We start from the raw sequence: 56,368 nt of genomic DNA on the forward strand, positions 1-56,368 counted from the left end.
ACATCATGCGATGCCTCAAGCGCTTCGTCGCCCGCGAGATCTACCGCGCCCTCACCAGGACACCGACAACCCAACGCATCAACCAGACCGACCTCGCTCCTGCAGCTTGACGTCCATAGGAGCATCCCGGGGCCCGTCAGGGGCCCGGGGAACGGCGGGCTCGAGGCTGCCGGCGGTGCACTGCCGGTGCGTGCGGTGGCTTCGGGTTCTGTCACTGCGGCCCGAAGCAGCACGGACCTCCGGTGGGCTCCGGCCACCAGCAGCACGGACTCGCCGTTCCCCGAGCCCCTGACGGGGCCACCGCCGTTCTTCCCGAGCCCCTGACGGCGCGTCCCGCCGTTCTCCCCGGGCCGCTAGATGCGTGGCCCCAGGACCGAGAAGCGCCCGCCCTCCGCGTCGGCGAGGCGGGCCACCCGGCCGTAGGGGGAGTCGGCGGGGCCGTCGAGGACGCGGCCGCCGAGGGCGGCGGCGTGCCGGGCGGCGGCGTCGGCGTCGGGGACGGAGAAGAAGACCTCCCAGTGCGGGGCGAGGTCCCGCGCGGCGCGCAGCGCGGCGACGCTGTGGTCCTCGGAGCGCAGCACGACCCGCTCGTGCTCGTAGCGGACCTCGAACCGGGCCGGGTCGCGCTCGTCCCAGCGGAACACCTCGCCGTAGAAGAGCGCCGCGGCGAACGGGTCGGCGGTGCGCAGTTCGATCCAGGCGGGGGCGCCGGGCTCGGCGCTCCAGGGGGCGTCGCCGGGCCGCGGGTCGGCGGGTTCGCCCTCCCAGATGCCGAAGGTCGCGCCGAAGGGGTCGGCGGCCAGCGCGACCCGGCCCGCGTCGAAGGAGAGCGGGCCGACGGCGAGGGTGCCGCCGCGTTCGCGGACGCCGTCGGCGGCGCGGTCGGCGCTCTCGATGCCGAAGTAGGTGGTCCAGGCGACGGGGCGTTCCCAGTCGGTGCCGAGCCTGCTCAGCCCGGCGACCTCGACGCCGTCGACGACCGCGCGCAGGTACGGGCCCCAGCGGTCCGGTCCGGGGATGAACTCCCAGCCCAGCAGCGGCCCGTAGAAGCCCTGCGCGGCCGCGAGGTCGCGCGCTGTCAGGCCGACCCAGCACGGCACCGCGGGCACGCAGCGCACCGTGGCCGTTCGTTCCACCATCCCGCGGGCTCCCTTCGACGTTCCGCCGACCGGAAGGGCCGGACCCGCCCAGCCTAGGTGGAGGGCGCCGCCGGAGGGTGGTGCGCCTCGCGGGCGAATCCGGTCCGGGGCGGGTCGCGGACCGGCGCGGGTCCCCCGGTCGGACGTGTGGCGGTGCCAAGGTCGGGCAGGACGGCGCACAAGGGGACGCCGCTGTGGGAAGGACGTGTGGGCATGGACACCGGGATCGTGATCGTCGGGGCGGGCCTGGCCGGGGCGAAGGCTGCCGAAGCGCTGCGCGCGGAGGGCTACCGGGGGCCGGTCACCCTGGTCGGGGACGAGGCCGAGCGGCCGTACGAGCGGCCCCCGCTGTCCAAGGGGTACCTGCTGGGCAAGGAGGAGAAGGAGAAGGTCTACGTCCACCCGGCCGACTGGTACGCGCAGCACGAGGTGACGCTGCGGCTGGGCACCGCGGCCACCGCCGTCGACCCGGCCGGGCACACCGTCACGCTGGAGGGCGGCGAGCGGCTGCCGTTCTCGAAGCTGCTGCTGGCGACCGGTTCGGCGCCGCGCACGCTGCCGGTGCCGGGCGGCGACGGCGACTTCGTGCGGACGCTGCGGCGGCTCGGCGACAGCGAGCAGTTGCGGGCCGCGTTCCGCCCCGGCGCCCGGGTGGTGATCGTCGGCGCGGGCTGGATCGGCCTGGAGGCGGCAGCCGCGGCCCGCACGGCGGGGGCGGAGGTGACGGTGCTGGAGGCGGCCGAGCTGCCGCTGCTGCGGGTGCTGGGCCCGGAGGTCGCCCGGGTGTTCGCGGACCTGCACCGGGCGCACGGCGTCGACCTGCGCCTCGGGGTGGAGGTCGAGGAGCTGCGGGCGGACGGCGTGCGGCTGGGCGACGGCAGCACCGTCCCAGCGGACGTGCTGCTGGTCGGCGTCGGCATCGCGCCGAACACGGCGCTGGCCGAGCACGCGGGCCTGACGGTCGACAACGGCGTGCGCACCGACCAGCACCTGGCCACCTCGCACCCCGACGTGTTCGCGGCGGGCGACGTGGCGAACGCCTTCCACCCGCTGTTCGGCAAGCCGATCCGGGTCGAGCACTGGGCGAACGCGCTCAACCAGCCCGCGGTGGCCGCCGCCTCGATGCTCGGCAAGGCCGCCGTGTACGACCGCGTCCCGTACTTTTTCACCGACCAGTACGACCTGGGCATGGAGTACACCGGTTACGCGGAGCCCGGCGGCTACGACCGGGTGGTGTTCCGGGGCGACGTCGCCGGGCGGGAGTTCCTCGCGTTCTGGCTGTCCGGCGGGAAGGTGCTGGCCGGGATGAACGTCAACGTCTGGGACGTCACCGACCCGATCCGCGAGCTGGTCCGCTCCGGGCGCGCGGTGGACCCGGAGCGGTTGGCCGACCCGGCGGTGCCGCTGGACGAGCTCTGACGGCCGCCGCGGGGGCGGTCAGGTCACGTCGCGCCACATCAGCGGGGCCAGCGGGTCCCCGGTGGGGCGGGTCATCTCGTCGTGGGCCTTGGTGAGCAGCTGCATGGCGAGGTCGTTGAGGGCGCGGGCCCCGGCGACCTCCTCGCCGACCCGCAGCTGCGGGCTGTCGCCGTGGCGCCGGGTCGCGCTGCCGTGCCCGCGCAGTTCCGTGCCGTCGGCGAGGCGGACCAGCGCGGCGGCCCTGGTGCGGTCGCCGTCCTCCTGGAACTCCATCTCGACGTGCCATCCGACCAGTGTCCTCGTCATGGCCGCCACCTCCCGGGTGCGTGCAGGGTGTCGGGACCGGTCCGGTCCTTCCAGGGTGCGACGCCCGGGCCGGGGCGGCGAGGCGGGGCCGGTCAGCAGCGGTCGAGGCCGGTCCGTTCCACGTCGATCGGCGCCTCCCCGACGTGTTCCCCGGGGGTCTCCTCGCCGGTCTCCGGCTCGTCGCACTCCTCGCGGCCGGTGCCGGTGTGCACCACGCGCACCGGGTGGTGGGGGTCGTCCTCGTGGACGACCTGCTGCGGACGGCCGCAGCGCGGGCAGAGCAGGGGCATCCGGTTCATCAGCGCTGTCCACGCGCCCCGCGGCGGGCAGCGCCCCGGGCCCGCGTGGCCTCCTCACTGCTTCCAGTGTGCCGCGGCCGCCGCGGGGACGGGCACGGTGACCAGCACCGTCGTCCCGGAGCGGACCTCGAACCGGGCGATCGCCGCCGGGGGCAGCCCGCTGCCGCCCCCGGTGCGCAGCCCGGTGGTGGCGCCGTAGCCGGTCGGCGGGACGGCCCAGGTCGCGACGGTCTGCCGGGTGCCGTCGGTGCCGACGGCCACCAGTTCGCAGGTCTGCGGTCCCGGGACGTGGCCCAGGTCGAGGGTGATCCGGCTGCCCCGGGCGACGGGGTCGACGCCGACCGTGGCGGACACCCCGGTGGCCGGGTCGGTGGCGCTGAACTGCTGCGCGACGGACGCGACCTGACTGCCCTGCAGGACCGCCCAGGTGACCGCGGGCCCGCCCAGCGCGAGGATCGCCGCGACGGCCGCCAGCACCAGCCGCCGCACCCGGGCCCGCCGCCGCTCGGCGGCCACCCGGCCGAGCAGCCGCTGCTCGCCCGCGGGCTCCGCGGGTTCCGGGAGCTGCGGGGGCGCGTCCGCGGCGAGTTCGGCGAGCAGCGCGGTGGTCGGGGCGAGTTCGGCGGCCTCGGCGGTGCAGCGCGGGCAGTGCGCGAGGTGCGCGGCGAAGCGGGCGGCCCGGTCGGGTTCGAGCACGCCGAGCAGGTGGGCGCCGAGGTCCGCGTGCGGGTCCTCGTACGGCTCCTCGTACGGCTCCTCGTGCCGGTTCTCGGGGGTGGTCATGGGGTCGCGCCCCGTTCCTCCAGGGCGAGCCGCAGGGCCCGCAGGGCGTAGTGCAGCCGGGATCGGACGGTGCCGGGCGGGACGCCGAGGACGACGGCGGCCTCGGTCGCGGTGCGGCCGCGCAGGTAGGTCTCGGTGATCGCGGCGCGGTGCGCGGCGGACAGCGAGCCGAGCGCGTCGGTGAGCGTCATCAGCCGGAGCGCGCGGTCGAGTTCGTCCTCGGCGGCGGCCGCGTCCGGGTGCCGGTCGAGCGCGCTCTCGGGCACTTCGCGGGGGCGGGCGCGGGCGCTGCGGCGGCCGTCGATGACGATCCGGCGGGCGACGGTGGCCAGCCAGGGCCGCAGGCTGCCGTTCCCCGGGTCGAGCCGGTCGAGGTGCCGCCAGGCCCGCACCAGGGTCTCCTGGACGACGTCCTCGGCCCGCTGCCGGTCGCCGCCGACCAGGTGCAGCACCATGCCGTACAGCGGCCCGGCGTGCTCCCGGTACAGCGCGCGCATCAGCCGGTCCTCGGCGGCGGGGGTCGCGGTGCGGCGGGGGCCGGTGGGGCGCGCGGGGTCGGCCACGGCGCCATCCTCGCGCGCGGGGCGCGGGGCGGCGATCGGGCACGGCGGACGCGGCGGGCGGGGGGCGCGGGGCGGGCGCGGGCCCTCAAGTCCGGTGCGGCCGGTGTCGATAACCGTGGCGGGGGTGCGGCCCGGGCGCCCGCGCCGCACCCCCTGCTCCGCTCCGCCGTCCACGCCCCGGCCCGTCCGTGCGTCCGTCGCTCAGTAGCCGCCGGACGGCATGCCGGGCGTGCCGCCGTTGACCGGCATCGCCTTGCCGCCGCTCGGGGTGGCCGCGAACCAGGTGCCGTCCACGCCCTGGCCCTTGGTGTCGCCGGGCTTGGTGTCGGGCGCGTACCGGTACAACGGCCAGCCGTCGAGCGTGAGTTGGTGGCTGCCGTCGGGGCGGGTGACGGTGGAGACCAGCTTGCCGTCGATGCCCTTCAGGTCGGCGCTGCCGCTGCCGTTCGCGAGTTCGGGCGGCCACAGGGTGGCGCAGGCGTCGGTGCAGTGCGAGGCCGAGGGGTGGTCGGTGTCCCGGTCGAAGCGGTACAGGGTGTGCCCCTGGCCGTCGGTGACCAGGGTGCCGAGGGTCGGGTCGTGCGCGGTCATCAGGGTGCCCTGGCTCTGTGCGGGGTTGCCGGTGCGGCCCGCCGAGGTGCTGCTGCTGCCGCTGCCGCCGCTGCTCCCGCAGCCGGCGACCAGGGCCGCGGAGGCGAGGGCCCCGGCGGCGAGCAGGGTGAGGCGGCGGCCGCGGGGGGCCGTCCGGCCGGTGGTGGTCATCGGAGTGCTCCCGTCCGGGAGGGTGCCGTCCGGCCCCGGTTGGACCGGTTCGTCCGGGGGTACGTACGGCGGGGCCCGGGTGTTCACCGCCCGCGCCGCCGGAATAGTTCCGCAGGTGGCGGGGTTGTGCCGGGCGAAGGGCCCGACCGGCGGGGCCGGAGCTGCGAGAGGCAGGTGGCGATGATGAGCACGGTGGAATTGACCAAGGACAACTTCGACGAGGTGGTCCAGGGCGAGGACGGCAAGGCGTTCGTCCTGATCGACTTCTGGGCGGCCTGGTGCGGTCCCTGCCGCCAGTTCGCGCCGGTCTTCGAGCGGGCGTCCGACAAGCACCCGGACATCACCTTCGCGAAGGTCGACACCGAGGCCCAGCAGGAGCTCGCCGCGGCGTTCGACATCCGGTCGATTCCGACCCTGGCGATCATCCGCGAGGGCGTCCTGGTCTTCGCCCAGCCCGGTGCGCTCCCCGAAGCGACGCTGGAGGACTTGATCGGCCAGGCCCGGAAGCTCGACATGGCCGAGGTCCACGCGGGCGTGGCCGCCCAGAAGGCCGCCCAGAACTGACCCGGTCCCGCCCCGCGGCGGGACGTGGCGCGGGGCGCCCGGAGGAACGACTCCTCCGGGCGCCCCGCTCTTACCGCATCACGGAATCTCCACCTTGACTCCGTTGATGACGAGGGAGTCCGTCCATCCGATCTGCATCGCCGTTCCCTGGACAACTCCACCCACCAGGTTGTGGTTGTACCCCGGCGAGAACCTGGACCCGATTCCCGAAACTTGAACGACCAAGCCGTCGACGTTCCCGGAGTAGTGGTTCGCGCCCTCCGCCTCGGCTCCGTTGGCGATGTTGTGACGGCCGAACTGGATCAGCGCGCCCTGGACGTCTCCGGTGACGCGTGCGCCGTCGGTCATCACGACGGAACCGGTCACGTTCCCTTTGAGGACCCCTCCACGGACCAGGATGGTTCCGCTGAGGTTTCCCGTGAACTCCTGCCCGGGCCCGATGACGGTGTCGTACGTCCATTTCCGCCCGGCGGGCGCACCGCCCCCCGGCTGCGACGGGGTGGTTCCGGTGGAGGGCCCGCCTCCGGGCGGATCGGTTTTCGGAACCGTGGACACTCCGCCGCCGGGACCGCTGCCGGTCCCGGTTCCCGGAGGGGTGGGATCGGTCGTGGTCGGGGGCTTGGCCGGTTCGGGGGTTTTGGGGGTGGTGACGGGTTCGTCGCTCTTGAACAACCGCTTGAACCAACTGAGGGCACCGCCGCCCTCCTCGATCGCCGCCTTGGCGCCCCTGACGGCCCGCCAGCCCCACTGGGCGGCCTTGACCGCAGTGACCCCGTCGAAGAACAGGCCGACGACGTCACCGCCGATGCGACCGGCCTTGTAGGTCTTGGAGTTGGTGTCGGCGCCGGAGAGGTGGGCGAGCGGTTTGTCGTCTATCGTCCCGGTGTGCCCGAGATGGATGTAGGGGCCTCCGTAGCTGCTGAAGAACGTGCTGCTGCTGTTGATGCCGTCGGCGAAGGAGTTCCAGCCCGCGGAGAGGCCGTTGACGACGAACTGGGCGATCGGTCCGATGATCGAGTCGAGGGCGCCGACCACGACGGTGCCGACCTGGTTGGCCTTGCTGTGGATCCAGCTCCAGATGCTCAGGCCGCTGGGGTCGCTGAAGGTGACGGGGTTGTCGCCGGAGTAGGTGTAGCCGCCCATCTGGTTGGGGTCGCCGGTCTGGAAGAGCGGGTCGGGTGACAGGAAGCGGCCGAGGGCGGGGTCGTACTGGCGGGCGCCGAGCAGGTCGAGTCCGCTGGTGGTGTCCTGTGGTTTGCCGAGGTAGCCGTGGTTGTCGGCCCAGGTGGAGGGGGTGGTGCCGCGCGGGTTGCCGTACGGGTCGTAGGCGCGGCGGGTGACGGCGAGCGTGGTGGCGTCCACCTGGAGCTGCGCGGTGCCCTGGGTCCCGCCCGGCTGGTAGGTGATCGTGCCGTTGCCGGAGCGGACGGTGGTGGTGCCGTCGGGGGCGCGGTAGTAGCGCCGGCCGGTGACCGGGTGCGTCGAGGAGACGTTGTCGACGGTCAGTTGTTCGGCGCCGCCGAACAGGTAGAGCGTGCTGGTGGCCGGTCCGCGTTGGAGCAGCAGGTTGCCGTCCGCGTCGTAGAGGTAGGTGGCGGTCTTCCCGTCGGTGGTGACGGCCTTGGTGCGGCCCTCCTCGTCGTAGTCGATGGTCTGCGAGGTGCTCCTGCTGCCCGTGGTCGTCCGGGACTTCGTGTTGCCCGCGGTGTCGTACTGCGGGGTCTGGGTGTAGGTGCCGGTGGTGGGGTTGGCGGTGGTGGTGCTGCTGACCGCGTTCGGCGTGGCGGTGGCGGTGGTGCCGTTGCCGGGGAACACCGAGGTCTGGGTGGTGTTCCTGGCCGCGTTGCCGGTCACGTCGTGGGTGACCTGCTGGGTGCGGTCGCCGAGCCGGTCGTACTGCCAGTCCTGCCAGTACGGTGCCGGGCCTCCGACGGTCGAGGCGGTCGGGTTGGCCGTGGCGCAGTTGCCGGTCTGGCCGGCGGTCACCGCGGTGAGGCCCTTGGTGTCGGTCCAGGCGGTGGTCAGCCGGTCCTGTGCGTCGTACCGGTAGCACTGGGTGTCGGTGGTGCGGTCGGTGCCGCCGGAGGACTGCACGTCGCTGACCGCGGTCGGGTTGCCCGCCTGGTCGTAGGTGTAGGTGGTGTTGGAGATCGGGTTGGCGGTGTTGCTCTGCAGGGTGACCTTGTTGGTGGCGAGCCGGCCGGTCGCGGCGTCCCAGGTCTGGGCGGTCCGCAGTTGCTTGGTCAGGTCGTCGCCGACGGTGGTCTGCAGGGTCTGGCCGAGCGGGCTGTAGACCGTGCCGGCCAGGTAGGTGGTGGTCTGCGAGCCCGCGCCGGTGAGGCCGCCCTGCTTGTTGTAGCCGTAGCCGACGGTCTCGGCGGGCAGGCCGCCCTCGTTGCCGAAGGCGGTGGAGGCCAGCAGTCCGACGTTGGTGGTGTAGGAGCTGGTGACGCTGTAGGTGCCGGCCAGTCTCCCTTCCACCGCGGGGATCACGGTGGTGACGCCGGTGGGCTGGTAGGCGTTGTTGTAGGAGTCGATCCGGTTGACGTAGGCGCTGCCGTTCTTGCCGCCGTCGTACCGGGTGGAGGCGTCGGGCAGGCCCTTGAACGTGCCGTCGTAGGTCCACTCGGCGAGCAGTTTGCTGCTGTCGGTGGTCGAGGTGCCGGAGTACTCACCGGTGCGTCGGCTCAGCGTGTCGTAGGTGTAGCTGACGACCTGCCCGCGCGGGTCGGTGCTGGTCGCGACGCGGCCCATGCTGTCGTAGGTGGTGATCGACGTTCCGGTGTCGGGATCGGTCCGGGAGGACTGTCGGCCGCGGAAGTCGTAGGAGTAGCTCCAGGTGTTGCCCGCGGTGTCCTTGACGGTGTCCAGGCCGCCGCGGGCGTTGTAGGTGTAGGTGGTCGTGACGTCGTTGGGTGCCGCCCTGTTCGCTGTGTTCGTGCTCCACAGCGCGGTGTTCGCCGCGTCGAAGGCCACGACGTTCGCGTCGCCCTGGACCTTGAGGTAGCCCCCGGTGTGACCGCCGGTGCCCGCGGACCACAGCTTGGCGGTCCTGGCGGCGTTCCACACCGTGAAGTCGCCGTCGGCCTCCACGGACGCGAAGGCGCCGGGGTTGCCGCCGGTGTTGGAGGACCACAGGGTGGTTCCGCCGTTCAGGGCGGTCAGCACCAGGTTCCCGTCGGCCCGCATCTCCAGGCGGGTGCTCCTCGACAGGACGGAGGAGCCCGAGGGGACGACCGTACCGGAGGTCAGCTTCTGGTCGGGCGTGGTGTCGCGCACCACCCTGGAGGTGGTCCGTCCCAGGGCGTCGGTGTAGGTGGTGGTGGCCTTGCCGCCGTTCGGCGGCGTCACGTCGACCTGGTCGGCCCCGTGGTAGGCGGTGGTGGTGGTCCAGAGCGTGCTCGCGCCCGAGACCAGGGTGCTGGTGGTCGGCCGGCCCGTGCCGTCGTACACGGTGCGGGTGACCGAGGGGCCGGTCCGGTTGTCCTCGACGAAGAGGGTGGTGCCCGGGGCGGTCGTGGTGTCCGCGTACGGTGCGATCGAGGAGACGGCCCAGCCGTGCGAGTCGTAGAACGTCGAGGTGGTCAGCCGCCCGACGGAGTTGTTGGCCGTGGTGGACTGCACCTGCCGGAGCTGCAGCATGCCGTCGTAGATCGACACCGAGACGCTGTAGGTCTGGTCCTCGCGCAGGGTCTCGGTGGTCACCGTGGACGGGTCCGGGTTGGCCCCGGCGCCGTGCACGGCGTAGGTGAACCTGCTGTCCGGCGTCTGGGTTGCCTTGTCGCGGCCGGGGTTCCACACCGCGGTGCGGCGGCCGAGCGCGTCGTAGCTGCTGTCGGTGACCTTCCCGTTGGCGTCGACCGAGTGGACGGTCAGGCCGCGGCCCACCGCCGCCGTGCTGGAGGACGTCCAACCCAGCGGATTGGTGGTGGAGACCGTGGTGGGCGGCGTACCGGTGGCCGGGCTGTAGGTCAGGGTGGTGACCGCCCCGGCCGCGTCCACGTTCTTCACGGGCCTCCCGTAGCCGTCGTAGCCGACGGCGCCGAGGGTCTGGAAGACCGGGTGGTTCGACGCGTCGTAGGAGGTGGCGGCCTGCGAGGCGGTCGGGTACCCGAAGGTGGTGCCGTTCTGCCCGATGACCCCGTAGCTGCCCGGGGCCGTGACGTCGGCCGGGCCGTCGTAGAAGACCCGCTTCTGCGACAGCACGGTGCTGGAGGTGGCCGCGGTGCCGCACGGTCCGGCGATGCTGATCGTCTCGCTGGGGTAGGCGAGCATCATCGGGTTGCCGGCCGGGGCGGGGGCGTAGGAGGTGGTGGTGCAGGACTCCTGGGAGGGGACGCTGACGTCGCCCTGGTCGTCGACCTGGGTGACCCGGCCCAGGCTGTCGTAGCTGATCTTCGCCTTGGTGGTTCGCCAGGTCGTGCCGTCGGACAGCAGCGACATCGTTCGGGAGGACGTCGAGTCCATCCGGCGGACCGTCAGGTCGGGCAGGACGGACAGCTGGGCCGGGGCCGGGTCGGCCGAGGTCCAGGCGGTCCGGGCCCGGCTGGTGGTGAGGGTTCCGGCGGGCTCGTCGACCAGGGTCCTGCTGGTGACCGTGCCGCCGGCCCGGTCGTAGACCGCGCTCTCCTGTGCGAGACCGACCAACCAGGGGCTGTCGGTGATCTGCTCGCCCAGTGAGTCGGACAGCTTCACGCTGCGCGTGCTGCCGTCCGCCTTGCGGTCGCCGTCCATGCCCTGCAGGTAGGAGACGCTGCTCTGGGTGATCGGGTCCGGCGCGGCACCCGTCGTCGTGGTCACCGTGCGGTAGCCGCGGAACTCGTCCCAGGTGCGGTACTTGTCGTCGGTGAGGTCGGAGTCGTCGCGGTGCCAGGCGGCGCCGCCGCCGTAGGTGTAGTTGGTCACGTGGGCCGGTGACCCGGCCTTGGTCAGGTCGCTGGCGCTGATCTGGGAGACCAGCGTCTTGTGGAACCAGTCGGAGATCGGCTCCTTGGCGCCGGGGGTGTTCCACCACACCGGGTAGCACGCCATGGTGTTGGAGTCCGCGGACGCCGGCATGGTGTGGTTGAGCCGCGAGCACTCCGGCGCCCGGTAGGTCACCGCGACCGACTCGCCGGTCTCCGTCTGGACGCTGGAGATGCGCGGGTGGAAGAGCGGGGGCGCGGCGGGCGTCAGCCCGTCGACCCGGTTGTCGATCTCGATGCCCGTGAAGGTGATCGGGTCGAGGGCGAGCGGGCCGCTGCCGCCGGCGGTGGTGTCCTTGCCGGTGTGCTTGACGGACTGCAGCCACATCACGGCCTGCAGCGCGCCCGCGGACTGCGCGTTCTGGGTCTTGCCGGTGACCGGGTCGTAGGTGCCGCCGGCATCGGAGAACACCTGGGTCAGCGCGTAGGAGTCGACGTCCTTCCAGCCGGAGGCGTCCCGGACCGCGGTGTCGATCGACGTGAGCCGGTAGGTGGACCAGAAGGTCGGCGAGCCGACCAGGCAGACGTCGCTGCCCGTCCCGGAGGTCTTGGCCGTGGAGGGGCAGTTCAGGTCGTACGGGGTGTCCGGCCAGTTCGCAGCCGTCGCGCCGGACAGGTTGGACGCCTGGCAGGTGGTGTCGGAGACCACGCAGCGCTGCGCGGAGTTGAAGACCACCTTCGCCGACGGTTCGCGCCCGGCGATCTCGTCGGCCAGCTTGTAGCCGTAGGAGATCTGGGTCGGGCGGCCGCCGCGGGTGTACTGGGTCAGCGTCCCGCCGCCGCCGGAGGCGGCGACCTGGCCGAAGCCCATGTTGTAGTAGTTCGTCTCGGTCGCCCAGTCGTAGCGCTGGACGTTGCCGTTCGGGTCGACCACGAAGTCGAGGTTGAACCGGTAGCCGACCTGCTGGGCGCACTGCGACGTGTCGCCCTTGGCCGAGTCGTAGCACGGGTCGCCGGACTTGGGGTGGTAGACCGGCACGCCCCAGGCGCTGTTGGTGGCGCTGTCGGAGGTGGTGCCCGGTGCGTGGTTCAGGCCGAGGTAGTAGGCGGTGCCGTCGGTCGTGGTGACCTTGAAGTACTCGCCCTGCCAGAGCCCGTTGCTCGCACCGGTCAGCCGCTCGATCCTGGTGCCGTCCTCGGACTGGAGGTGGTACTGCCCGGCGGCGTCCCGGACGAGTTCACCGGTGTGCGGGCCCAGCGAGATGGTGGCGTTCCAACCCGCCCAGCACGAGTCCGCGGAGTCCTTGATGCCGTCGCTGCCGCACGGGCGGTAGGAGCGCTCGATGTAGCCGGGGTTGTAGTCCCAGCCGTCACCGATCATCGAGGACTGCGAGTTGCGGGCCGACGTCTCGCCGTCGACCGCCTGCGAGTCGTAGGACAACGACACGCCGGGCGCCGCGCCGGACAGCGCGGAGGGGGTGTCGATCGGGTACGCGTAGCTGAAGGCGCCCGAGGCCGTTCCCGACCACGAGCCCGAGGCCGACAGCGAGGTCGCCGTGTAGGAGCCCTGCGAGCCGCCGGTGTCGGCCACCGCCGCCACCGCCGTCCCGGAGTCCGCCACCGTCAGCGACATCGGTGCCGCGAACGCGCTCTTCGCGGTGACGGAGGAACCGGAGTCGGCGGCCAGGTCGACGGTGCCCGAAATGCGCTGGGAGACCGGGTCGTTGATGTACTCGACCGGAGTCTGCCTGCGGCACTCGGCCACCTGGGGGGTGGTCAGCGCGCAGCCCGGCATGGCGACGAGCTTCAGGCGCGAGGCCCAGCCGCCGCCGTACGCCTGCGCGATGGCGCTGTAGTCCAGCGAGACCGACACCCCGCCGCCGCCCTGCTTGCCGTCGGCCCGCGAGAGGCCGACCAGCAGGCCGTCGACGTTGGCCGCACGCGCCTGGTCGTGGTCCGCGACCCGCACGTCGACCGACGTCACCGGGTCGGCGGCCGGGGCCTGCGGCGGGTTGCCGCGCGCCGCGGCCGGGCGGTCCGCGGCGGCGACCTCGACCGGCGACGAACCCGCCTTCAGCGGTGCGGCGGCCGGTGGGCCTCCCTTCCCGCCCGCGAGGCCGAGGTCGACCCTGGTTTTCGATCCGGTCGGCCATTCCGGCCGCTTCACCGTGTACTGCGCCAACTCCCGCGATCCCGGCGGCGGGGATGCGGAGTTCAATTTTCCGGAAGCGTCGGCGGCGTGCCCGGACACCTTGGGAAGGTCGGGCAGCGGATCGGCCGGCCACACCTTCCCCCGATAGTGGAACGGACCGACTATTTCTTCTGCCACCGCTATGGGCGCGAGCAAGGAAAAAGCCGTGGCAGTCGCGACCGCGACCACCACGGCCCTCGTGGATCCCCTTCTCCGCACCCGCAAGCCCGCAAGCAGGCGAAATCCCGTCTGCACCCGACAAACCCCCCAGTTCAGCCCTCTTGCCTCGAAATCGAGGGGAATTATCCGCTCGACCGCAAGGAAGAGTATTGCCACGGAATTTGGGGGGCAATACTCTTCTCCGCCGGGGGCGAATCAGTTCCGGCACCGCAAACCGCACAATCGGGCCGGACGATACGGACATTCAGTTCGCGTGGCACACACACCAGGCGCCCTCTCGCCGTCCGGCGGCAGATGAGCAGCCAGGGATCGCCGGAATTTTTTATCCATATTTTACCGAGCGAAGGAATGTGTCATGTCCGCTGCCGATCGACGGCAGAGTCCCCCCCTCACCCCCGGGCGACGCCTGGGCCTGGTCCTCGCGATCGCGGGCACCGTGGTCAGCCTGTCGGGTCCTGCGTTCGCCGACGGCCCACCGGGACGGCCCGGCCCCGGCAACACGACGTCGCCGACCGGAATCGCACCGCCCCCTCCCGACGGCGGCGGCCCCGTCGCGGTCGCCCGGAACAGGGCGAAGAAGGACGGAAAGCCTGTCACGGTCGACGAGCTGACCACCGGAACCAGCCTGACCGTCGCCAACCCGGACGGCACGCTCACCCGGACCGACCACCTGCAGCCGGTCCGGGTCAAGAAGGACGGCGGCTGGGCCCGGGTGGACGCCTCGCTCACCCGGAACGCGGACGGTTCGTGGTCGCCGAGGGCCACCCCCTCCGGGGTCCGGCTGTCCGGCGGTGGCAGCGGCCCGCTGGCCACCTTCACCGACGCCGAGGGTCGCAGCATGTCGCTCACGCTGCCGTTCGCCCTGCCGACGCCCGCGGTCACCGGCGACGGAGCCCTGTACCCGGCTGTCCTGCCGGGCGTCGACCTCAAGGTCACGGTCACCGACCAGGGCGCGTTCCGCGAGGTGCTCGTCGTCCACGACGCCGCGGCGGCCGCGAACCCCGCGCTGAAGTCGCTCCGGCTGGCCACCGCCACGCACGGATTGACCACCCGCACCGACCAGGACGGCAACCTCACCGCCGAGGACGCGGACGGGACCGCCGTCTTCACCGCCCCGACCCCCGTCATGTGGGACTCGGCGACCGCGCCCGCAACGGCTCCGGACACGCACCGGGACCCGACCACCGACCGGAGACCGGCAGCCACCGACCACGCGGTGGTCGATCCCACCGACCGTGCCGCCTCCTCCGCCGCCGGCCCGGGCCGCGGCGCCCGGCTGACCGCGTTGAAGGTCTCCTCGGACGCGTCGGGCATCACCCTGACACCGGACCAGGCGCAGCTCGACAGCCCTGACACGGTATGGCCCCTGTACATCGATCCGTACGTCAACCCCGCCACCGGCGGCACCAACCACTTCACCGAGGTCAAGAAGGGCTGCCCGAGCCAGCAGCTCTACGACAACGGCCAGGACAACGGCGAAGGCACCGGCTACCAGCAGTACTGGAGCGACTGCTACGGCCTGTACCGCGCCTTCTACGAGTTCAACATCGGCAACCTGGACTCGCGGACGGTGGTCTCCAAGTCCACGCTCTACTTCACCGAGACGCACGGCGGCGACGCGAACTGCAGCCACACCCTGCCGGTCACGCTGAAACTCACCGGTGCGATCAACCGCGACACCCTCTGGCCCGGGCCGGGCGTCGTGTCGACCATCGGCACCCAGACGCCCAAGAGCGCCAACGCGTACGCCGGCTGCGGCAACCAGCCGGTCAACTTCGACGTCACCGGGGTCGTCTCGCAGTACCGGACGAACGGGAACCTGACCTTCGGCCTGTACGGCAACGAGTCCGAGACCGTCTCCAACTACGGCTTCATGCGGTTCGCACTGAACCCGTACCTGGAGACGGTCTTCGACGTGGCCCCGAACACCCCGGACCAGCTCGGCACCACGCCGACCACCTCCAACGGCTGCGGCGGCGGCTGGATCGGCAACACCGGTTCCACCGGCGGCAAGTCGAACATCACCCTGAACGCCCGCCTGAGCACCGACATGCAGGGCGTCAACCTGTGGGCCCAGTACCACGTGTGGGACAACATGGTGAACAACGGCGGCGCCCCGGCGGACGCCGGTTGGCCCGCCAGCAGCTGGGTCGCCAACGGTTCCACCGTGTACACCAACGTCGGCGGCCAGGTCAGCGACGGCCACACCTACGGCTGGAACGTCTCGGCGCAGGACGGCACCCTCGGCAGCTCCGGCTCGCCGTACTGCTACTTCAGCGTGGACCTGACCCCACCCGGCGTCCCGACCGTCGCACCGTCAGCGGTCTTCCCTGAACTGGGTGGCACCGCTGCGCCGACCGGGCACGCCGGTGACGCCGCCACCGTCAAGGTGACGGCCAACGACCCGACACCGGGCGGCTGCACCCTGGCCGCCTGCATCAGCAGCGGCATCGCCCGCTTCGAGTACTCCATGGACTCGAACATCCCGGGCAACGGCGCGCTCTCCAAGCCCGCCGTGCAGAGCGGCGGCGGCACCGCGACCGCCGACATCCCGATCGGCGTCAACGCCACCCAGTGGGGCACCCACACCCTGTTCGTCCGCGCCGTCGACGCGGCCGGCAACACCCAGGGCACCGTCGCCCAGTACGCCTTCTTCGCGCCCTGGAACCCGACGGCGAAGGTCGGCGCGGGCGACCTGGACACCGACGGCGTCCCGGACCTCGCGGCCGTCGGCATCAACGGCAGCCTCTACCTGCTGCACGGCAACAGCGACCCGGCCGCGACGCCCGAGGAAGCCTCCACCAGGGCCACCAGCCCGGACGGCACCAGCTGGAACAACTACCTGGTCACCCACCGGGGTTCGGCCACCGCCACGGTCGACGACCTGTTCGCGTTCCAGAAGAGCACCCACCAGCTGTACCTGTACCGGAACGACGCCCTCTCGGGCGGCACCCCCGGCCACTTCTCCGACCCGGCGAACGCGTACCCGGTCAACAACTCCTCCGGCTGCCCGGCGAGCGGGTCCGACGGCACCTGGAACAACGTCAGTCAGATCCTCGCGGTCGGCAAGCTCTCCGGTTACGCCTCGGCGCCGGACCTGGTCACGGTCGACAACAAGGAGCTCTGGTACTACCCGGGCACCAAGCAGGCCGGCTGCTTCCTGGCCGCCGGCGTGAAGATCGGCACCGGCGACTGGTCGAACACCACCCTGCTGGCGCCCGGAACGGTCAACGGCGTTCCCACCCTGTGGGTCCGCGACGACGTGACCGGGGCGGTCAGCAGCTTCCCGCTCGCCTTCGACGCGGCCCACCAGCCCACCACCCGGATCACCGCGCCGACCCGCTCCCCGCTGGTCACCGGTGTCCTGGACGGCTCGGGCAAGAACCTGTGCCTGGACATCGACAACTCCGGCACCGACAACGGCACCCCGGCCCAGGTGTACACCTGCAACGGCAGCGACGCCCAGAACGCCGCCCTCGGCACCGACGGCAGCGTCCACCTGCTCGGCAAGTGCCTTGACGCGGCCGGCACCGGGAACGGCACCGCGGTCCAGCTGTGGGACTGCAACAACTCACCTGCGCAGAAGTGGGTGCCCGGCCCGTTCGCCGGTACGCTGCTCAACCCCAACTCCGGCCGCTGCCTGGCCGACCCGGCCGCCTCGAACTCCCTGAAGACCCAGCTGATCCTGTGGGACTGCCTCACCGACCACCCGGAGCAGGTCTGGGCCGCCACCACCCCCGGCAAGGCGCTGCCCGCCGCCCAGCCCGTGCTGCCGATCGGGACCGGCAGCCGGCTCGCACCCGCCGTCGCCTCGCCCGGCGACGTCGACGGCGACGGCTACCCCGACCTGTACGCGACCTCCGGCAGCGGCACGATCACCCGGCTCCCCGGTGCGGTCACGCCCGCCGCGCAGGCCGCCGACAGGTGGAAGCTGGCCGACACCACCGACAGCGTCCGCAGCAACGACCTGACCCTGCACGGCGGCGCCTCCCTCGGCACCGACGGCTCCCGCGGCGTCCTCAACGGCAACGCCACCGACGGCTACGCCGACAGCGCCGCCCCCAGCCTCGACACCGGCAAGAGCTTCACCGTCTCCGCCTGGGTCAAGCTCAACAGCCTGGCCGCCGACTCCACCTTCGTCTCCCAGTCCGGCACGCACACCAGCGGGTTCACCCTCTCCTACTCCGCCTCCGCCCGCGCCTTCGCCTTCGGCAAGACCCGCAGCGACGACGACACCGGCAGCTCCACCACCGCCTACGGCCCCTCCACCGGCGCCACCGCGCCCGCGGTCGGCACCTGGTACCACCTCACCGGCGTCTACGACACCGCCGCCAACCAGGTCACCCTCTACGTCAACGGCACCCCGGCCTCCACCGCCACCTACGGCGGCGGGACCTGGAACGCCACCGGCCCCCTGGAGATCGGTCGGCGCCTCTTCAAGAGCGGCTACGGCGAGTACCTCGCCGGATCCGTCAGCGACGTCCAGACCCACGGCGCGGCCCTGACGCCCGCGTCGGTCGGCGCGCTCGCCACCGGCACCGCCCAGTTCGGCACCCCGGTCCCCCTCGGAAGCGTCCACACCCCCACCGACCGGTGGCGGCTGTCCGACACCACCGACGACATCCGGGCGAGCAACAACCTGACCGCCGCGGCTTCGACCTCGTTCGTCCCCGACACCGGCCGCAACACCAAGGTGCTCTCCCTGCCGGGCACCTCCGACGCCCTGGTGTCCACCCCGGGCAAGGTCGTCGACACCACCAGGAGCTACTCGGTGTCGGCCTGGGCCTACCTGACGAACACCACCAGCTGGTCGACGGTCGTCGCCCAGTCGGCGGCCGGTACCAGCAGCTTCTACCTGCAGTACAGCAAGACGTACAACGCCTGGGCGTTCGTCGCGCCGGGGGACGACTCCACGAGCCCGGCCACGTGGTACGCGGCGTACGCCAAGACCCCGCCGCTGCCCAACACCTGGACCCACCTGGTGGCCACCTACGACGCGAGCAGCCAGACCATGTCCCTCTACGTGGACGGCAGGCTTGCCGCCACCGCCACCGACCCGACCCCGCTGGCCTCCACCGGGCCCCTGACCATCGGCTCCGCCAAGACCGGTGACTACTTCCCCGGCCGGATCAGCGACGTCCAGACCTGGAACTCCGCCTTGCCCCCGGCCGCCGTCACCGCCCTCAACACCAACCAGCCGGTCCTGACCCGGCTCAGCTGACCCGACCGGTCACGGTCGAGGCCCCCGACCGCGGGAGTGGTCGGGGGCCTCTCCGCATCGGCGTCACCAGGGACGCCGTCACTGTCAGTCCAGGGCTGCGGTCATCTCCCACTGGAGGAGTTCGGCGCCCTCGGGGCCCGCGGTGACGCGCTGGCCCTCGGCGGTGGTGATGCGCAGGGCGTCGCCCTGGTGGAGGAGGCCGGCGCCTTCGACGGCGGCCTCGCCGCGGGCGACGTAGAGGTGGACGAAGGGGGCGGTGGCGAGTTCGAGCGTCTCGTCGGGGCGCAGGCGGGCGACGTGCAGGGCGGCGTGCTTCTGCCGGATGCCGATGGCGCGCTGGTCGGCGTGCTTGCCCATGCCGGAGGCGAGGGTGGTCCAACCGCCCCGGGAGAGCTGGTCGTTGATGTCGAGCTGCTCGTAGCCGGGGGCGATGCCCGCGGTGTCGGGGACGGTCCACATCTGGATGAAGCGGACCGGGTCCCGGTGGGCGGGCTCGCCGGTGAGCGTCCAGGAGTCGTTCTTCTCGCTGTGCAGGATGCCGCTGCCCGCGCTCATCCGCTGGGCCAGGCCCGGGTAGATGACGCCGTTGTGGCCCTCGGAGTCCTGGTGGACGAGGCCGCCGTCGAGCACCCAGGTGATGATCTCCATGTCCCGGTGGGGGTGGGTGTCGAAGCCGGTGCCGGGGGCGACGGTGTCGTCGTTGGAGACCAGCAGCAGGCCGAAGTGGGTGTTGGCCGGGTCCCAGTGGCGGGAGAAGGAGAAGGAGTGCTTGGAGTCCAGCCAGCCGGCCCGGGTGTGGAAGCGCTGGTCGGCGCGGCGCAGGTCGATCGTGGATGCCATCGGGTCCTCCTCCGGACGGGGCGGGCACGGCGGCCGGGCCACCGCGTTGTTGAATCATAAACCATCTGGTGGATGCGGGCATTCCCCGCCCGCACGGCGCGCTGGCGTGCGGCTGTCAGTGGCCCGGAGCACACTGCTGCGGGACCGAGCACGACCGAGTCTCCGGATGGGTCCGACGATGAACGACGCACGTGACGCCCGTGGTTTCCTGCTGGCCGTCGGCACGAAGAAGGGCCTGTTCCTGGGCCGCAGTTCGGACCGCGAGAAGTGGGAGTTCAGCGGCCCGCACTTCCCGATGAACGGGGTCTACGCGGTCGGCATCGACCGCCGCGGCGGCCGCACCCGGCTGCTGGTCGGGGCCGACAGCAGCCACTGGGGCCCCTCGGTGTGGTGGTCGGACGACCTGGGCGGGAGCTGGCAGGAGCCCGCGCAGCCCGCCGTCCGCTTCCCGGAGCGGACGGGCGCCTCGCTGGAGCGGGTGTGGCAGCTGCAGCCCGCCGGGGACGAGGCCCCCGGGGTGGTGTACGCGGGCACCGAGCCCGCCGCGCTGTTCCGCTCCACCGACGGCGGCGAGAGCTTCGCCCTGGTCGACGCCCTGTGGGACCACCCGCAGCGCGAGCAGTGGGGCGCGGGCTACGGCGGCCAGGGCATGCACACGGTCCTCACCGACCCGCGCGACCCGGACGCGCTGCTGGTCGCGGTCTCCTCCGGCGGCGCGTACCGGACCGCCGACGGCGGGCTGAGCTGGCGCCCGTCCAACACCGGCGTCCGCACCGACTTCCTGCCCGACCGCTACCCCGAGTTCGGCCAGTGCGTGCACAAGATCGCCCGGGACGCGGGCGACCCCGACCGCCTGTACCTGCAGAACCACGGCGGGGTCTACCGCAGCGACGACGCCGGGCGGACGTGGAAGTCGATCGCCGGCGACCTGCCCGCCGACTTCGGCTTCGGCGTCGCCGCGCACCCGCACACCTCCGGCACCGCGTACCTGTTCCCGCTGGAGGCCGACTACGCCCGGCTGCCCGTCGACCGCCGCTGCCGGGTCTTCCGCACCACCGACGCGGGCGAGACCTGGCAGCCGCTGGACACCGGCCTGCCCACCGGGGAGCACTACGGCGTGGTGCTGCGCGACGCCCTGTGCACGGACGACGCCGACCCGGCGGGCGTCTACTTCGGCAACCGCAACGGCGAGGTCTACGGCTCCCCCGACGGCGGCGAGCACTGGTCCCTGCTCACCTCCCACCTGCCGGACGTGCTGTGCGTGCGGGCGGCGGCGCTCGGATAGGCCCCGGGAGCCCCGGGAGCCGGGGGCCTCAGGAGTCGGCGGCGCGCAGGCGGTCGCTGACGGTGCCGAGGCTCTCGGCGAGGGCGGCGAGCTGGGCCGGGGTGAGGACGTCGATCAGCGCCTCGCGGACGGCGGCGACGTGGCCCGGGGCGGCGGCGCGCAGCACCTCCCAACCGTGGTCGGTGATCTCGGCGAAGACGCCGCGGACGTCGCTGGGGCAGGAGCGGCGGGCCACCAGGCCCGCCTTCTCCAGTTGGGTGACCTGGTAGGTGAGGCCGCTCTTGGAGGTGATCAGGCGGTCGGCCAGGTCGGTCATCCGCAGCGAGCCGCCGGGGGCGGCGGAGAGCTGCACCAGGATCTCGTACTGGGTGTGGGAGAGCCCCGCGTCCTCCTTGAGCTGGCGTTCGAGGCGGCGGGCGACCAGGTTGGTGGCGGCGACGAACCCGCGCCAGGCGGCCATCTCGGTCTCGTTGAGCCAGCGGGGATCGTCCATGCCCCGCAGTCTACTCCGGTTGTTCAAATTCGAACTCGGGTGTACCTTCGACACTGCAAGGTTCAAATTTGAACTACAGGTCGGCAGCAGGAGGACGGACCCATGAGCACCCCCACCACCGAGCGCATGCCCGCTCTCTACCTCTCGCACGGCGCTCCCCCGCTCGCCGACGACCCCCTGTGGCCCGGCCAGCTCGCCGCCTGGTCCGCGGAGCTGCCCCGCCCCAAGGCGATCCTGATGGTCTCCGCGCACTGGGAGGAGGCCCCGCTGGCGATCGGCGCGGTCGACACCGTGCCGCTGGTGTACGACTTCTGGGGCTTCCCCGAGCACTACTACCAGGTCCGCTACGCCGCTCCCGGCGCCCCCGAACTCGCCGCCTCCGTCCGCAAGTTGCTGAACGCCCCGGGCACCCCCGTGCAGGACGTGCCGGACCGCGGGCTGGACCACGGCGCGTACGTCCCGCTGGTCGAGATGTACCCCGACGCGGACGTTCCCGTGCTGCAGGTCTCGCTGCCCACCCTGGACCCGCAGAGGCTGATGGAGATCGGCCGCAGGCTCGCCCCGCTGCGCGACGAGGGCGTGCTGATCGTCGGCTCCGGCTTCTTCACCCACAACCTGCGCGCCCTCTCCCCCGACGGCCGGGTCACCTCCGTGATGGCCGAGTTCGACGACTGGGGCCGCCGCGCGCTGGAGGCCCGCGACCTCGACGCCCTGCTCGACTTCGAGCACAAGGCCCCCGCCGGACGCCTCGCCCACCCCCGCACCGAGCACTTCGCCCCGCTCTTCGTCACCCTCGGCGCGGGCGAGGCCGACCTCGGCGCGCAGCGCAGCGTCATCGACGGCTTCTGGATGGGCCTGGCCAAGCGCTCCGTCCAGCTCGGCTGACGCCCCCGCCCCCACCCCCGCCCGCGGGGACCGTCCTTACACGCTCCTTCTCCGCCGTTCGGCAGAATGCGCCGGGGCGATCCGCGCGACGGAGGAGGAACGGGAAGAGATGGCGCAGACCGCGAGGACGGGCCGTCCGTTCCGGGCCAGGTACTGCCTGGCGGCGATGGCCGCGGGCTGGGCCTGCAGCTGGTTCGCGTTCCGGGCCGACGGGGACGTGCAGCGCCTGATCGGGCAGTGCCTGGACAGCCCCGGCCTCCCCGGGTACGCCCTGCTGCTGGCCTGGGCGGGCCCCCTGCTGAGCGCCGCCGCCGCCCTCCGGGCCGTCCGGCTCGCCGCCCTGACCCAGCGCGAGACCAGCCGCCCGATCAGCGCGGGCGGCTGCCTGCTGTTCGTGGCCCTGCCCGCCGCCCTCCTGCTCGGCGCCTTCCAGTACGCCGTCCTGCAGGACGCCCGCGGACACGACGGGCCGCAGCGCAGCCCCTGCGAAGGAGCCCCTCCCGCAGCGGGCTGGGCGGACCGCAACCTCCCCGACCGGCAGCGCGTCTGACCGGGGACGGGGTTCAGTAGGCGCAGGTGAAGCGTTCGCCGTGGTGGGCGGGGTGTTCCAGCTCGTCGACCAGGGCCACCGCGAGGTCCGCCAGCGAGAGGGCGGACAGGCCGTCCGGGGTGGTCACCAGGGCGTCGGTGGCGGAGCGGTAGGCGCCGGTGCGCTCGCCCGGGAGCAGGTTCTGCGGCGGGCTGAGCACCGTCCAGTCGAGGTCGCGGACCGTGCGCAGGTAGTCCAGGGCCCGGCCGTGCGCACGCATCAGCTCGAACTGGCGGGGCGTCACCGACGGGTCGTCCCACAGCGGGGCGCCCGAGGCGGTGAGGAGGCTGCCGGCGCTGCCGACCACCAGCAGGCGCGGCGCGGCGTCCGCGAGCCGCCGCAGCCCCGCGACCAGCGCGTGCGCGGCGGGCTCCACCAGGCGCCCCCGCCCCGGGCCGTCCCCGCCGCCCACCGCGCTCACCACCGCCTCCCGCCCCGCCGCGACCCGCGCCACGTCCGCCGGGTCCAGCACGTCACCGCGCTCCACGCTGATCGCCAGCCCCTGGTACTCCTCCGGCCGCCGCACCACCGCCGTCACCCGGTGCCCCCGCGCCAACGCCTCGGTCACCACGCATCGGCCGATCGCGCCGTTCGCCCCGATCACCGCGACCTGCATGCCACCAGCCCCGCTCTCCTCACCCGCGACCCTGACGTTTCATCAGACCATGTGAACGCACGGGGACACGGGAAGCCGCTACGCGGGGCTGGGGGCGAGGGGTGCGGGGTGGGCGGAGGGGGGTAGGGGTGGGGGCGGTCGTGGTGTCGTTGAGGGAGAGGAGTGGGTCGGGTGGACGGGTTGGTGGCGGACCTGTTGGCGGAGGGGGCGGAGTTGGAGGCCCTGGTGGTGGGGGCCGGGGCGGCGGGGTGGGGGACGGGGACGCCCGCGGAGGGGTGGACGGTGGCGCACCAGGTGTCGCACCTGGCGTGGACGGACCGGTGGACGCTGCTCGCGGTGCGGGACCCGGAGGGTTTCGGGCGGGCGCTCGGGCAGGAGTTCGCGGACGGGTTCGACGCGGTGGAGCGGGGGGCCGCGGAGGGGGTCGGGGAGGATCCGGCGGCGCTGCTGGAGCGGTGGCGGGCGGGGCGGCTGGAGGTCGCGGCGGCGCTGTCGGCGGTGCCGCCCGAGGTGCGGGTGCCGTGGTTCGGGCCGCCGATGAAGGCCCGGTCGATGCTGACGGCCCGGCTGATGGAGACGTGGGCGCACGGGCAGGACGTCGCGGACGCGCTCGGCGCGGAACGCGTCCCCACCGACCGGCTGCGGCACGTCGCGCACCTGGGCGTGCGCACCGTCGGCTTCGCGTTCGCCGCGCACGGGCGGCCCGCGCCGGACGCCCCCATCAGGTTCGAACTCCGCTCCCCCGGCGGCGGGTCGTGGTGCTGGGGGCCCGAGGACGCGGCGGACCGGGTGAGCGGCCCGGCACTGGACTTCTGCCTGCTGGTCACCCAGCGCCGCCACCGGGACGACCTGGCCCTGACCGCGGAGGGCGACACCGCCCGGGCCTGGCTGCCGATCGCCCAGGCCTTCGCGGGCCCGCCGGGGCCGGGGCGGGCGCCGCGACGGGGCTGAGCGGAAGCGGCCCCGTCGCCGACCGGGCGGAGGGCACCCGTCAGGCGCCTCTCGGGCGGGTGCTACCCGGCGGGGGCGAGTTCCGTGCGGGCCTGGTCCACCCAGCGGCGGACGCCGCGGGCGTCGGGGGTCGCGGTGAGGTCCTCGGCCTCGCGGAGGAGGGCGGTGACGTCCTCGGGGCGGCCCTGCTGGGCGGCGAGGTGGGCCAGGCCGACCAGGTTGGCGGCCACACCGGGGAGGAAGCCCAGCTCGCGGCGCAGGCGGGTGGACTCCTCCAGGTGGGTGCGGGCCTCGTCCAGGCGTCCGGCCCGGTGGGCGGCGAAGCCGAGGTGGCGGCGGGCGTAGGAGGCGGTGAGGCGGTCCCCGGCGGCGACGGAGAGGGCGAGGGAGCGTTCGAGGGCGGGCAGGGCGGCGGTGGTGTCGTCGCGGACGACCTGGTGGAAGGCGCCGATCCAGAACCTGGCCTCGCCCTCGCCGCGGGTGTCGCCGAGTTCGCGGTACAGCCCGGCCGCGCGTTCGAAGAGTTCGAGCTCCCGCTCGTCCTCGACGCGCTGCTCCAGGTAGCGGGCGTGGGCGATCCGGCCGCGGGCCAGGGCGAGGTCGGCCTCGACGGCGTCCAGGTCGCGGTCGGCCACTGACAGGGCGTCAGAGTCGCCGCCGAACACGGCCTGTTCGTAGTGGAGTTGGGCCTTCGAGATCCTGCCGTCCGTGGTCATGGACCGCATGGTAGCAACGGCGTTCGAACGGGGTCGTACGGTGCGGCTCCCCGGGCGGCGAGAGGGTTCTGTCCTAGATTGCCCGGTTATGGGAGAGAGTCGTGGGATCAGTGGCGGGATCAGCCGCCGGTCGGTGCTCAGGACGGTCGCCGCCGCCGGTCTCGTGTCGGTGGCGGGGACGGGGGCGGGGACGGGGACGGGGCGGGCGGTGGCGGCCGCGGCGCCGGCCGGGTTCCCGCAACCCGTGACCGCGTACCGGCGGCCGGTGCCGGGGCGGGTGCCGTCGGTGCTGGAACAGGTGCTGGACGTCCGGTACGCGGAGGTCGCGGTGCCGGGTCACGGACGGGTGACCGTCCGCGCCTACAACGGGGCCTTCCCCGGGCCGACGCTGCGGGTGCGGGCCGGGGACACCCTGCTGCTGACGCACGTCAACGGGCTGCCGCCGAACCCCGTCCACGACCACCGCGGGGCCCGGATGGCGCACCGGCCCAACAGCTTCAACCTGCACACCCACGGGCTGCACGTCTCCCCGTCCGGGCACGCCGACAACGTGCTGCGGGAGTTCGCGCCGCGCGCCGCGGACGGCGACCCGGAGCCGCGCTACACCTCGGCCGTGCACGTCCCGGCCGACCACCCGGCCGGGACGTACTGGTACCACCCGCACCTGCACGGCTCCACCGCCGAGCAGTTGGCCGGGGGCATGGCCGGGGTGATCGTGGTGGAGGGGGACGTCGACGAGGTGCCGGAGGTCCGGGCCGCCGCGGACGTGGTGGTGTGCGTCAACGAGCTCAAGCTGCGCGACGGGCGGGTGCCGCCGTTCACCTCGGGCGCCTGGATGACCGGGGTGCCGTCGGTGTTCACCGTCAACGGCGCGGTCAACCCGGTGCTGGCGCTGCGGCCCGGCGAGGTGCAGCGCTGGCGGCTGGTGGGGGCCACCGCGTTCACCGCGCTCAGGCTGCGACTCGTCGGCCCCGCGGGCGGGTTGACGCTGCACCGGATCGCCCAGGACGGGGTGACGCTGCCCGCCCCGGTGCCCGCGCAGCTGGTCGAGCTGGTGATGGGCAACCGGGTGGACGTGCTGGTCCGCGGCGGCGCGCCCGGCCGGTACGAGCTGCGCGCGGAGCGGGTGCCGGAGCCGCTGCTGACCGTCGAGGTGGCGGGCGAGCCGGTCGTCCCGCCGATGGGCCTGCCGTGCGCCCTGCCGCCGGGGCGGCCGTTCCTCGACGAGCGGGAGGTCACCGGCCCGGACCGGGAGGTGCTCTTCCACGTCGACCCGAACGTCTTCCCGCAGCCCTTCCCGGACGCCTTCCGCGTCCTCGGCAGCCACCCCACCCCGCCCGCCGACCCGGGCGGCGACCTCGGCCGCGACCCGGCGTACGGCCTGTACGACCCCGACTACGTCAACCACGTGCTCCCGCTGGGGCGGACGGAGCGCTGGACGGTGCGCACCGGCGAGACCGCCCCCGGCTTCAACCACCCCTTCCACCTGCACACCAACCCGTTCCTGGTCACCCACCGGGGCGGCGTCCGGCTGGACCCGCCGGTCTGGCACGACACCGTCGGCCTGGCGGGCGGCACGCCCGGCGAGTCGGTGACCTTCCTGGTCCGCTACGAGGACTTCACCGGCCGCGCCATCGCGCACTGCCACCAGCTGCACCACGAGGACCTCGGCATGATGCAGACCGTGCAGTACGTCGACCCGTGAGGCGGGCCGCTACAGCTGCTCGAAGTGGAAGGAGCGGATGAAGCAGTCCCGGGGCTGGGAGACCGCGAACAGCACGCAGTCGGTGACCGACTGGGCGGTGAGCGGGTCGGCCGCGGTGCGCGGGGCGGTGTCCCAGGACGGGTCGAGCGGGTCGGCGTCGGTGAAGTCGGGCGGGTAGAGCGAGATCACCCGGATGCCCTCGGGGCGCAGCCGCGCGGAGAGGACGTCGGCGAAGCCCGCCTGGGCGGCCTTGGCGGCGTAGAAGGCGGGGTGCGAGTCGGAGCGGTGGTTGCGGGGTTCGGCGACGCCGGAGACCAGGTTGACCACGTCGGCGGCGGCGGAGGCGCGCAGCAGGGGCAGCAGGTGGCGGGTGAGCAGGACGGTGCCGGTGGCGGTGGAGGCGATGGTGTCGGCGACCGCCTCGTCGTCGGCGTCCAGCAGGTCGGTGCCGGGCAGGTAGCGGGCGCCGTTGTTGACCAGGACGTCGACCCGGTCGGTGCGGGCGGCGACCGCGGCGGCGAAGTCCCGGACCGAGGCGGGGTCGGCCAGGTCGCAGGGCAGGCCCTCGGCGTCCGCGCCGCTGTCGGCGGTGACCTCGGCGGCGACGGCGCGGGCCGTCCGCTCCGAGCGGGCGGAGAGCAGGACCCTGGCGCCGAGGCGTCCGGCCCGCAGGGCGAGGGCGCGGCCGGTGCCGCGGCCCGCGCCGGTGACGACCAGGACGCGGTCGGTCAGCTCCATCGGTGGTCCCCCGTTCGGTGGTGGATGATCCACGGGCGAAGATACCGGGGCGGACGGAAGGGGCCGGGGTGGACGGTTGGGGTGCGGAGGTCGAGGTGCCGTGCGCGTGCGGGGCGACGGCCGCCCAGGGGGTGGGGCAGTCCGTCCGGGACGGGCGGCTGTGCTGGGACGCCGACCTCTGGTGCCCGGCCTGCGAGCTGAGCCTCTGTCTGGACTACGGGCACGAGGACGCGCCCGCCTGGGTCCGCGGCCCGCTGCTGGAGCAGCACGGGCCGGTCCTGGTCCGGCTGACCGGACCGGCCGGGGCGGGGCGCGTCGCGGTGCTGCGGGTGGTGCGGGCGGCCTGGCCGGTGACGCTGGCGCAGGCCGCCGACTTGGCGCGGCAGTTGGCCGGGGAGGGACTGGCGGGGACGCCCGCCGAGGCGGCCTGGCTGTGCGCACGGCTGACCGGTCAGGGCGTGGCCGCCGAGACGCTGCCGGGTCCCGCGGGCCGGGCGGCCGACTGGCCGTGGACGCTGAACGCCTGAACGGCCCGCGGACGGCTGCCCCGACGGGTCAGTCCTGGTGGTCGGCGGCCCGTCGGCGGCGGCCGCTGGTGCGGGTGAACTCGCCGGAGGTGACGCGGGCGGCGAGGGTGTCGTCCGGGCCGGAGAGCAGGGAGCCGTAGCCGGTGGCGGCCCAGAGGCTGCGCTCGGCGGGGACCTCGAAGTACGGGACGGTGCGGCCCTGGTCGCGGACGGCGAGCACCTGCGGGGAGCGGCGGGCCTTGAGGGCCTGGGCGCAGTCCGCGCAGACGGCGACGTCGACGCGTTCGCGGCGGCCGAGGGGCCGCCAGGTGGTGCGGCGGGCGGCGGTACCGTGGCGGGGGTCGAAGAAGCAGAGCGGCAGGCGGGGTCCGTCGGCGAGGGCGGCGCGTCCCTCGGCGGCGAGAGCGAGGACGCCGGCCAGGTCGGGGAGGCCGTCGGCGGCGTCGAGGACCCGTCCGGCGGCGTCGTAGGCGTCCAGGGCGCGGCCCAGGCCGGGGGTGGTGGCGCCGTCGGCGCCGTCCAGGGCGGTGCCGAGGGCGAGGACCTCGTCGGCGGCCCGGCGGCGCAGCCCGGCCTCGTCGGCGGCCCGGTCGGCGGCGAACACCGCGTCGGGGAAGGTGAAGGCGGTGTGCCGGGGGCGGCGGCGGCTGCGGACCAGCAGGGCGGAGCCGACGACCAGGGCGAGCACCAGCACCGCGGCGATCGCGAACGGGCCGCTGGTGAGCGAGGAGCCGGACGGGGTGTCGTCGGCGCGGTCCTCGGTCCGCGGGCGGGCCGAGCGTTCGCGGTCGAGGCGGTCGGACTCGGCCCGGTAGACCTCGGTGCCCTTGCCGGTGCCGATCAGCTCGACCGCCCGGCCGACCTTGGCGGCCAGTCCGGCGTCCTTGAGCTCCTTGAGCAGGCCGACGGCGGAGGCCGCGTCGCGGGCCTGGTGGGTGTCGCCGACGGGCCACTCGTAGCCGCTGAGCCAGCTGCCGTAGCTGCTGGTGATCATGATCAGCGGGCTCTGGCCGAGGCGTTCCTGGACGACGGAGGCCATCGCCCGGTCGTCGCCGTCGAAGGCGTCGCCCTTCTCCAGCGGCACCAGCACCACCTTGATCGGCAGGCCGGTGGCGGCGATCTGCTCGGCGAGCTGCTGCTGCTGGGCGGGGGTGACGGCGGCGGCGTAGGCCGGGTCGACGTACACCGGGGAGGTCTTCAGCGCCGCGGCGATGCTCGCGCCGGTGGCCGTGGTGGCGGGGGTGGGGTCGGCGGCCCGGGCGGCGGGGGCGCCGGTGCCGAGCAGGACGGTGCAGGCCAGCAGCAGGGCCGTCAGCAGCGCCGTCGACCGCGCGGTCAGCGGCCGCACGAGCGGGCGGGGCGTCGTCGTGGTGGGGCGGTCACTGGACACTGGCGGACTCCCTGGCCCTGAGGATGAGTGCGTCGAGGCCGTCGAGGGCGGCCGGCAGGACCTGTCCGGCCTCGTGCCAGACGGTGCTGCTGCGGCCGTCCGGGTCGGGGACCCGCAGCAGCCGCTGGTCGGCCTCGAAGCGGCGGGCGGTCCGGTCGGCGGTGGAGCGGTCGGCGCCGCTGCGGCGGAAGGCGTCCCGGCAGTCGGGGCAGACCCGGGCGGACTTGGGGCCGAGGTCGACGGAGGCGAACCAGAACGGGGCCTTGCCGCCGTTGGCGGCGCCGTGCAGCGGGTTGGCGCGGCACAGCAGCGGGTCGGGGCGCCCGGTGAGGGCGTCGGTCCCGGCGCGGGCGAGGGCGACGGCGGCGGCCAGGTCGGACGGGTCGGCGGTGCGGCCGCCGTCCCCGCCGAGCAGGAGTTCGGCGGCGTCCAGGCAGTCCCAGGCGCGGGCCCGGCCGGGGGCGTCCTGGTCGGCGGCCGCGAGCCGGGCGGCCAGGGCGCGGGCGTCCTCGGCGGCCCAGGAGCGCAGTTGGCGGGCGGTGGGCCGGGCGGCGAGGCGGCGGGGTCCGGTGACGGACGGCGCCGGGGACGGGTCGGCGGCCCGGGTGCGCCGGGCGCGCAGCACGGCCTGGGTGGCGGCGATCGCGGCCCAGCCGAGCAGCACCAGGACGGCGAGCAGCAGCGCGCCGAGGAAGAGGCCGGGCCCGAAGTCGTTGCTGAACAGCGGCGGCAACTTGTTGCTGCGCAGCTCGGGCAGTTCGGAGCCCTCGGCGCTGTTGCCGGTGCGGCCGGTGGGCTGGGCGGCGGCGACCTCGTCCAGGACGGTGTTCAGCCGCTCGGGGAGCTTCAGGTCGTCGGAGTCGGTGCTGCGGTCGGGGTAGCGGAGGTCGGCGCGCGAGAACCGGCGCTCGACGTCGGTCGCGACGGGGCCGTACTCGGCGAGCTGCAGGTATCCGTTGACCGGGTCGACCTGCACGTACACGCCGTCCCGGCCGGTGTGGCGGCGGACCTGGGCGAGCAGGGTCCCGCCGTCGCCCTCGCTCTCGTCGTCGCTGTTGGAGGAGGTGAACAGCAGGTGCACCGGGGTCTTGGCGGCGAGGTCGGACACCCGCTGCCGGACGGCCGCCAACTGCTCGGTGGTGAGCGGGTTGGGGGCGGAGGCGTCCTGGTAGACGCCGTCGGCGGCGAGCGCGGCGGCGGCCTCGGTGGCGCGGGCGTCCAGGTCGGCCCGGGTGACGGTGAGGTCGGGGTCGTCGATGGTTTGCGGGAAGACCGCGGGCGCGGCGAGCACCACGCCGAGCGCGGCGGCGAGCGCGGCCAGCAGGGTCGCCGCCAGCACGCCGCGGCGCAGCGGTGCGGGGGCGGGCCCGGCGGGCTGCGGGCGCTTGACGACGGAGGTCCTCGCGCCCTTCCCGGTCTTGGCCGGGGAGACGGCCGACCGCTTGCCGAGCGGGACGGGCCGCTTGCCGAGCGGGACCGGGCGGCGCAGCGGCGCGGGGGCGGGCCAGGTGCCGCGGCGGCGGGAGAGCCGCAGGCCGAGGGCGAGCAGCAGGCCGGGGAGGAGCACCAGGGCGAGGCCGAGCAGCAGGTTCTGGTTCTCCCGGTCGGTGCTGGAGATGTACTGCCGGGGCGTCTCGTCGTCGTGGTTGCGGTAGATCTCCTCGACCTCGGCGTTGACCTGCGCCTCGTCCTGGACGACCTTGTCGGCGAAGGCGCTGAACCGGGCGAGCGGCCCGGCGTCGTACGACACCTCGTGGTTGGCGATCCGGGCGGCGGCCTCGGCGGGCAGGTCGACGCCGAACGCGGAGACGGTGACGCCGCCGTACTTCTCGACCAGCACGTACAGGCCGTCGACGCCGAGCCGGTCGTGCACCTGGGCGAGCGTGGTGCGGTCCGCGTCGGGCAGCACCAGGACGTAGGTGGGCACGCCGATGCGCTTCGCGACGGCCGCGAACCGGGGCGCCATCGAGCGGGGCACCTGGCGCGGCAGGTCGGCCGAGACGTAGACCGGGTCCTTGCGCAGCTCGGCGGCCAGCCGCTCGGACTGCGGTGCCTCGGCGGGCAGTTGGCCGGACGCGGGCGTGCCGGTGCCGACGCCGGTGCTCGCGCTCGGGGCGGGGCCCGGGTCGGCCGCGGCGGTCGGGGCGGTGGTGCCGAGCAGCACCAGTGCGGCCAGCGCGGTGGCGGCGAGCGCGACGCCCGGGGCCGTCCGCGCGGTGGGCCGCCGCCGGTCCGGTATCCGCTCCTGCGTGCGCATCGGTGCCTCCCGGGTGGTTCGGCCGGTCACTTTACCCGCGCTTGGTGGGGACGAGAACCGGCGCCCGTCGGTTCCGGGTGGTTGGATCGGGGCGGCGGCGCCGCCACGGGCGCCGCGGACGGAGGGACGAGGACGATGAGCGGCGCGGCACGGACGGGCGGCGGGGACGGGCGGCACCCGGCGGACGGCCACGACCTGATCCGGGTGCACGGGGCCCGGGTGAACAACCTGAAGGACGTCAGCGTGGAACTGCCCAAGCGCAGGCTGACGGTGTTCACCGGGGTGTCGGGCTCGGGCAAGAGCTCGCTGGTGTTCGGAACGGTCGCGGCGGAGTCGCAGCGGCTGATCAACGAGACGTACAGCGCCTTCGTGCAGGGCTTCATGCCGTCCCTGAGCCGCCCCGAGGTGGACGTGCTGGAGGGCCTGACCACGGCGATCGTCGTCGACCAGCAGCGGATGGGCGCCGACCCGCGCTCGACGGTGGGCACCGCGACGGACGCCAACGCGATGCTGCGGATCCTGTTCAGCCGCCTCGGCGACCCGCACGTCGGCCCGCCGCCCGCGTTCTCCTTCAACGTGCCGACGGTGCACGGCGCGGGCGCGATCACGGTGGAGCGCGGCGAGGGGGCGACCACCGAGGAGCGGACGTTCGGGCGGGCGGGCGGGATGTGTCCGCGCTGCGAGGGGCGCGGCAGCGTCTCGGACATCGACCTGGGCGAGCTGTTCGACGGCTCGAAGTCGCTCAACGAGGGCGCGCTGACCGTCCCGGGCTACAAGCCGGGCGGCTGGAACTACCGGCTGTACACCGAGTCCGGCCTGGTCGACCCGGACAAGGCGATCGACGCGTACACCGAGCAGGAGCGGCACGACCTCCTGTACCGCGAACCGGTCCGGATGAAGATCGCCGGGATCAACATGACGTACGAGGGCCTGGTCCTGCGGATCCAGAAGTCGATGCTGGCCAAGGACCGGGCCGCCCTGCAGCCGCACATCCGGGCGTTCGTGGACCGCGCCGTCGCCTTCACCACCTGCCCGGACTGCGACGGCACCCGGCTGAGCGCGGCCGCCCGCTCCTCGAGGATCCGGGGCCTCTCGATCGCCGACGCCTGCGCCATGCAGGTCAGCGACCTCGCGGACTGGGTGCGGGAGTTGGACGAGCCCTCGGTGCGCCCGCTGCTGGAGTCGCTGGCCCAGCTGCTGGACTCCTTCACCGGCATCGGCCTCGGCTACCTCTCGCTGGACCGCCCCGCCGGGACGCTCTCCGGCGGCGAGGCGCAGCGGGTCAAGATGATCCGGCACCTGGGCTCCTCGCTGACCGACGTCACGTACGTCTTCGACGAGCCGACCACCGGGCTGCACCCGCACGACATCCAGCGGATGAACGGGCTGCTGCGCCGACTGCGCGACAAGGGCAACACGGTGCTGGTGGTCGAGCACAAGCCGGAGACCATCGCGATCGCCGACCACGTGGTCGACCTCGGCCCCGGCGCCGGGTCGGCGGGCGGCGAGGTGTGCTTCGAGGGCGACGTGGCCGGGCTGCGGGTCAGCGGCACCGTCACCGGGCGGCACTTCGACGACCGGGCCGTGCTCAAGACCGAGGTGCGCACCCCCACCGGGGCGTTGGAGATCCGCGGGGCCGACGCGCACAACCTGCGCAAGGTCGACGTGGACGTGCCGCTGGGCGTGCTGGTGGCGGTGACGGGCGTGGCGGGCTCGGGCAAGAGCTCGCTGGTGCACGGCTCGCTGGTCAGCGGCGCGGCGCTGGCGGGCGGGGCCGTCCCGGACGGGGTGGTGGCGATCGACCAGAGCCCGATCCGCGGCTCGCGGCGCTCCAACCCGGCGACGTACTCGGGCCTGCTGGAGCCGATCCGCAAGGCCTTCGCCAAGGCGAACGGGGTCAAGCCCGCCCTGTTCAGCGCCAACTCCGAGGGCGCCTGCCCGGCCTGCAACGGCGCGGGCGTGGTCTACACCGACCTGGGCATGATGGCCGGGGTCGCGACGGCCTGCGAGGAGTGCGAGGGCAGGCGCTTCCAGGCCGCGGTGCTGGAGTACCGGCTCGGCGGCCGGAACATCGCCGAGGTGCTGGCGATGTCGGTGGACGCGGCCGAGGAGTTCTTCGGCACCGGCGAGGCCCGCACCCCCGCCGCGCACACCGTCCTGAAGCGGCTCTCCGACGTCGGCCTCGGCTACCTGACGCTCGGCCAGCCGCTCACCACCCTCTCCGGCGGCGAGCGCCAACGCCTCAAGCTGGCCGCGCAGATGGCCGAGAAGGGCAGCGTCTACGTGCTGGACGAGCCCACCGCCGGGCTGCACCTCGCCGACGTCCAGCAGCTGCTCGGCCTGCTCGACCGGCTGGTCGACTCGGGCAGGTCGGTGATCGTCGTCGAGCACCACCAGGCCGTGATGGCGCACGCCGACTGGATCATCGACCTCGGCCCCGGCGCGGGCCACGACGGCGGCCGGGTCGTCTTCGAGGGCACCCCCGCCGCCCTGGTCGCCGACCGCAGCACCCTGACCGGACGGCACCTCGCCGAGTACGTCGGCGCCTGACCGCCCGTCACCACCGGCCGACCGTCACCGCGCTGCCGCGGCGACGGTCGGCCACCGTGCCGATCCCGTGGGTGACCCTCCATCACTCCCCCGCATCACCTCGGCAAAGTTTTCGTCCCGGGCCGGGAATCCCCACGACAGCACGGCGGCCCCCGCCGAGAATGACAGCCGATCTTCACGGGGCACGACTTCACTGGGCACCACGGAGTACGGGGGAGCGCATGACCACCGACATACCGCTGACCGCGTTGGACGACGCCCTCTGGGAGGGCCTGGAGACCGCGCACTGGTCGAGCCCGGCGACGATGGTGCCGCGGGTGCTGCACCGCCTCGCACTGGCCGGGCCGGACGGCCGCGCCGAGGACTGCGAACTGCTGCACTGCCTCGTCCCCGAGCCGGGGCTGCCCGCCCCGTCCGCCGCGCACGTCGCCCTGCCGCTGCTGCTCGCCCTCGCCACCGAGCCGGGCATGGGCGCCACCCGCGCCCCGCTGACCGCCCTGGTCGCCCGCCTGCTGCGCGCCGCCCCCGACCTCGCCGCCCGGCACCGGTCGGGCGCCCTCCCGCTGCTCGCCGACCCGGACCCGGCCGTCCGCCGCGCCGCCCTCCCGCTCGCCCCCGACCCGGCCACCCTGCTCGGCCTGTGGCGCACCGAGGACGACCCGTCCGTCCGGCTCTCCCTGCTGCTGGCCCTGGCCGCCACCGGCACCACCGGCGCCCGCGCCGTCCTCGCCGAGACCCTGACCGAGGACCACCCGGCGCTGTACGCCGCCGCCGTGCACGCCTCCGCCGCCTTCGACCCCGACCTGCCCGTCCGCCACCTCGGGCGACTCCTCACCCTGCTCACCGACCCCGCGCTGCGCCCCCGCTTCGCGAACGTCTGGTACGCCCCGAACCGCCCCGACCCGCTGACCCGCGAGCACCTGCTCTGGGCCACCTACGGCCTGCTCGACCACCGGCCCGACCTGCAGGCCGCCTTCCCCGGCGAGCTCCTCGCCGCGGCCGAGCGCACCGGCGACGGGGCGCTGCGCCGGGAGGCGGTCCTGCTGGCCCGGCACCACGCGGGCTGACCGCAGGCCCTTCGGTCGACGGACGCCGGTCGGTGGACGCCGGCCGACGGACGCCGGTCGGTCGTGGGCGTCAGTCGGTTGTGGGCGTCAGTCGGTGGCCGGGCGGAGCGCCGCGGCGGCCAGGGCGGCGCGCAGGCGGGTGAGGCGGGCGATCTCGGCGTCCAGGGCGGCCAGGCGGCGACGGACCACCGGGCCGCCGGAGTCGTTCGCGCAGCGGCGGGCCGGGTCGGCGACCAGCAGGTCGAAGGACTCGGCGTGGGCGCGGAGGTCCTCGATGGTGAGGCCGAGCGAGAGCAGGGTGCGGATCACCCGGACCCGGGCCACGTCCGTGCTGTCGTAGCGGCGCTGGCCGCTGGTGCTGCGGGCGGGCGGCGGCAGCAGGCCGCGCTGCTCGTACAGGCGCAGCGCCCTGGGCGTGGCTCCGGCGGCCGCCGCCGCGTCCCCGATCCGCATGTGCGTCATGTCCGTGCGCCCTCCCGCCGGCCGGTGTGCCGATGGTCCGTGGAACCAGCGGCGGTGCCCGGTCATTCCGCGGGCAGTTCCACCAGCACCGTGCCGAAGTGCCGTCCCTCGGCCATCTCCTGGAAAGCCTGCGGGGCCCGTTCCAGGCCGTGCACCCGGACGTGCGGGAAGGTGATCCGGCCCTCCCGCAGCCAGGCGCCGAAGCGGGGTCGCCAGGCGGCCTCCGCCTCACCCTGCCCGGCGCTCCCGCTGCCGGTCACCTGCACGCCCTTGACGATGAGCCGGAAGGCGTCCAGGCGCAGCGGGGGGTGCGCGGCCGGGTCGTCGCCGAACTGCCCGGAGAGCACGCCGACCAGGGCGGCGCGGGCACCGGGGCGGGCGGCGGCGAGGGCCGCCTCGGCCTGGTGGCCGCCGACGTTGTCGACCAGCAGGTCGATGCCGTCGGGCGCGGCCCCGGCGAGCTGCCGGGCGAAGCGGGCGGCGCGGTCGGACGCGTCGCCGGTCCGCTCGTCCACCAGCACGGCGTCGTAGCCGAGTTCGCGCAGCCGTTCGGCCTTGGCCGGGGAGCCGGTGGTACCGATGACGGTGCCCGCGCCGAGCAGCCGGGCGGTCTGGCCGGCCAGGGTGCCGACGCCGCCGGCCGCGCCGGTGACCAGCACGGTGTCGCCGGGGCGGACGGGCGCGGTGCGGGTGAGCACCCCGTAGCCGACCGAGCCGGGTGCGAGGTGTGCCGCCGGATCGTCCAACTCCTCGGTGAGCGGGGTGAGTTCGGCCGGTTCGGCCACCGCGTACTCGCGCCAGCCGCGGAAGTGCACGACCAGCTCGCCGGGGCGCAGCCCGCTGTCCGCCGGGGCGTCGACCACCTCCGCGACGGCGGGCCCGAACAGGGTGCCGCCGGGCTCGATCGACGGCCACGGCGCGCCCGGCGGGGTCTCGCCGAGCAGCGTCGCCAGCCCGGCGAACAGCAGGAACCACCGGTTGCGCAGCAGGACCTGGCCCGCCGCGGGTTCCGGGGCGGGCGTCTCGACCACCACCAGGTCGGCGGCGACCGGACGGCCCTGCGGGCGGCGGGCGAGGCGGATCTCGCGGACGGTTGCGGGCACACTCATGGACGGCTCCTCGGGTCGGACCGGACGACGGTGCCGGAACGCTAGCCCTTGACCCGCGGGTCAGGGTCAAGGGGCGCCGCGCGCTTCACGTCAACGACATTGGGAGGAGAGCGAGTTGGACGGAACGGTGCAGGTGCGCACGGGGCGGCCGGCGGACGCGGCCGGGCTGGTGCGGCTGGCCGGGCAGGTGGAGCACTGGTTCGGGCCGATGGTCGGCGAGCCGGACTTCCACGCCGCCGTCGCCCGCCAACTGGACCGCGGCAGTGCCCTGGTGGCCGCCGACGGCCCCGCCGTGCTGGGCGGCCTGCTGGTCGGCCACCACCCGCCGGTGTGCCACCTGCACTGGCTGGTGGTGGACGCCGCGGCGCGCGGCCTGGGCCTCGGCCGGGCCCTGGTCGCCGAGGCGCTGTCCCGCTGCCCGGCGGAGGTCCGGACGGTCGAGGTGGTGACCTTCGGCGCGGACCACCCGGGCGCGGTGGTCGGCGGCGCCCGGGCCTTCTACGAGCGCCTGGGCTTCTCCCCCGCCGAGGCCGCCGCCCCGGGCCCGGAGGGCGGCTCGCGCCAGGTGTACCGGCGTGCGCTGTGACGGTGCGCGCCGTGCCGGTGCGACGCTTCCGACCGCCCGGAGGGGCACCGGGTCGGTCGCCGGATTGCCCGCCGGGCGGCCGGGTAGCCGGGAGGCCGGGACCGCACGCCCCGCAACCGAGGAGGCTCCGATGACCGCACGCCGCGACCCCGCGCCCGAGGACCCGGGCCGGGAGCGCCCGGACGCCGAGGGCGACCGCCGCTACGGGGACCGGGCCGCCGGAGTCCGGCCGACCCGCGAGCCCGCCCCGGAGGCCCGCGGCCCGCAGGAGGGCTACGACGCCACCGCCGACGCCGCCCGCCGCACCGGTGCGCCCGACGCGGACGACGCGGACGACGCGGACGGTCCGGGCGCGGCCGCGGGCCCGGACCCGGAACGGCGGTAAGCGCCGCCGCGCGGGCGTGCGGTCGCGCAGTTCAGCACCGCCGCGTCCGCCGGGAGCGCCGCCACCGCCTCCTCCCCGCCACCGCCCCCTCCCCGCCACCGGCTTCCGTTCCGGCGGCGCACCCGCTCTCCTTTCCGCCCGCCCGTCTCCCCGGCGGAAGGGGGAGGGCCGGTGTCGATCGCGGGCGTGGCGGTGGCGGCGGCGCAGGTCGCGACCGGGGGCGGCGTGGTCCGGTTCGGGGTGCGCCTGCAGCAGTCGACGCGCCGCCGGGGCGTGGAGTTCTCCGGCCTGCGGCTGCTCCGGCGGGCGCGGCTGACAGTGGTGCCGCCGGGGTCGGGCCCGGCCTGCCTGGGCGTCTTCCGCCTGGTGCCGTCGCCGTGGGAACGGCCGTTCGCCCTCCTGGCGCTGCTGCTGGTGCCGGCGGCGCCGGCGCCGCTCGTGGCCGGAGCCGTCGGCGGCCGCCGCGCGAAGCGCTGACCGCGACGGCCCGACGACCGTCCGGCAGCGGCCCGGTCACCGTCCGGCGGCCGCGCCGGAGCACAGGAGGGCGATCGCGTCGCCGATGAGGGCCTCGCCCTGGTCGGCCGTGATCCGCCGGGAGGCGACGAGCGTCGAGGCGCCCTGGACGGTCGCGGACAGCAGCAGGGTGAGCCGGGCGACGTCGGAGGCCGGGTAGGCGCCCGCCGCGACGCCCGCGTCCATGAGGCCGGACATGGTGGCGAACAGGCGTTCCGCGGCGCTGCGGACCGCCTCCGGGGGTTCGTCGACCTTGGTCGCGAACATCAGGTCGAGCAGGGCGGGCTCCCGGACGGCGAACCCCAGGTAGGCCGAGGCGGCGGCGCGCAGGGTGCGCGCGTGGTCGTCCCGTTCGCGGACGGCGGCTCGGCGGATCTCCTCGTCGAGCCGGAGGAAGCCGCGCTCCGCGAGCGCGTCGAGCAGGGCGGCGCGGTCGGGGAAGTGGCTGCGCGGGGCCCCGTGGCTGACGCCCGCCTCGCGGGCCAGCTCGCGCAGGGACAGTGCGTCCAGGCCGCGTTCGCGGAGCACCGCCTCCGCCCGTTCGAGCAGGGCGGCGCGGAGGTTGCCGTGGTGGAAGGGCCGCTGGGACATGCGCGCCATCCTATCCGGAAGTAGTCATTGACTAGTTTCTAGACACTGCCTAGTCTCGGGGCCGGACGCCGACGCGCCGACGCGGCGCACCGAGGGGAAGAGGCCCGGAGATGACGCACCCGAACACCGCACTGTGGCTGCCGAAGCCGGGCGCGCCCTTCGAGGTGGGGCCCGCGCCCTACACCCCGCCCGCGGCGGGCGAGGTGGTCGTCCGGGTGCGGGCGGTCGCCGTGAACCCGATCGACGGCCTGCCCGGCTTCCTCTACCGGCTGGCCCTGCCCTGGCTGGCCTTCCCCGCCGTCGTGGGCTCGGACGTCGCGGGCGAGGTCGTCGAGACCGGCCCCGGGGTGACCCGGCTGCGCCCGGGGGACCGCGTCCTCGGGCACGCGTTCGGGGTCGACGCGTCCCGCAACCGGCCGGCCGAGAGCGCCTTCCAGCACTACGCCGTCCTGCTGGAGCACATGACCTCCCCCGTGCCCGGGTCACTGCCCCTGCCGCAGGCCGCCGTGCTGCCGCTGGCCCTGTCGACCGCCGCGACCGGCCTGTTCCAGCCGGACCACCTCGGTCTCGCGCTGCCCGGGGCCGGGCCCGCCGAGCGCGGGGAGACGGTGCTCGTCTGGGGCGCCTCGACCAGCGTCGGGACCAACGCGGTCCAGCTCGCCCGCAACGCGGGCTACCGGGTCCTGGCCACCTCGTCCCCGCACAACTTCGACCTCGTCCGTTCCCTGGGCGCGGCCCACGCCGTCGACCGCAACAGCCCCACCGCCGTGGCGGAACTGCTCGACCTGATCGGCGACGGACCGCTCGCGGGCACCCTGGCGATCGGCGCCGGTTCGCTCCGCCGGACCGTCCCGGTCGCGGCCCGGGCCACGGGCAGCGGGCGGATCGCCTCGGCCCGGCCCGCGGTGCTCACCCGCGTCCCGGGGTGGCTGGCGCGGTGGCGCGGGGTGCGGGTGAGCAGCATCTGGGGCGGCACCCTGAAGGACAACGAGGTCGGACCGGCCGTCTACACCGGTTTCCTGCCCGCCGCGCTCGCCTCCGGCGCCTACCGCGCCGCACCGGACGCCCTCGTCGTCGGCCACGGCCTGGCCGCCGTCCCCGACGCCCTGCGGGAGTTGAGGAAGGGCGTCTCCGCGAGGAAACTGGTCGTCACCCTCTGAGCGCCCCGCCGCGCTCCCGCCCGCCCCGTCGCGCTCCCGCCCGCTGTCGGCGGCGGCTGGCAGGCTGGCCCGATGAGCGATGAACCCACCACCTCGCCGCAGAACTTCTCCCCCGCCTGGTCCGACGCCGCGGCCCGCACCGACCCGCCGCTGGTCGGCGACGAGCGCGAGGTCCTGCTGGCGTACCTGGAGTTCCACCGCGAGACCTTCGCGCTGAAGTGCGCGGGCGTCCCGACCGGGCGGCTGTCGGAGTTCCTGGTGCCGCCGTCCGGGCTGACCCTGCACGGCCTGGTCCGGCACCTGGCCGGGGTCGAGCAGTGGTGGCTGCAGATCCAGTTCGCCGGGGACGAGTCCCGGCCGGTGCTGTACTACTCGGACGACGACCCGAACCAGGACTTCGAGCACCTCGACGGGGACTTCGACGAGGCCTTCGCCACCTGGCGCGCCCAGGTCGAGGTCTCCCGCCGGATCGTCGCCGACGCCCCCTCGCTGGACGCCACCGGCGTGCACAAGGCCACCGGGAAGCCGGTCTCGCTGCGCCGCATCCTGGTCCACCTGCTCGCCGAGTACGCCCGCCACAACGGGCACGCGGACCTGCTGCGCGAACGCATCGACGGCGCCACCGGCTACTGAACCGGCCGCCGGGCCGGGCACCGGACCGGCCGCTGCGCCCGGGAACTCCCGCTGCCGCCGGGGGTTCCCGGGCGTAGCCTTGAACGGGTGCCCCTCCTCGTCGGCCGCCGACGCCCGGGCCCGCAGCGCGCCACCGCGCGCCGCCGGCCCGCCCGTCCGCCCCGGCCGGCCCCGCCCCGTTCCCCCGTCGCCACCCCCGCGGACCCACCCCCATGACGCAGCAGCACCCCACCTCCCTCCCCGTCGTCGACCTCTCGCTCGCCGACGGCACCCCCGCCGACCGGGCCCGCCTGCACCGGGAGCTGCGCGCGGCCGCGACCGGGGTCGGCTTCTTCCAGCTCACCGGCCACGGCGTCACCCCCGCCGAGACCGCCGCCCTGACCTCCGCGATGCACGCCTTCTTCGCCCTCCCGGAGGCCGACCGGCTGGCCGTCAGCAACCTCAACTCGCCGCACTTCCGCGGCTACACCCGCACCGGCGACGAGCACACCGGCGGCCGCCGCGACTGGCGCGACCAGCTCGACATCGGCCCCGAGCTGCCCCCGCACGTCCCGGCGCCGGGCGAGCCCGCGTACTGGTGGCTGGAGGGCCCCAACCAGTGGCCGCCCGCCCTGCCCGAGCTGCGCCCCGCCGCCCTGCACTGGATCGACCGGCTCGACGGCGTCGCCCACCGCCTGCTGCACGAGCTGCTCGCCTCGATCGGCGCCCGCCCCGACTTCTACGACGACGCCTTCGCCCCGCACCCCCACCTGCACCTCAAGCTGGTCCGCTACCCCGGCACCGCCCCCGACGGCCCCCCGCAGGGCGTCGGCACCCACAAGGACTACGGCTTCATCACCCTGCTCCTGCAGGACACCGTCGGCGGCCTCCAGGTCGAACGCCCCGACGGCACCTTCCTCGACGTCCCCCCGCTGGAGGGCGCCTTCGTCGTCAACCTCGGCGAACTGCTGGAGGTCGCCACCGACGGCTACCTGCGGGCCACCTCCCACCGCGTGCTGTCCCCGCCCGGCGCCCGCGAGCGCTTCTCCGTCCCGTTCTTCTTCAACCCCCGCCTCGACGCCCACATCGCCCCCTTGGAGTTCCCGCACGCCCACCACGCCCCCGGCATCACCCAGGACCCTTCGAATCCCCTGCACGCCGAATTCGGCACGAACGAACTGAAGGGCTACTCCCGCGCCCACCCCGCAGTCACCAGGCGCCACCACCCCGAACTGCTCGGCCGGACGTCGTAGCGCCCGCGCCCCGACGGGTGCGACACTGCTGCTGTCACAGTGGGGTCGGGCTGGGGGTCGGTGTGGTGGACGGGCCGCGGTGGACGGTGGAGGAGCTGGCGGGGCGGGCCGGGGTGACGGTGCGGACGCTACGGTTCTACGGGGCGAAGGGGCTGCTGCCGCCGCCGGAGCTGGGAGCCCGGCGGGTGGGGTGGTACGGGGCCGAGCACCTGGGGCGGCTGGAGCTGATCGAGGAGTTGCAGCGGCAGGGGCTGACGCTGGCCGCGATCGAGCGGTACCTGGCGCAACTGCCGCAGGACGTAGGGGAGTTGGACCTGGCGATCCACCGGGCGCTGGTGGCGTCCTGGACGCCGGAGTCGGCCGAGGAGGCGAGCCGGGAGCAGGTGGAGCGGCGGGCCGGGCGGGCGCTGTCGGACGCGGACCTGGACTCGCTGACGGCGATGGGCGCGCTGCACCGCACGGACGACCCCGGGGTGTTCAAGGTCGACCCGGGCCTGCTGCCGCTGGGGGTGCGGGTGCTGGACGTGCCGATCCCGCTGGAGACGCTGCTGGCGGCGCGGGCGGTGGTGCGGCTGCACAGCCGGGCGACGGCGCACGACCTGCACCGGCTGTTCCGGGACACGGTGTGGCGCCCGTACCGGGAGAGCGGGCCGGAGCCCGCGGAGCTGGAGCGGATGCGGGAGTTGACGGACCGCATCCAGCCGATGGTGGTGCAGGCGCTGGTGACGGCGTTCCAGCGCTCGCTGGCGGAGGAACTGGCCCGCCCCCACCCGGAGGAGGGGGCGGGCCGGGCGGAGGGTCAGTAGCGGCCGCCGCTCTCGGCGAGGGCGACCAGGGAGGCGGGCGGGGTGAAGCGTTCGCCGTAGGCGGCGGCGAGTTCGCGGGCGCGGGCGGTGAAGCCGGCCGGGCCGCCGGGGTAGCCGTTGACGTACTGCAGGACGCCGCCGGTCCAGGCGGGGAAGCCGATGCCGAGGATGGAGCCGATGTTGGCGTCGGCGGCGGAGGTGAGGACGCCCTCGTCGAGGCAGCGGATCGAGTCGATCGCCTCGGCGAACAGCATCCGCTCCTTCATGTCCTCGAACGGGATCTCCGCGCCCTCGCGCGCGAAGTGCTCGCGCAGGCCGGGCCAGAGGCGGGTGCGGCGCCCGTCGACGTACTCGTAGAAGCCCGCGCCGCCGCTGCGGCCGGGGCGGTCGAACTCGTCGAGCATCCGGTCCATGACGGCCTCGCCGGGGTGGGCGGTCCAGGTGCCGCCGGACTCCTCGACGGCGCGCCGGGTCTCGTCGCGGATCCTGCGCGGCAGGGTGAGGGTGAGCTCGTCCAGCAGCGCGAGGACCTTGGCGGGGTAGCCGGCCTGGGCGGCGGCCTGCTCGACGGAGGACGGGTCGAGGCCCTCGCCGACCATCGCGACGCCCTCGTTGAGGAACTGGCCGATCACCCGGGAGGTGAAGAAGCCGCGGGAGTCGTTGACCACGATCGGGGTCTTGCGGATCTGCCGGACCAGGTCGAAGGCCCGGGCCAGGGCCTCGTCGCCGGTGCGCGGGCCGCGGACGATCTCGACCAGCGGCATCTTGTCGACGGGCGAGAAGAAGTGCAGGCCGACGAAGTCGGCGGCCCGCTCGACGCCCTCGGCGAGCAGGCCGATCGGCAGGGTGGAGGTGTTGGAGCACAGCAGCGCGTCGGGCGCGACCACGTGCTGGACCTCCTGGAAGACCTTGTGCTTGAGCTCGGGGTTCTCGAAGACCGCCTCGATGACGGTGTCGCAGCCCGCCAGGTCGGCGGCGTCCGCGGTCGGGGTGATCCGGTCCAGGAACGCGGCGCGCTCCTCCCCGGTCATCCGGCCGCGCGCCACCTGCTTGTCCAGCAGGCCCGCGCTGTAGGCCTTCCCGCGTTCGGCGGCCTCCCGGGTGACGTCCTTGAGCAGGACCTCCAGGCCCGCCTTGGCGCAGGAGTACGCGATGCCCGCGCCCATCATGCCCGCGCCCAGCACGGCGACCTTCGCGGCCTTCCGCTCCGGCGCCGAACTCGGCCGTGATGCACCGGAGTTGACGGCCTGCATGTCGAAGAAGAAGGCCCGGATCATGTTCTTGGAGGTGGGCCCGCAGGCGAGTTCGGTGAAGTACCGGGCCTCGATCGCGAACGCGGTGTCCACGTCGACCTGGCTGCTCTCCACGGCCGCGGCCAGGATGTTGCGCGGCGCCGGGTAGGGCGCGCCGTTCAGCTGCTTGCGCAGGTTGGCGGGGAAGGCGGGCAGGTTGGCGGCGAACGCCGGGGTGCTGGGCGTCCCGCCGGGGATCTTGTAGCCCTTGGCGTCCCAGGGCTGCAGGCTGGTCGGGTGGGCGGCGATGAAGGAGCGCGCCTTGGCGTCCATCTCCTCGGCGGTGGCGGCGAGTTCGTGCACCAGGCCGTGCTCCAGGGCCTGCGCCGGGCGGTACTGCTGCCCCTGCAGCAACACCTTGAGCAGGGCGTCGGCGATGCCGAGCATCCGCACGGTGCGCACCACTCCGCCGCCGCCGGGCAGCAGGCCGAGGGTGACCTCGGGCAGGCCGATCCTGCTGCCGGGGGCGTCCAAGGCGATCCGGTGGTGGCAGGCGAGGGCGATCTCCAGGCCGCCGCCGAGGGCCGCGCCGTTGATCGCGGCGACCACCGGCTTGCCGAGCGTCTCCAGCCGGCGCAGCGCCCGCTTGATCCGCATCGAGTCGGTGAACACCCGCTCGGCGTCCTCGGGCCCGGCGGCGGAGAGCAGTTTGAGGTCGCCGCCCGCGAAGAAGGTCTTCTTCGCCGAGGTGACGACGACGCCGGTCAGCTCCTCGGTGGCGGCCAGCCGTTCGACCACCCCTTCGAGGGCGTCGGTGAACGCGGCGTTCATGGTGTTGGCGGACTGGGCGGGGTCGTCGAGGACGAGGGTGACCACGCCGTCCTGGTCCTGCTCCCAGCGGATGGGGCTGCTCACGTCGGTCATGTCTGTGAAGTCCTTGGGTGTGTACGTGAGGTGGCGGGTGGTCAGGCGGTGACGCGCTCGACGACGGTGGCGATGCCCATGCCGCCGCCGACGCACAGGGTGGCCAGGCCGTAGCGCAGGTCGCGGCGCTCCAGCTCGTCGACCAGGGTGCCGATCAGCATCGCGCCGGTCGCGCCGAGCGGGTGGCCGAGCGCGATGGCGCCGCCGTTGACGTTCACCTGCTCGTGTCGGAAGCCGAGTTCGCGCATGAAGCGCAGCGCGACCGCGGCGAACGCCTCGTTGATCTCGACCAGGTCGATGTCGGCGGCGCTCAGCCCGGCCTTGGCGAGCGCCTTGCGGGTGGCGGGGGCGGGGCCGGTGAGCATGATGGTCGGCTCGGAGCCGGAGACCGCCGCGGAGACGATCCGGGCCCGCGGGGTGAGGCCGTAGCGCTCGCCGATCGCGCGCGAGCCGATCGCGACCAGGGCCGCACCGTCCACGATGCCGGAGGAGTTGCCCGCGTGGTGGACGTGGTCGATGGACTCCACCCAGTGGTACTTCTGCAGCGCGACGGCGTCGAAGCCGCCGAGCTCGCCGATGTCCGCGAAGGAGGGCTTGAGCCCGGCCAGCGACTCGACGGTGGTGCCGGGGCGGATGAACTCGTCGCGGCCCAGCACCACCAGCCCGTTGCGGTCGCGCACCGGCACCACCGAGCGGTCGAACAGCCCGTCGGCCTGCGCCTTGGCGGCGCGGGCCTGCGACTCGGCGGCGAACGCGTCCACGTCGGTGCGGGTGAAGCCCTCGACGGTGGCGATCAGGTCGGCGCCGATGCCCTGCGGCACGAACCCGGTCTCGTACGCGGTCATCGGGTCGGCGAACCAGGCGCCGCCGTCGGAGCCCATCTTCACCCGGGACATCGACTCGACGCCGCCCGCCAGGATCAGGTCCTCCCAGCCCGAACGGACCTTGGCCGCGGCCAGGTTGACCGCCTCCAGGCCGGACGCGCAGAAGCGGTTCTCCTGCACGCCCGCGACGGTGTCGGGCAGCCCGGCGGCGATCGCCGCGACCCGGGCGATGTCGGAGCCCTGGTCACCGACCGGGCTGACCACGCCGAGCACGATGTCGTCGATCGCGGCCGGGTCCAACGACGGGAACCGGCGGCGCAGTTCGTGGATCAGACCGACCACCAGGTCGATCGGCTTGGTGCCGTGCAGGGAGCCGGTCTGCTTGCCGCGTCCGCGCGGGGTGCGGATCGCGTCGTAGACGTACGCTTCGGTGGTCACGGTGTGAATAGCCTCTCGGACGGTTTTCAGGCGAGCAGGGAGCGGCCGACGATCTCTTTCATGATCTCCGTGGTGCCGCCGTAGATGGTCTGGACGCGCCCGTCGGTGAACGCCCGGGCGACCGCGCTGTCACTCATGTAGCCGGATCCGCCGTGCAGTTGCAGACAGCGGTCGGCGGTGCGCTTCTGCAGCTCGGTGGCCCACCACTTGGCCATCGAGGCGTCCACCGGGGTCAGCGCGTACCGGTTGTGCTCGCTCACGCAGCGGTCCACGAAGGCGCGGGTGACGGCGCACTCGGTGGCCAGCTCGGCGATCTCGAACCGGACGTGCTGCAGCGTGGCCAGCGGGCGGCCGAACGCGGTGCGCTGCTTGACGTACTCGACGGTCTCCGCGAGGACGCACTCGGCGGCGGCGATCGCGGCGACCGCGATGGTCAGCCGCTCCTGGGCCAGGTTGCGCATCAGGTACAGGAAGCCCTGGTGCTCCTCGCCGAGCAGGTTGGCCTTCGGCACCCGCACGTCGTGGAAGAACAGCTCGGCGGTGTCCTGGGCCTTCTGGCCGATCTTGTCGAGGTTGCGGCCGCGCTCGAAGCCCGGCGTGCCGCGCTCCACCACCAGCAGGCTCAGGCCGTGCGCGCCGCCCTCGGCGGTGGTCCTCGCGACCACCACGACCAGGTCGGCCAGGATGCCGTTGGAGATGAAGGTCTTGGTGCCGTTCAGCAGGTAGTGGTCGCCCGCGTCGACCGCGGTGGTGCGGATCGCCTGCAGGTCGGAGCCGGTCTCCGGCTCGGTCATCGCGATCGCGGTGACCAGCTCGCCCGAGCAGAACCCCGGCAGCCAGCGCTGCTTCTGCTCCTCGGTGGCCAGACCGGTCAGGTACGGGCCGATGACGTCGTTGTGCAGGCCGACGGCCAGGCCGCTGGCCCCGGCCCGGACGAACTCCTCCGCCAGCACCGCGGCGAACCGGAAGTCGGCGCTGCCGCCGCCCCCGTACCGCTCCTCCACCGCCAGGCCGAGCAGCCCGGCCCTCCCGGCGGCCAGCCAGGCGGAGCGGTCGACGACGCCCTGCTGCTCCCAGCGGGCGTGGTGCGGGGTGACCTCCCGGGCGAGGAAGGCCCGGACGGTGGCGCGGAAGTCCTCGTGCTCCTCGGTGTAGAGCTCGCGCTGCACGGGCTGGTCCCTTCCGTCAGGAGGCTTGCGGGGCGAGGGGGTTCAGGCCGGGGACGGCCCAGTCGCGGGCCACCTCCGCGGTGTGCTCGCCGGGTCGGGCGGGCGGGGTGCGCAGCGCGCCGGGGGTGGCGGAGAAGCGCGGGGCGGTGCCGGGCTGGCGGGTGCCGCCGTGCTCGGTGTAGCTGCCGCGGGCGGCCAGGTGCGGGTGCGCGGCCGCCTCGCCGAGCGTCAGGACGGGGGCCACGCAGGCGTCGTGGTCGGCGAACAGCTCCGTCCACTCGGCCTGGGTGCGGGTCGCGAAGCGGGCCGCGAGGGCGGCCCGCAGCTCGGGCCAGCGCGGCAGGTCGTACTGCTCGGGGACGTCCGGGCCGAGTTCCAGCAGCCGGGCGAACTCGGCGTAGAAGCGCGGCTCCAGCGGGCCGACCGCCATCCAGCGGCCGTCGGAGGTCGCGTACGTCCCGTACCAGGGGGCGCCGCCGTCCAGCAGGTTGACGCCGCGGCGGTCCTGCCAGAGCCCCGCGTCGATCAGGCCCCACAGCATGGTGGACAGGTGCGCGGCACCGTCCACGATCGCGGCGTCGACGACCTGGCCGGTGCCGGTGGCGCGGGCGTGGTGCAGCGCGGCGAGCAGGCCGACCACCAGGTACAGCGAGCCGCCCGCGTAGTCGCCGAGCAGGTTCGCCGGGACGGCCGGGGGCCCGTCGGGCGCGCCGATCAGCCCGAGCAGGCCGGAGGTCGCCAGGTAGGTGACGTCGTGCCCGGCCCGGCGGGCCAGCGGCCCGTCCTGCCCCCAGCCGGTCATCCGGCCGTACACCAGCGCCGGGTTGCGGGCCAGGCAGGCGTCCGGCCCGATGCCGAGCCGCTCGGCGACCCCGGGCCGCCAGCCCTCGACCAGCAGGTCCGCCCGGGCGGCGAGGTCGAGCACCGCGGCGACGCCCTCCGGCGCCTTCAGGTCGACCAGCACCGACCGCTTGTTGCGGTTGGTAAGGTCGCGCGCCGGGTCCGGACCGAGCCCCTGCCCGCCGGGCCGGTCGACCCGCACCACGTCCGCCCCGAGGTCCGCCAGCAGCATGGCGGCGAACGGCCCGGGCCCGATGCCCGCGAGCTCCAGCACCCGCACCCCGGCCAGCGGGCCGGACGGGGGCGGTGCGGAGGGCGCTGCGGGGGGTGTTGCGGGGGTCATCGTCGACCGCCTCCCAGGTTTGACAGTGGAGCTGTCACAGTGGCGATGATAGGGACGTGACCCGTCGGTAACAAGAGCCCGGCACGCCCCGCGCGGGCTGCGGGAGCGGGGCGGCCGGATGCGCGATCATGGGGGGAGCGGTCGAGCGGGAGGTGGCGTGGGCATGGACGTGCTGGACGACCCGGTGGGCGCCTCGCTGGGCGGGGCGCACGCGCACCTGGCCCGGCGCTGCGGGCGGGCGGTGCGGTACGACCCGGAGGTGGCGAGCTTCAGCAGCGTCGGCCTCGCGCCGGGGCCCGGGGCCTGGGACGACCTGGCGGCGCTGCTGGGATCGGGCGAGTTCGCGGACCTGTTCAGCTGCCCGGCGCTGCCGCCCGCCCGCTGGAAGGCCGAATTCGCCCTGGAGGGGCACCAGTTGGTGCAGGAGCGACAGGTCCGTCCGGCCGCCCCCGCCGGGCTGCGGGTGGTCGAGCTGGGGGCGGCGGACGTGCCCGAGATGCTGGCGCTGGTGGCCCGCACCCGGCCCGGCCCGTTCCGGCCGCGCACCCGCGAACTGGGCACCTACCTGGGCGTCCGCGAGGGCGGGCCCGACGGCGGGGACGGCGGGGGCGCACTGCTCGCGATGGCGGGCGAGCGCCTGCACCCGCCGGGCTTCACCGAGGTCTCCGCGGTCTGCACCGCCCCCGAGGCCCGCGGCCGCGGCCTGGCCGCCCACCTGGTCGGCGAGCTCGCCGCCCGGATCACCGCCCGCGGCGAACGCCCCTTCCTGCACGTGGCGGCCGCCAACACCGGCGCGCTCGCGCTGTACGAGCGGCTGGGCTTCGTCCGCCGCGCCGACGTGGTCTTCCGCGGCTTCCGCACCCCCTGAACGCCCCGCCCGGACGCCCGCCCGAGCGCCCGCTGACCGGAGGCCACACCCGTCCGTCCCCGGTGTTGTGGCCTTCCGACCTGGGCCGCGGCCGGGCCCGGCGGCGATCATGGGGGCACCCCGCCGTCCACCACCAGGAGCCGCCCCGTGCCCGCCGCAGCCCACGACGACGTCGAGCACCTGGACGTGCTGGTGGTCGGCGCCGGGATCTCCGGCATCGGCGCGGGCCGCCACCTCGCGGTGGAGCACCCCGGCCGGAGCTTCGCGGTCCTGGAGGCCCGGGACGGCTGCGGCGGCACCTGGGACCTGTTCCGCTACCCGGGCGTCCGCTCCGACTCCGACCTGTACACCTTCGGCTACGCGTCCAGGCCGTGGCGCCGGGAGGAGTCGATCGCCCGCGGCCCGCAGATCCTCGCCTACCTGCGCGAGACCGTCCGGGAGCACGGGCTGGAGCGGCACATCCGCTACCGGCAGCGGGTGGTCGGCGCGTCCTGGTCGACCGCGCAGGCCCGCTGGACGGTCGAGGTCGAGCACACCGGCACCGGCGAGCGCACTGCCCTGACCTGCGGCTGGCTGTTCTGCGCGGCCGGGTACTTCCGCCACGACCGCGGCCACACCCCGCCGCTGCCCGGCCTGGAGCGCTTCGCCGGCCCCGTCGTCCACCCCCAGCACTGGCCCGCCGACCTCGACCACGCCGGGCGCCGGGTGCTGGTCGTGGGCAGCGGCGCCACCGCCGTGACGCTGGTGCCCGCGCTCGCCGAACGGGCCGCGCACGTGACGATGCTGCAGCGCACCCCGACGTACGTGATGCCGGTGTCGCGCCGCGACCGCACCGCCGTCCTGCTGCGCCGCCTGCTCGGCGACCGGCGCGGCCATGCGCTGGTCCGCCGCCGCAACATCGCCCGGCAGCAGGCCGTCTGGGCGTTCTGCCGCCGCCACCCGCGGGCGGCCCGGCGGATCGTCCGCTGGGTCAACGCCCGCCTCCTGCCGCCCGGTTACCCCGTGGACGTGCACTTCCGGCCGCCGTACGACCCGTGGGACCAGCGGCTGTGCGCGGTGCCCGACGGCGACCTGTTCACCGCGATCCGCGACGGCCGGGCCACGGTGGTCACCGACCGGATCGAGCGCTTCACCGAGCACGGCGTCCGGCTGGCCTCCGGGCGGGAGCTCGCCGCGGACGTCGTGGTCACCGCCACCGGACTGGAGGTGCAGGCCCTCGGCGGCATCCCGCTGCGGGTGGACGGGGTGCCGGTGCGGCCCGCCGAGACGGTCGCGTACAAGGGCGTGATGCTCTCCGGCGTCCCCAACCTGGTGTTCGCGCTCGGCTACCCGCACGCCTCCTGGACGCTCAAGGTCGACCTGCTCTGCACCCACTTCGGCCGCCTGCTCGCCCACATGGACCGGCACGGCCACCGGATCTGCCGCCCCGAGCCCGCCGACCCCGCGATGCCCGTCCGCCCGCTGCTCGACTTCGCCGCGGGCTACCTGCGCCGCGCCGCCCACCTGCTGCCCCGCCAGGGCGACCGGCCGCCTTGGCGCACCCCGTCCGGCTACCGCGAGGACGCCCGGCTGCTCGGCACCGGGCCCGTCACCGACCCCGAGCTGCACTTCGCGCCCTGAGGGCCCCGGGGCTCCGGGCCGTCGGCGCCTCCCGTTGACGCCCTCCCGGCCGCGGCGGAGGCTGGAGTGACCAGGCGCACCGGCCGCCCGTGCGCGGTGCGCACCCGGAGGTGAACCGCCATGCAGAACCACTGGGTCGTCGACCTGAGCTTCGACGAGGACGAGTCCCGCACCACCTGCACCGCCTCGCTCAGCGGCTTCAGCGCCCCCGGCGCCCGCGGCACCGGCACCGCCCGGCGCAACCCCGTCGACGACGCCGACACCGCGATCGGCGAGGAGCTCGCCGCCGCCCGCGCCTGCAACGACCTCGCCCGGCAGCTGATCGGCCACGCCGCGACCGGCATCGAGAGCCACACCCACACGCCCGCGCAGCTCTCCTTCTGAGCCCGCGGACGGGTGCGCGCCACCGGCGCGCCACCGACGCACCACCCCGGACCGGTGATCTTTTCCGACCGCCGAACCGGCGGGTAGAGTGCGGCGATCTGTCGTGCCCACGGGGGGCACCGCCGAAACGAACGTCCGGTGACCGCATGACCGTCTGGGCCCGCCCCGCCACCTGGTGGCGCTCCGCCATCGTCCTGTCCGCGTTCCTGGGGATCTTCCTCAGCAACAGCTCGCTGGTGTACTTCACCATCCAGAGCAACGTGATCGTGCTCGGCTACTTCCTGGCCGCGATCTACTGGACGGCCCGGCGCGACACCGCCGACGCCCCGGCCCCCCGCCTGCGCGGCGCCGCCGTCCTGTACATCACCATCACCGGCATCGTCGCGCACGTCCTGCTCAACCACGGCGAGAACCCGCTGCCCGGCCTGGTCTCCGGCCCCGACCGCCTCCAGCACTGGTCGAGCTTCTTCCTGCACTACACCACCCCGCTGCTGGTCCTGGTCGAGTGGCTGCTGTGCTCCCCCCGCAACGCCTCCCGCTGGCGCGACCTGCCGCTGTGGCTCTCCTACCCCCTCGGCTACGCCGTGCTCACCGAGACCCGGGCGATCCTCTTCCCCGACTTCCCCGTCCGCTACCCCTACTTCTTCCTCGACCCCACCGAGAAGGGCTACGCCTGGGTCGGCCTCCAGATGGTCGAACTCGTCGCCGAGTTCGCCGTCCTCGGCGCCCTGGTCATCGGTCTCGACCGCCTGGGCACCAGGCTCCGCCGCGCACCGGCTGCAAAGGCCGCCGAGGCCGCCGAGGCCGCCGAGGTCTGACGGGGCGCCGCCGCGGCGATCCGCGAACGGGTCGGGAGCCGATCCCGGCCGCCGCGCAGGAACGCGCCCGCGCGGTGTTCGACGAGGTGTTTGCCGGGGAGAGCGGACCGCCCGCCGCAAGCTGAGCCACGAGGGCACCCCGCTCCTCGGCTCCGAGGGCCCCTCCCGGTTGCCGGCCGACCGCGAGCCCGTGGTGGCCGAGCTCGCCCTCCGACAGCAGCGGCCGGTGGTGGTGCTGACCTCGGACGTCGACGACCTCACCGAACTCTGCGGCGGCCGCGTCCGGCTGGTCCCCGTGTAGTTCGCGGCGCGGTCAGCGCGTGGAGCCCATCCGGCGGGAGACGCGGGCCGCGGTGGCGGCGACGACCGGGCCGAGTTCGCGGGCGCGGGCGGCGGTGATGCGGGAGGTGAGGGCCGAGGTGGAGATGGCGCCGATGACGGTGTTGTTGTGGTCGAAGACGGGGGCGGCGATGCAGCGGACCTCGGGTTCGTTCTCGCGGTCGTCGACGGCGTAGCCGCGGGTGCGGATGCGGGTGAGGTCGGCGCGCAGGGCGGCGGCGGAGGTGAGGGTGCGGGTGGTGATGGCGGGCAGGCCGTCGGCGACCACGGCGGCGAAGGCGTCGTCGGGGAGCCAGGCGAGCATGGCCTTGCCGACGGCGGTGCAGTACATGGGGGCGCGGCTGCCGATCCGGGAGGCCATCCGGACGGCGGTCTCGTTCTCGACCTTGTCGACGTAGACCACGTACGGGGTGTCGGGGACGCACAGGTGCACGGTACCGCCGACCTCGCGCATCAGCTGGTGGGCCTCCTCGGAGGCGGCGGTGCGCAGGTCGAGGGTGGCCAGGTAGGCCTGGCCGAGCTGGAGGGCGCCGGGGCCGAGCCGGAAGTGGCCGGTGTCGCGGTCGCGGGCGAGGAGCTGGGCGTCGACCAGCGGGGCGGCCAGCCGCAGCACGGTGGACTTGGACATCTCCAGGCCGTCGGCGAGCGCGGTGAGGCTGAGGTCGGTGCCGGCCGCCGCGTGGTCCCGGACGTGTTCGAGCACGGCGAGGGCGCGGCGCAGCGACGCGGACTGGTTGCGTTCCGGTCGGCCCTCGGCGGGTCGGCTCTCGGCGGCGGTGCTGGTCATGGGGTGTGACGCTACGGCGCGGGCGGGCGGCGTGCCAGATCCGCAGCACATCGTTTTGCAGTGCAGAACTTTCCGGGTCTGCTCTTGTCGCCGCGCCCGGTGAGTTTCTAACGTCCCGCTCACACCGATCCCCCACTGCATGTCCCGGTTCGTCCCGGGGTACGCAGGTGCGTCCCGCTGCGGCGAGGAGATGACGTTGAGCATGAAGAAGCTGGCCCGTGGTGCCGCCCTTGCCGTGCTGGCCGGCACCGTGGCCACGGCCTGTGCGCCGGGCACCGCGAAGACCGCGTCGTCCGAGGACAAGCAGACCGGCACCGTGAAGGTGTGGCTGTACGACGAGGCGAACCGGGCGCCGAAGGAGCAGGTGGTGGCGCAGGCCGTCGCCGACTTCAAGGCGAAGCACGCGGGCGTCGAGGTCGAGGTGTCGTACATCCCGACCGACGCCGGTCCGCGCGCCGAGAAGATGAAGGGCGCGTTCAACGACCCGTCCTCGGCGCCGGACGTGGTGGAGTTCGGCAACACCGACCTGTTCGGCTACACCGCCTCGGGCGGCCTGGCCGACATCACCTCCGACCTGGCGGGCTGGGAGGAGGGCAAGGACCTGCCCCAGGACCTGAGGGACACCGCGGTGGTGGACGGCAAGACGTACGGCCTGCCGTGGTGGCTGGGCGTGCGGGCGCTGTACTACCGCACCGACGTGTTCACCGAGCTGGGCCTGCAGGCGCCGACCACGTACGAGGAGCTGAAGTCGGCGGCGGAGAAGGTCCGGGCCGCGCACGGCGACCTGCTGGGCATCGCGGTCGGCGGCAAGTACACCTTCGGCGCGCTGCCGTTCGTGTGGGCCAACGGCGGCGACCTGGCGACGCGGAGCGGCTCGGCGTACACCTCGGCGATCGACTCGGCGCAGTCGCAGGCGGGCGTGAAGGCGTACACCGACCTGTTCACGGACGCGATCTGCCCGGCGCAGCAGTGCGCCGACCTGACCGGCGGCAAGACCGTGGAGGCGTTCGCGGCGGGCAAGGCCGGCATGGCGATCCTGCCGAACTCCTCGCGCAGCGCGGTGGAGGCGGGCGCGGCGAAGGGCAAGTACGCGATCGTGCCGCTGCCGGGCACCGCGGCCGGGGCGATCGCCCCGGCGTTCTCCGGCGGCAACGACCTGGGCGTGATGAAGTCGACCCAGCACCGCAGCCTGGCGGTCGACTTCATGAAGGAACTGGCCTCCAAGAAGAACCAGCTGGCGCTGTTCGACGCGATGGGCAACCTGCCGACGCTGTCCTCGGCGCGGGCCGAGGTGGTGCAGAAGCAGCCGTGGCTGAAGCCGTTCACCGACACCATCGCTGCGGGCACCAAGTTCGTCCCGAAGGACGCGGCCTGGGCGAAGATCGACGCCCAGAACGTGGTGCCGACGATGCTGCAGAAGGTCATCACCGGCAAGTCCGACGTGGCCGGTGCCACCAAGGAGGCCGCGGCCGCGATGAACTCCTCGTTCAGCGGCAAGTAGCCACCGGCCCGTAGAGAAGCGGAAGTTGTCGATGCCTGCCACGACCGTCACCGCCCCGGCGGACCGGGGGGACTCCCCGGCCCGCCCGGCGGGCGGCGCCCCCGCCCCGGGCCGCCGCCGCTCCGGGCCGCTGGCCCGGATCCCCGTCCCGCTGTGGCTGCTGCTGCCCGCCGCCCTGGTGCTGCTCCCGCTGTTCGGGTACCCGCTGTACCAGCTGGGCCTGCTGTCGGTGCTCAAGTTCGGGCAGCCGCAGGCCTCCGGCGGGGTGCCGACCGAGTTCGTCGGACTGTCCAACTACACCGACGTGCTGGGCGACGCCCAGTTCTGGTCGGTGCTGGGCCAGACCCTGGCGTTCGCCGCGTTCTGCGTGCTGGCCACCCTGGTGGTCGGCGCGACCTGCGCGGTGCTGCTGACCCGGGTCGGCAGGTGGCCGCGGCTGCTACTGATGTTCGGCGCGCTGGGCGCCTGGGCGGCGCCCGCGATGACCGGCTCCACGGTGTGGATGTTCCTGCTGGACACCAACTCCGGCCTGGTCAACGAGGTCCTCGGTACCCAGGGCCACAACTGGATGTACGACAAGTGGTCGGCGTTCGCGATGGTCGCCGTGGTCGTGGTCTGGCACAGCTTCCCGTTCGTGATGATCACCCTGTACGCCGGCATCCAGGCGATCCCCGACTCCGTCCTGGAGGCGGCCCGGCTGGACGGCGCCGGGACGGTCACCGTCTTCCGGAAGATCATGCTGCCGATGCTGCGGCCGCTGCTGGTCATCGTGGTGATCCAGTCGATCATCTGGGACTTCAAGGTGTTCACCCAGATCTACGTGATGACCGGGGGCGGCGGCATCGCCGGCCAGAACCTGGTCCTCAACGTCTACGCCTACCAGAAGGCGTTCGTCGCCGAGAACTACAGCCTCGGTGCGGCGATCGGCGTCCTGATGACGCTGATCCTGCTGGCCGTCACCGCCGTCTACGTCCGCAGCCTGCGCCGCTCCGGGGAGGAACTGTGACCGGCAAGTCCTTCGCGGCCACGCGCCGCGACAACCGGGTGCTGCGCCAGGGCGCCAACACCGTCGCCGTGGTGCTGGCCCTGCTCACGGTGTTCCCGCTGTACTGGATGGTGCTGTCGGCGCTGAAGCCGAAGGGCGAGATCACCTCGGCGCACCCGCGGCCGTGGACGTTCGCGCCGACGCTGGAGAACTTCCGCAACGCGCTGGGGGTCTCCGGGTTCGGGCGGTACTTCCTGAACAGCCTGGCGGTGGCGGTGGTCGTGGTGGTGGTGTCGGCCGCGATCGCCTTCCTGGCGGCGGTGGCGCTGTCCCGGTTCAGGTTCCGGTTCCGGACCACGATCCTGGTCATGTTCCTGGTGGCGCAGATGGTGCCGGTGGAGGCGCTGACCATCCCGCTGTTCTTCCTGGTCCGGGACATCGGCACGGTCGCGCCGGGCTTCGGCCTGTCCTCGCTGGGCTCGCTGATGCTGGTGAACCTGGCGTTCTCGCTGCCGTTCGCGGTGTGGATGCTGCGCGGGTTCGTCGCCGCGGTGCCGGAGTCGCTGGAGGAGGCGGCCCGGATCGACGGGGCGAGCCGGTTCACCGTCCTGTGGCGGATCCTGTTCCCGCTGGTCGCCCCGGGACTGGCGGCGACCAGCGTGTTCTCCTTCATCACGGCGTGGAACGACTTCGTGTTCGCGAAGACGCTGATCCTGGACACCGACCACCAGACGCTGCCCGCCGCGCTGATGGTGTTCTTCAAGCCGGACGAGAACGACTGGGGCGGCATCATGGCCGCCTCGACCCTGATGACGGTGCCGGTGCTGGTCTTCTTCGTGCTGGTCCAGCGGCACATGGTGTCGGGTCTGGGCGGCG

The 56,368-nt window shown here is 74.3% G+C and carries 48 protein-coding genes (1 of these 48 cut by a window edge); 26 read left to right on the forward strand and 22 right to left on the reverse strand.

Annotated features, from left to right (window positions below):
• Positions 1–353: 353 nt before the first annotated feature.
• On the reverse strand, positions 354–1,139 hold the full coding sequence (locus QSK52_RS13835) for a VOC family protein (RefSeq protein ID WP_285736305.1): 786 nt from the start codon (positions 1,137–1,139) through the stop codon (positions 354–356).
• Positions 1,140–1,352: 213 nt separating this feature from the next.
• On the opposite strand from QSK52_RS13835, the gene QSK52_RS13840 reads away from it, so the two are divergent.
• Positions 1,353–2,558 carry an NAD(P)/FAD-dependent oxidoreductase gene (locus tag QSK52_RS13840; protein ID WP_285736306.1) on the forward strand — a complete coding sequence of 402 codons (1,206 nt, stop codon included), beginning with the start codon at positions 1,353–1,355 and terminating at the stop codon, positions 2,556–2,558.
• An 18-nt stretch (positions 2,559–2,576) separates the two neighbouring features.
• Here QSK52_RS13840 and QSK52_RS13845 read toward each other — a convergent pair whose 3' ends face one another.
• The 5 genes from QSK52_RS13845 to QSK52_RS13865 form a co-directional block, all read right to left on the reverse strand.
• Positions 2,577–2,864: a DUF1876 domain-containing protein gene (locus QSK52_RS13845; RefSeq protein ID WP_285736307.1), complete on the reverse strand. Its 288-nt coding sequence runs from the start codon at positions 2,862–2,864 to the stop codon at positions 2,577–2,579.
• A gap of 92 nt (positions 2,865–2,956) precedes the next feature.
• Positions 2,957–3,163: a hypothetical protein gene (locus tag QSK52_RS13850; RefSeq protein ID WP_285736308.1), complete on the reverse strand. Its 207-nt coding sequence runs from the start codon at positions 3,161–3,163 to the stop codon at positions 2,957–2,959.
• A gap of 54 nt (positions 3,164–3,217) precedes the next feature.
• Entirely contained in the window at positions 3,218–3,946 is a 729-nt protein-coding gene (locus QSK52_RS13855) for an anti-sigma factor family protein (protein WP_285736309.1), read from the reverse strand.
• Positions 3,943–4,509 (reverse strand): sigma-70 family RNA polymerase sigma factor, encoded by a 567-nt coding sequence (locus QSK52_RS13860; RefSeq protein WP_285736310.1) that lies wholly within the window; start codon positions 4,507–4,509, stop codon positions 3,943–3,945. Before QSK52_RS13860 ends, QSK52_RS13855 begins: the two co-directional genes overlap by 4 nt.
• 201 nt (positions 4,510–4,710) lie before the next feature.
• On the reverse strand, positions 4,711–5,271 hold the full coding sequence (locus tag QSK52_RS13865) for a COG4315 family predicted lipoprotein (RefSeq protein WP_285736311.1): 561 nt from the start codon (positions 5,269–5,271) through the stop codon (positions 4,711–4,713).
• Positions 5,272–5,445: 174 nt separating this feature from the next.
• Between QSK52_RS13865 and trxA the strand changes: the two genes are divergently transcribed.
• Positions 5,446–5,835: a thioredoxin gene (gene trxA, locus QSK52_RS13870; protein ID WP_285736312.1), complete on the forward strand. Its 390-nt coding sequence runs from the start codon at positions 5,446–5,448 to the stop codon at positions 5,833–5,835.
• 78 nt (positions 5,836–5,913) lie between these two features.
• Here the strand turns inward: trxA and QSK52_RS13875 are convergent, their stop codons facing one another.
• Positions 5,914–12,921, reverse strand: coding sequence for an RHS repeat-associated core domain-containing protein (locus QSK52_RS13875; RefSeq protein ID WP_285736313.1), 7,008 nt, complete (start codon positions 12,919–12,921; stop codon positions 5,914–5,916).
• Positions 12,922–13,465: 544 nt separating this feature from the next.
• Between QSK52_RS13875 and QSK52_RS13880 the strand changes: the two genes are divergently transcribed.
• Positions 13,466–18,331: a LamG-like jellyroll fold domain-containing protein gene (locus QSK52_RS13880; RefSeq protein ID WP_285736314.1), complete on the forward strand. Its 4,866-nt coding sequence runs from the start codon at positions 13,466–13,468 to the stop codon at positions 18,329–18,331.
• 84 nt (positions 18,332–18,415) lie between these two features.
• Here QSK52_RS13880 and QSK52_RS13885 read toward each other — a convergent pair whose 3' ends face one another.
• The gene (locus QSK52_RS13885) at positions 18,416–19,171 is read right to left on the reverse strand and encodes a pirin family protein (RefSeq protein ID WP_285736315.1); all 756 of its coding nucleotides are present in this window, start codon (positions 19,169–19,171) and stop codon (positions 18,416–18,418) included.
• A 178-nt stretch (positions 19,172–19,349) separates the two neighbouring features.
• Between QSK52_RS13885 and QSK52_RS13890 the strand changes: the two genes are divergently transcribed.
• Complete coding sequence (locus QSK52_RS13890) at positions 19,350–20,456, forward strand: WD40/YVTN/BNR-like repeat-containing protein (RefSeq protein ID WP_285736316.1); 1,107 nt, start codon at positions 19,350–19,352, stop codon at positions 20,454–20,456.
• A 28-nt stretch (positions 20,457–20,484) separates the two neighbouring features.
• On the opposite strand, the gene QSK52_RS13895 is transcribed toward QSK52_RS13890, so the two are convergent.
• Positions 20,485–20,949 carry a MarR family winged helix-turn-helix transcriptional regulator gene (locus QSK52_RS13895; protein ID WP_285736317.1) on the reverse strand — a complete coding sequence of 155 codons (465 nt, stop codon included), beginning with the start codon at positions 20,947–20,949 and terminating at the stop codon, positions 20,485–20,487.
• 102 nt (positions 20,950–21,051) lie between these two features.
• On the opposite strand from QSK52_RS13895, the gene QSK52_RS13900 reads away from it, so the two are divergent.
• Positions 21,052–21,834: a dioxygenase family protein gene (locus QSK52_RS13900; RefSeq protein ID WP_285736318.1), complete on the forward strand. Its 783-nt coding sequence runs from the start codon at positions 21,052–21,054 to the stop codon at positions 21,832–21,834.
• Positions 21,835–21,943: 109 nt separating this feature from the next.
• Positions 21,944–22,384, forward strand: a complete 441-nt coding sequence (locus QSK52_RS13905; protein ID WP_285736319.1) for a hypothetical protein — start codon at positions 21,944–21,946, stop codon at positions 22,382–22,384.
• 13 nt (positions 22,385–22,397) lie between these two features.
• Here QSK52_RS13905 and QSK52_RS13910 read toward each other — a convergent pair whose 3' ends face one another.
• Complete coding sequence (locus QSK52_RS13910; protein ID WP_285736320.1) at positions 22,398–23,039, reverse strand: NAD(P)-dependent oxidoreductase; 642 nt, start codon at positions 23,037–23,039, stop codon at positions 22,398–22,400.
• Between the two features lie 162 nt (positions 23,040–23,201).
• On the opposite strand from QSK52_RS13910, the gene QSK52_RS13915 reads away from it, so the two are divergent.
• Positions 23,202–23,990: a TIGR03084 family metal-binding protein gene (locus tag QSK52_RS13915; RefSeq protein ID WP_285736321.1), complete on the forward strand. Its 789-nt coding sequence runs from the start codon at positions 23,202–23,204 to the stop codon at positions 23,988–23,990.
• Between the two features lie 62 nt (positions 23,991–24,052).
• Here QSK52_RS13915 and QSK52_RS13920 read toward each other — a convergent pair whose 3' ends face one another.
• Complete coding sequence (locus QSK52_RS13920; RefSeq protein WP_285736322.1) at positions 24,053–24,706, reverse strand: tetratricopeptide repeat protein; 654 nt, start codon at positions 24,704–24,706, stop codon at positions 24,053–24,055.
• A gap of 88 nt (positions 24,707–24,794) precedes the next feature.
• On the opposite strand from QSK52_RS13920, the gene QSK52_RS13925 reads away from it, so the two are divergent.
• Entirely contained in the window at positions 24,795–26,411 is a 1,617-nt protein-coding gene (locus QSK52_RS13925) for a multicopper oxidase family protein (RefSeq protein WP_285736323.1), read from the forward strand.
• Positions 26,412–26,420: 9 nt separating this feature from the next.
• Here the strand turns inward: QSK52_RS13925 and QSK52_RS13930 are convergent, their stop codons facing one another.
• A complete protein-coding gene (locus QSK52_RS13930) occupies positions 26,421–27,149 on the reverse strand; it encodes an SDR family oxidoreductase (RefSeq protein ID WP_285736324.1) in 729 nt (242 codons plus the stop codon).
• 68 nt (positions 27,150–27,217) lie between these two features.
• Here QSK52_RS13930 and QSK52_RS13935 point away from each other — a divergent pair, with 68 nt between their 5' ends.
• Positions 27,218–27,676 (forward strand): hypothetical protein, encoded by a 459-nt coding sequence (locus tag QSK52_RS13935; RefSeq protein WP_285736325.1) that lies wholly within the window; start codon positions 27,218–27,220, stop codon positions 27,674–27,676.
• A 28-nt stretch (positions 27,677–27,704) separates the two neighbouring features.
• Here the strand turns inward: QSK52_RS13935 and QSK52_RS13940 are convergent, their stop codons facing one another.
• Together QSK52_RS13940 and QSK52_RS13945 are read right to left on the reverse strand one after the other, a co-directional pair.
• Positions 27,705–29,066 carry a hypothetical protein gene (locus QSK52_RS13940; RefSeq protein WP_285736326.1) on the reverse strand — a complete coding sequence of 454 codons (1,362 nt, stop codon included), beginning with the start codon at positions 29,064–29,066 and terminating at the stop codon, positions 27,705–27,707.
• Positions 29,056–31,323, reverse strand: a complete 2,268-nt coding sequence (locus QSK52_RS13945; protein ID WP_285736327.1) for a hypothetical protein — start codon at positions 31,321–31,323, stop codon at positions 29,056–29,058. The genes QSK52_RS13940 and QSK52_RS13945 overlap by 11 nt, the downstream gene beginning before the upstream one ends.
• 135 nt (positions 31,324–31,458) lie before the next feature.
• Between QSK52_RS13945 and QSK52_RS13950 the strand changes: the two genes are divergently transcribed.
• Positions 31,459–33,873 carry an excinuclease ABC subunit UvrA gene (locus tag QSK52_RS13950; protein ID WP_285736328.1) on the forward strand — a complete coding sequence of 805 codons (2,415 nt, stop codon included), beginning with the start codon at positions 31,459–31,461 and terminating at the stop codon, positions 33,871–33,873.
• 221 nt (positions 33,874–34,094) lie between these two features.
• Complete coding sequence (locus QSK52_RS13955) at positions 34,095–34,940, forward strand: hypothetical protein (RefSeq protein ID WP_285736329.1); 846 nt, start codon at positions 34,095–34,097, stop codon at positions 34,938–34,940.
• 87 nt (positions 34,941–35,027) lie between these two features.
• Here the strand turns inward: QSK52_RS13955 and QSK52_RS13960 are convergent, their stop codons facing one another.
• Both QSK52_RS13960 and QSK52_RS13965 read right to left on the reverse strand, forming a co-directional pair.
• Positions 35,028–35,393 carry a MerR family transcriptional regulator gene (locus QSK52_RS13960; RefSeq protein ID WP_285736543.1) on the reverse strand — a complete coding sequence of 122 codons (366 nt, stop codon included), beginning with the start codon at positions 35,391–35,393 and terminating at the stop codon, positions 35,028–35,030.
• Between the two features lie 71 nt (positions 35,394–35,464).
• Complete coding sequence (locus tag QSK52_RS13965) at positions 35,465–36,511, reverse strand: MDR family NADP-dependent oxidoreductase (RefSeq protein ID WP_285736330.1); 1,047 nt, start codon at positions 36,509–36,511, stop codon at positions 35,465–35,467.
• A 127-nt stretch (positions 36,512–36,638) separates the two neighbouring features.
• Between QSK52_RS13965 and QSK52_RS13970 the strand changes: the two genes are divergently transcribed.
• The 3 genes from QSK52_RS13970 (at position 36,639) to QSK52_RS13980 (ending at position 37,959) form a co-directional block, all read left to right on the forward strand.
• Positions 36,639–37,097, forward strand: a complete 459-nt coding sequence (locus QSK52_RS13970) for a GNAT family N-acetyltransferase (protein ID WP_435053257.1) — start codon at positions 36,639–36,641, stop codon at positions 37,095–37,097.
• 130 nt (positions 37,098–37,227) lie between these two features.
• Positions 37,228–37,482 (forward strand): hypothetical protein, encoded by a 255-nt coding sequence (locus tag QSK52_RS13975; RefSeq protein ID WP_285736332.1) that lies wholly within the window; start codon positions 37,228–37,230, stop codon positions 37,480–37,482.
• 171 nt (positions 37,483–37,653) lie between these two features.
• A complete protein-coding gene (locus QSK52_RS13980; RefSeq protein ID WP_285736333.1) occupies positions 37,654–37,959 on the forward strand; it encodes a hypothetical protein in 306 nt (101 codons plus the stop codon).
• A gap of 36 nt (positions 37,960–37,995) precedes the next feature.
• Here QSK52_RS13980 and QSK52_RS13985 read toward each other — a convergent pair whose 3' ends face one another.
• Entirely contained in the window at positions 37,996–38,589 is a 594-nt protein-coding gene (locus QSK52_RS13985; RefSeq protein ID WP_285736334.1) for a TetR/AcrR family transcriptional regulator, read from the reverse strand.
• Positions 38,590–38,699: 110 nt separating this feature from the next.
• Here QSK52_RS13985 and QSK52_RS13990 point away from each other — a divergent pair, with 110 nt between their 5' ends.
• The 4 genes from QSK52_RS13990 (at position 38,700) to QSK52_RS14005 (ending at position 42,420) form a co-directional block, all read left to right on the forward strand.
• On the forward strand, positions 38,700–39,749 hold the full coding sequence (locus tag QSK52_RS13990; RefSeq protein ID WP_285736335.1) for a zinc-binding alcohol dehydrogenase family protein: 1,050 nt from the start codon (positions 38,700–38,702) through the stop codon (positions 39,747–39,749).
• A gap of 72 nt (positions 39,750–39,821) precedes the next feature.
• The gene (locus QSK52_RS13995; protein ID WP_285736336.1) at positions 39,822–40,382 is read left to right on the forward strand and encodes a DinB family protein; all 561 of its coding nucleotides are present in this window, start codon (positions 39,822–39,824) and stop codon (positions 40,380–40,382) included.
• 212 nt (positions 40,383–40,594) lie between these two features.
• Positions 40,595–41,614, forward strand: a complete 1,020-nt coding sequence (locus tag QSK52_RS14000; protein WP_285736337.1) for an isopenicillin N synthase family dioxygenase — start codon at positions 40,595–40,597, stop codon at positions 41,612–41,614.
• Positions 41,615–41,679: 65 nt separating this feature from the next.
• Complete coding sequence (locus QSK52_RS14005; protein WP_285736338.1) at positions 41,680–42,420, forward strand: MerR family transcriptional regulator; 741 nt, start codon at positions 41,680–41,682, stop codon at positions 42,418–42,420.
• Here QSK52_RS14005 and QSK52_RS14010 read toward each other — a convergent pair.
• Genes QSK52_RS14010 through QSK52_RS14025 form a run of 4 tightly spaced genes read right to left on the reverse strand, consistent with a single transcriptional unit; the run spans position 42,414 to position 48,190 of the window.
• Positions 42,414–44,576 (reverse strand): 3-hydroxyacyl-CoA dehydrogenase NAD-binding domain-containing protein, encoded by a 2,163-nt coding sequence (locus QSK52_RS14010; RefSeq protein ID WP_285736339.1) that lies wholly within the window; start codon positions 44,574–44,576, stop codon positions 42,414–42,416. The genes QSK52_RS14005 and QSK52_RS14010 overlap by 7 nt on opposite strands.
• Positions 44,577–44,617: 41 nt before the next feature.
• The gene (locus tag QSK52_RS14015) at positions 44,618–45,838 is read right to left on the reverse strand and encodes an acetyl-CoA C-acetyltransferase (RefSeq protein ID WP_285736340.1); all 1,221 of its coding nucleotides are present in this window, start codon (positions 45,836–45,838) and stop codon (positions 44,618–44,620) included.
• 26 nt (positions 45,839–45,864) lie between these two features.
• Entirely contained in the window at positions 45,865–47,007 is a 1,143-nt protein-coding gene (locus QSK52_RS14020; RefSeq protein WP_285736341.1) for an acyl-CoA dehydrogenase family protein, read from the reverse strand.
• A gap of 16 nt (positions 47,008–47,023) precedes the next feature.
• Positions 47,024–48,190 (reverse strand): CaiB/BaiF CoA transferase family protein, encoded by a 1,167-nt coding sequence (locus tag QSK52_RS14025; RefSeq protein WP_285736342.1) that lies wholly within the window; start codon positions 48,188–48,190, stop codon positions 47,024–47,026.
• Between the two features lie 163 nt (positions 48,191–48,353).
• On the opposite strand from QSK52_RS14025, the gene QSK52_RS14030 reads away from it, so the two are divergent.
• The 5 genes from QSK52_RS14030 (at position 48,354) to QSK52_RS14050 (ending at position 52,181) form a co-directional block, all read left to right on the forward strand.
• Positions 48,354–49,058: a GNAT family N-acetyltransferase gene (locus QSK52_RS14030; protein ID WP_285736343.1), complete on the forward strand. Its 705-nt coding sequence runs from the start codon at positions 48,354–48,356 to the stop codon at positions 49,056–49,058.
• A gap of 147 nt (positions 49,059–49,205) precedes the next feature.
• Complete coding sequence (locus QSK52_RS14035) at positions 49,206–50,678, forward strand: flavin-containing monooxygenase (protein WP_285736344.1); 1,473 nt, start codon at positions 49,206–49,208, stop codon at positions 50,676–50,678.
• 120 nt (positions 50,679–50,798) lie between these two features.
• Positions 50,799–51,062, forward strand: a complete 264-nt coding sequence (locus QSK52_RS14040; RefSeq protein ID WP_285736345.1) for a DUF1876 domain-containing protein — start codon at positions 50,799–50,801, stop codon at positions 51,060–51,062.
• A 146-nt stretch (positions 51,063–51,208) separates the two neighbouring features.
• Positions 51,209–51,880, forward strand: a complete 672-nt coding sequence (locus QSK52_RS14045) for a Pr6Pr family membrane protein (RefSeq protein WP_285736346.1) — start codon at positions 51,209–51,211, stop codon at positions 51,878–51,880.
• 169 nt (positions 51,881–52,049) lie between these two features.
• The gene (locus QSK52_RS14050; protein ID WP_285736347.1) at positions 52,050–52,181 is read left to right on the forward strand and encodes a hypothetical protein; all 132 of its coding nucleotides are present in this window, start codon (positions 52,050–52,052) and stop codon (positions 52,179–52,181) included.
• A 12-nt stretch (positions 52,182–52,193) separates the two neighbouring features.
• On the opposite strand, the gene QSK52_RS14055 is transcribed toward QSK52_RS14050, so the two are convergent.
• A complete protein-coding gene (locus QSK52_RS14055) occupies positions 52,194–53,006 on the reverse strand; it encodes an IclR family transcriptional regulator (RefSeq protein WP_285736348.1) in 813 nt (270 codons plus the stop codon).
• A gap of 202 nt (positions 53,007–53,208) precedes the next feature.
• On the opposite strand from QSK52_RS14055, the gene QSK52_RS14060 reads away from it, so the two are divergent.
• The 3 genes in view from QSK52_RS14060 to QSK52_RS14070 are tightly spaced (at most 31 nt apart) and all read left to right on the forward strand, a layout consistent with a single transcriptional unit that may run on beyond the window.
• Entirely contained in the window at positions 53,209–54,507 is a 1,299-nt protein-coding gene (locus QSK52_RS14060; protein ID WP_285736544.1) for an extracellular solute-binding protein, read from the forward strand.
• A 31-nt stretch (positions 54,508–54,538) separates the two neighbouring features.
• Complete coding sequence (locus QSK52_RS14065; RefSeq protein ID WP_285736349.1) at positions 54,539–55,513, forward strand: carbohydrate ABC transporter permease; 975 nt, start codon at positions 54,539–54,541, stop codon at positions 55,511–55,513.
• A protein-coding gene (locus QSK52_RS14070) for a carbohydrate ABC transporter permease (protein ID WP_435053243.1) crosses the window boundary here: on the forward strand, positions 55,510–56,368 show its 5' portion. It continues 14 nt past the right edge of the window; the window shows 859 of its 873 coding nt (coding positions 1–859); its start codon is at positions 55,510–55,512; its stop codon lies off the right edge, out of view. Before QSK52_RS14065 ends, QSK52_RS14070 begins: the two co-directional genes overlap by 4 nt.

The organism is Kitasatospora phosalacinea (assembly GCF_030268885.1).
Lineage (GTDB): Bacteria > Actinomycetota > Actinomycetes > Streptomycetales > Streptomycetaceae > Kitasatospora > Kitasatospora phosalacinea_C.

What these genes read in the sequence shown, in the direction of transcription:
- QSK52_RS13835 (WP_285736305.1), bottom strand. Translation starts at nt 1,139, where the DNA reads ATGGTGGAACGAACGGCCACGGTGCGCTGCGTGCCCGCGGTGCCGTGC.
- QSK52_RS13840 (WP_285736306.1), top strand. Translation starts at nt 1,353, where the DNA reads ATGGACACCGGGATCGTGATCGTCGGGGCGGGCCTGGCCGGGGCGAAG.
- QSK52_RS13845 (WP_285736307.1), bottom strand. Translation starts at nt 2,864, where the DNA reads ATGACGAGGACACTGGTCGGATGGCACGTCGAGATGGAGTTCCAGGAG.
- QSK52_RS13850 (WP_285736308.1), bottom strand. Translation starts at nt 3,163, where the DNA reads ATGAACCGGATGCCCCTGCTCTGCCCGCGCTGCGGCCGTCCGCAGCAG.
- QSK52_RS13855 (WP_285736309.1), bottom strand. Translation starts at nt 3,946, where the DNA reads ATGACCACCCCCGAGAACCGGCACGAGGAGCCGTACGAGGAGCCGTAC.
- QSK52_RS13865 (WP_285736311.1), bottom strand. Translation starts at nt 5,271, where the DNA reads ATGACCACCACCGGCCGGACGGCCCCCCGCGGCCGCCGCCTCACCCTG.
- QSK52_RS13880 (WP_285736314.1), top strand. Translation starts at nt 13,466, where the DNA reads ATGTCCGCTGCCGATCGACGGCAGAGTCCCCCCCTCACCCCCGGGCGA.
- QSK52_RS13885 (WP_285736315.1), bottom strand. Translation starts at nt 19,171, where the DNA reads ATGGCATCCACGATCGACCTGCGCCGCGCCGACCAGCGCTTCCACACC.
- QSK52_RS13890 (WP_285736316.1), top strand. Translation starts at nt 19,350, where the DNA reads ATGAACGACGCACGTGACGCCCGTGGTTTCCTGCTGGCCGTCGGCACG.
- QSK52_RS13895 (WP_285736317.1), bottom strand. Translation starts at nt 20,949, where the DNA reads ATGGACGATCCCCGCTGGCTCAACGAGACCGAGATGGCCGCCTGGCGC.
- QSK52_RS13900 (WP_285736318.1), top strand. Translation starts at nt 21,052, where the DNA reads ATGAGCACCCCCACCACCGAGCGCATGCCCGCTCTCTACCTCTCGCAC.
- QSK52_RS13905 (WP_285736319.1), top strand. Translation starts at nt 21,944, where the DNA reads ATGGCGCAGACCGCGAGGACGGGCCGTCCGTTCCGGGCCAGGTACTGC.
- QSK52_RS13910 (WP_285736320.1), bottom strand. Translation starts at nt 23,039, where the DNA reads ATGCAGGTCGCGGTGATCGGGGCGAACGGCGCGATCGGCCGATGCGTG.
- QSK52_RS13920 (WP_285736322.1), bottom strand. Translation starts at nt 24,706, where the DNA reads ATGACCACGGACGGCAGGATCTCGAAGGCCCAACTCCACTACGAACAG.
- QSK52_RS13925 (WP_285736323.1), top strand. Translation starts at nt 24,795, where the DNA reads ATGGGAGAGAGTCGTGGGATCAGTGGCGGGATCAGCCGCCGGTCGGTG.
- QSK52_RS13930 (WP_285736324.1), bottom strand. Translation starts at nt 27,149, where the DNA reads ATGGAGCTGACCGACCGCGTCCTGGTCGTCACCGGCGCGGGCCGCGGC.
- QSK52_RS13945 (WP_285736327.1), bottom strand. Translation starts at nt 31,323, where the DNA reads ATGCGCACGCAGGAGCGGATACCGGACCGGCGGCGGCCCACCGCGCGG.
- QSK52_RS13950 (WP_285736328.1), top strand. Translation starts at nt 31,459, where the DNA reads ATGAGCGGCGCGGCACGGACGGGCGGCGGGGACGGGCGGCACCCGGCG.
- QSK52_RS13955 (WP_285736329.1), top strand. Translation starts at nt 34,095, where the DNA reads ATGACCACCGACATACCGCTGACCGCGTTGGACGACGCCCTCTGGGAG.
- QSK52_RS13960 (WP_285736543.1), bottom strand. Translation starts at nt 35,393, where the DNA reads ATGCGGATCGGGGACGCGGCGGCGGCCGCCGGAGCCACGCCCAGGGCG.
- QSK52_RS13965 (WP_285736330.1), bottom strand. Translation starts at nt 36,511, where the DNA reads ATGAGTGTGCCCGCAACCGTCCGCGAGATCCGCCTCGCCCGCCGCCCG.
- QSK52_RS13975 (WP_285736332.1), top strand. Translation starts at nt 37,228, where the DNA reads ATGACCGCACGCCGCGACCCCGCGCCCGAGGACCCGGGCCGGGAGCGC.
- QSK52_RS13985 (WP_285736334.1), bottom strand. Translation starts at nt 38,589, where the DNA reads ATGTCCCAGCGGCCCTTCCACCACGGCAACCTCCGCGCCGCCCTGCTC.
- QSK52_RS13990 (WP_285736335.1), top strand. Translation starts at nt 38,700, where the DNA reads ATGACGCACCCGAACACCGCACTGTGGCTGCCGAAGCCGGGCGCGCCC.
- QSK52_RS13995 (WP_285736336.1), top strand. Translation starts at nt 39,822, where the DNA reads ATGAGCGATGAACCCACCACCTCGCCGCAGAACTTCTCCCCCGCCTGG.
- QSK52_RS14000 (WP_285736337.1), top strand. Translation starts at nt 40,595, where the DNA reads ATGACGCAGCAGCACCCCACCTCCCTCCCCGTCGTCGACCTCTCGCTC.
- QSK52_RS14010 (WP_285736339.1), bottom strand. Translation starts at nt 44,576, where the DNA reads ATGACCGACGTGAGCAGCCCCATCCGCTGGGAGCAGGACCAGGACGGC.
- QSK52_RS14025 (WP_285736342.1), bottom strand. Translation starts at nt 48,190, where the DNA reads ATGACCCCCGCAACACCCCCCGCAGCGCCCTCCGCACCGCCCCCGTCC.
- QSK52_RS14030 (WP_285736343.1), top strand. Translation starts at nt 48,354, where the DNA reads ATGGACGTGCTGGACGACCCGGTGGGCGCCTCGCTGGGCGGGGCGCAC.
- QSK52_RS14040 (WP_285736345.1), top strand. Translation starts at nt 50,799, where the DNA reads ATGCAGAACCACTGGGTCGTCGACCTGAGCTTCGACGAGGACGAGTCC.
- QSK52_RS14045 (WP_285736346.1), top strand. Translation starts at nt 51,209, where the DNA reads ATGACCGTCTGGGCCCGCCCCGCCACCTGGTGGCGCTCCGCCATCGTC.
- QSK52_RS14055 (WP_285736348.1), bottom strand. Translation starts at nt 53,006, where the DNA reads ATGACCAGCACCGCCGCCGAGAGCCGACCCGCCGAGGGCCGACCGGAA.
- QSK52_RS14060 (WP_285736544.1), top strand. Translation starts at nt 53,209, where the DNA reads ATGAAGAAGCTGGCCCGTGGTGCCGCCCTTGCCGTGCTGGCCGGCACC.
- QSK52_RS14065 (WP_285736349.1), top strand. Translation starts at nt 54,539, where the DNA reads ATGCCTGCCACGACCGTCACCGCCCCGGCGGACCGGGGGGACTCCCCG.